This is a genomic window from Streptomyces olivoverticillatus (assembly GCF_014203555.1).
GTDB lineage: Bacteria > Actinomycetota > Actinomycetes > Streptomycetales > Streptomycetaceae > Streptomyces > Streptomyces olivoverticillatus.
In genome coordinates, this window is sequence record NZ_JACHJH010000005.1 from 442,345 (window position 1) to 497,272 (window position 54,928).

General features: G+C 72.3%; 52 protein-coding genes (2 of these 52 running past the window's edge). 21 read left to right on the forward strand and 31 right to left on the reverse strand.

Annotated features, from left to right (window positions below; translation table 11 throughout):
* Positions 1-734: the 5' portion of an acetyl-CoA C-acetyltransferase gene (locus FHS39_RS19155; RefSeq protein ID WP_184350554.1), read on the reverse strand. It extends 487 nt beyond the left edge of the window; only the first 734 of its 1,221 coding nucleotides appear in the window; the start codon lies at positions 732-734; the stop codon falls past the left edge of the window.
* 271 nt (positions 735-1,005) lie between these two features.
* Positions 1,006-2,073 (reverse strand): SGNH/GDSL hydrolase family protein, encoded by a 1,068-nt coding sequence (locus tag FHS39_RS19160; protein WP_184350555.1) that lies wholly within the window; start codon positions 2,071-2,073, stop codon positions 1,006-1,008.
* A gap of 208 nt (positions 2,074-2,281) precedes the next feature.
* Between FHS39_RS19160 and FHS39_RS19165 the strand changes: the two genes are divergently transcribed.
* Positions 2,282-3,673 carry a cystathionine beta-synthase gene (locus tag FHS39_RS19165; RefSeq protein ID WP_184350556.1) on the forward strand — a complete coding sequence of 464 codons (1,392 nt, stop codon included), beginning with the start codon at positions 2,282-2,284 and terminating at the stop codon, positions 3,671-3,673.
* A gap of 343 nt (positions 3,674-4,016) precedes the next feature.
* Here FHS39_RS19165 and FHS39_RS19170 read toward each other — a convergent pair whose 3' ends face one another.
* Positions 4,017-4,460, reverse strand: coding sequence for a hypothetical protein (locus tag FHS39_RS19170; protein WP_184350557.1), 444 nt, complete (start codon positions 4,458-4,460; stop codon positions 4,017-4,019).
* A gap of 107 nt (positions 4,461-4,567) precedes the next feature.
* Here FHS39_RS19170 and FHS39_RS19175 point away from each other — a divergent pair, with 107 nt between their 5' ends.
* Entirely contained in the window at positions 4,568-5,929 is a 1,362-nt protein-coding gene (locus tag FHS39_RS19175) for an AMP-binding protein (RefSeq protein WP_184350558.1), read from the forward strand.
* A gap of 81 nt (positions 5,930-6,010) precedes the next feature.
* The gene (locus FHS39_RS19180) at positions 6,011-6,862 is read left to right on the forward strand and encodes a MurR/RpiR family transcriptional regulator (RefSeq protein ID WP_184350559.1); all 852 of its coding nucleotides are present in this window, start codon (positions 6,011-6,013) and stop codon (positions 6,860-6,862) included.
* A 21-nt stretch (positions 6,863-6,883) separates the two neighbouring features.
* Here the strand turns inward: FHS39_RS19180 and FHS39_RS19185 are convergent, their stop codons facing one another.
* The 3 genes from FHS39_RS19185 to FHS39_RS19195 form a co-directional block, all read right to left on the reverse strand.
* A complete protein-coding gene (locus FHS39_RS19185; RefSeq protein WP_184350560.1) occupies positions 6,884-8,164 on the reverse strand; it encodes an alpha/beta hydrolase family protein in 1,281 nt (426 codons plus the stop codon).
* Between the two features lie 151 nt (positions 8,165-8,315).
* On the reverse strand, positions 8,316-8,810 hold the full coding sequence (locus FHS39_RS19190; protein WP_184350561.1) for an ATP-binding protein: 495 nt from the start codon (positions 8,808-8,810) through the stop codon (positions 8,316-8,318).
* Between the two features lie 172 nt (positions 8,811-8,982).
* Positions 8,983-9,351 carry an STAS domain-containing protein gene (locus FHS39_RS19195; RefSeq protein ID WP_184350562.1) on the reverse strand — a complete coding sequence of 123 codons (369 nt, stop codon included), beginning with the start codon at positions 9,349-9,351 and terminating at the stop codon, positions 8,983-8,985.
* A 251-nt stretch (positions 9,352-9,602) separates the two neighbouring features.
* Here FHS39_RS19195 and FHS39_RS19200 point away from each other — a divergent pair, with 251 nt between their 5' ends.
* Together FHS39_RS19200 and FHS39_RS19205 are read left to right on the forward strand one after the other, a co-directional pair.
* On the forward strand, positions 9,603-10,529 hold the full coding sequence (locus FHS39_RS19200) for an RNA polymerase sigma factor SigF (RefSeq protein ID WP_425507793.1): 927 nt from the start codon (positions 9,603-9,605) through the stop codon (positions 10,527-10,529).
* Between the two features lie 231 nt (positions 10,530-10,760).
* Entirely contained in the window at positions 10,761-11,129 is a 369-nt protein-coding gene (locus FHS39_RS19205) for a hypothetical protein (RefSeq protein ID WP_184350563.1), read from the forward strand.
* Between the two features lie 55 nt (positions 11,130-11,184).
* On the opposite strand, the gene hutI is transcribed toward FHS39_RS19205, so the two are convergent.
* The 7 genes from hutI to FHS39_RS19240 form a co-directional block, all read right to left on the reverse strand.
* Positions 11,185-12,351: an imidazolonepropionase gene (gene hutI, locus FHS39_RS19210; RefSeq protein WP_184350564.1), complete on the reverse strand. Its 1,167-nt coding sequence runs from the start codon at positions 12,349-12,351 to the stop codon at positions 11,185-11,187.
* Between the two features lie 20 nt (positions 12,352-12,371).
* Positions 12,372-13,805: a formimidoylglutamate deiminase gene (locus FHS39_RS19215; protein WP_184350565.1), complete on the reverse strand. Its 1,434-nt coding sequence runs from the start codon at positions 13,803-13,805 to the stop codon at positions 12,372-12,374.
* Positions 13,796-14,983, reverse strand: a complete 1,188-nt coding sequence (locus FHS39_RS19220; RefSeq protein WP_184350566.1) for an allantoate amidohydrolase — start codon at positions 14,981-14,983, stop codon at positions 13,796-13,798. Before FHS39_RS19220 ends, FHS39_RS19215 begins: the two co-directional genes overlap by 10 nt.
* Positions 14,984-15,195: 212 nt before the next feature.
* Positions 15,196-16,854, reverse strand: coding sequence for a urocanate hydratase (gene hutU, locus FHS39_RS19225; protein WP_184350567.1), 1,659 nt, complete (start codon positions 16,852-16,854; stop codon positions 15,196-15,198).
* Positions 16,855-16,951: 97 nt separating this feature from the next.
* Positions 16,952-18,361, reverse strand: a complete 1,410-nt coding sequence (locus tag FHS39_RS19230; protein ID WP_184350568.1) for an FAD-dependent oxidoreductase — start codon at positions 18,359-18,361, stop codon at positions 16,952-16,954.
* Positions 18,358-18,639 (reverse strand): (2Fe-2S)-binding protein, encoded by a 282-nt coding sequence (locus tag FHS39_RS25525; protein ID WP_184350569.1) that lies wholly within the window; start codon positions 18,637-18,639, stop codon positions 18,358-18,360. Before FHS39_RS25525 ends, FHS39_RS19230 begins: the two co-directional genes overlap by 4 nt.
* Positions 18,630-19,808, reverse strand: coding sequence for an NAD(P)/FAD-dependent oxidoreductase (locus FHS39_RS19240; RefSeq protein ID WP_184350570.1), 1,179 nt, complete (start codon positions 19,806-19,808; stop codon positions 18,630-18,632). Before FHS39_RS19240 ends, FHS39_RS25525 begins: the two co-directional genes overlap by 10 nt.
* Positions 19,809-19,937: 129 nt before the next feature.
* Between FHS39_RS19240 and FHS39_RS19245 the strand changes: the two genes are divergently transcribed.
* A complete protein-coding gene (locus FHS39_RS19245) occupies positions 19,938-21,257 on the forward strand; it encodes a type III PLP-dependent enzyme domain-containing protein (RefSeq protein ID WP_184350571.1) in 1,320 nt (439 codons plus the stop codon).
* Here FHS39_RS19245 and FHS39_RS19250 read toward each other — a convergent pair.
* On the reverse strand, positions 21,241-21,843 hold the full coding sequence (locus FHS39_RS19250) for a hypothetical protein (protein WP_184350572.1): 603 nt from the start codon (positions 21,841-21,843) through the stop codon (positions 21,241-21,243). The genes FHS39_RS19245 and FHS39_RS19250 overlap by 17 nt on opposite strands.
* A gap of 216 nt (positions 21,844-22,059) precedes the next feature.
* Between FHS39_RS19250 and FHS39_RS19255 the strand changes: the two genes are divergently transcribed.
* From FHS39_RS19255 to FHS39_RS19265, 3 genes are read left to right on the forward strand one after another with little or no spacing between them, the layout of a single operon-like run.
* Positions 22,060-22,878 carry a peptidase gene (locus tag FHS39_RS19255; protein ID WP_184350573.1) on the forward strand — a complete coding sequence of 273 codons (819 nt, stop codon included), beginning with the start codon at positions 22,060-22,062 and terminating at the stop codon, positions 22,876-22,878.
* Between the two features lie 30 nt (positions 22,879-22,908).
* On the forward strand, positions 22,909-23,769 hold the full coding sequence (locus FHS39_RS19260; protein ID WP_184350574.1) for a COG1470 family protein: 861 nt from the start codon (positions 22,909-22,911) through the stop codon (positions 23,767-23,769).
* Complete coding sequence (locus FHS39_RS19265) at positions 23,766-24,725, forward strand: neocarzinostatin apoprotein domain-containing protein (protein WP_184350575.1); 960 nt, start codon at positions 23,766-23,768, stop codon at positions 24,723-24,725. The genes FHS39_RS19260 and FHS39_RS19265 overlap by 4 nt, the downstream gene beginning before the upstream one ends.
* Before the next feature lie 60 nt (positions 24,726-24,785).
* On the opposite strand, the gene FHS39_RS19270 is transcribed toward FHS39_RS19265, so the two are convergent.
* Positions 24,786-26,321 (reverse strand): peptide MFS transporter, encoded by a 1,536-nt coding sequence (locus FHS39_RS19270; protein WP_184350576.1) that lies wholly within the window; start codon positions 26,319-26,321, stop codon positions 24,786-24,788.
* Between the two features lie 476 nt (positions 26,322-26,797).
* Between FHS39_RS19270 and FHS39_RS19275 the strand changes: the two genes are divergently transcribed.
* Both FHS39_RS19275 and FHS39_RS19280 read left to right on the forward strand, forming a co-directional pair.
* Positions 26,798-27,478, forward strand: coding sequence for a response regulator transcription factor (locus FHS39_RS19275; protein ID WP_184350577.1), 681 nt, complete (start codon positions 26,798-26,800; stop codon positions 27,476-27,478).
* 40 nt (positions 27,479-27,518) lie between these two features.
* Entirely contained in the window at positions 27,519-28,772 is a 1,254-nt protein-coding gene (locus FHS39_RS19280; protein WP_184350578.1) for a HAMP domain-containing histidine kinase, read from the forward strand.
* Between the two features lie 55 nt (positions 28,773-28,827).
* Here FHS39_RS19280 and FHS39_RS19285 read toward each other — a convergent pair whose 3' ends face one another.
* Positions 28,828-29,334: a GtrA family protein gene (locus tag FHS39_RS19285; RefSeq protein WP_184350579.1), complete on the reverse strand. Its 507-nt coding sequence runs from the start codon at positions 29,332-29,334 to the stop codon at positions 28,828-28,830.
* A gap of 111 nt (positions 29,335-29,445) precedes the next feature.
* Here FHS39_RS19285 and FHS39_RS19290 point away from each other — a divergent pair, with 111 nt between their 5' ends.
* Genes FHS39_RS19290 through FHS39_RS19300 form a run of 3 tightly spaced genes read left to right on the forward strand, consistent with a single transcriptional unit; the run spans position 29,446 to position 32,371 of the window.
* The gene (locus tag FHS39_RS19290) at positions 29,446-30,642 is read left to right on the forward strand and encodes a 5-(carboxyamino)imidazole ribonucleotide synthase (protein ID WP_184350580.1); all 1,197 of its coding nucleotides are present in this window, start codon (positions 29,446-29,448) and stop codon (positions 30,640-30,642) included.
* The gene (gene purE / locus FHS39_RS19295) at positions 30,639-31,172 is read left to right on the forward strand and encodes a 5-(carboxyamino)imidazole ribonucleotide mutase (RefSeq protein ID WP_184350581.1); all 534 of its coding nucleotides are present in this window, start codon (positions 30,639-30,641) and stop codon (positions 31,170-31,172) included. The genes FHS39_RS19290 and purE overlap by 4 nt, the downstream gene beginning before the upstream one ends.
* Before the next feature lie 5 nt (positions 31,173-31,177).
* Positions 31,178-32,371, forward strand: a complete 1,194-nt coding sequence (locus FHS39_RS19300) for a membrane dipeptidase (RefSeq protein WP_184350582.1) — start codon at positions 31,178-31,180, stop codon at positions 32,369-32,371.
* Positions 32,372-32,423: 52 nt separating this feature from the next.
* Here the strand turns inward: FHS39_RS19300 and FHS39_RS19305 are convergent, their stop codons facing one another.
* Positions 32,424-33,764 carry a UDP-glucose dehydrogenase family protein gene (locus FHS39_RS19305; RefSeq protein WP_184350583.1) on the reverse strand — a complete coding sequence of 447 codons (1,341 nt, stop codon included), beginning with the start codon at positions 33,762-33,764 and terminating at the stop codon, positions 32,424-32,426.
* 181 nt (positions 33,765-33,945) lie between these two features.
* Between FHS39_RS19305 and FHS39_RS19310 the strand changes: the two genes are divergently transcribed.
* Positions 33,946-35,106 (forward strand): acyl-CoA dehydrogenase, encoded by a 1,161-nt coding sequence (locus FHS39_RS19310; protein WP_184350584.1) that lies wholly within the window; start codon positions 33,946-33,948, stop codon positions 35,104-35,106.
* Between the two features lie 129 nt (positions 35,107-35,235).
* Here FHS39_RS19310 and FHS39_RS19315 read toward each other — a convergent pair whose 3' ends face one another.
* The 6 genes from FHS39_RS19315 to FHS39_RS19340 form a co-directional block, all read right to left on the reverse strand.
* Positions 35,236-35,421 carry a hypothetical protein gene (locus tag FHS39_RS19315; protein ID WP_184350585.1) on the reverse strand — a complete coding sequence of 62 codons (186 nt, stop codon included), beginning with the start codon at positions 35,419-35,421 and terminating at the stop codon, positions 35,236-35,238.
* The gene (locus FHS39_RS19320) at positions 35,418-35,564 is read right to left on the reverse strand and encodes a hypothetical protein (protein ID WP_184350586.1); all 147 of its coding nucleotides are present in this window, start codon (positions 35,562-35,564) and stop codon (positions 35,418-35,420) included. The genes FHS39_RS19315 and FHS39_RS19320 overlap by 4 nt, the downstream gene beginning before the upstream one ends.
* Before the next feature lie 77 nt (positions 35,565-35,641).
* Positions 35,642-35,938 (reverse strand): hypothetical protein, encoded by a 297-nt coding sequence (locus tag FHS39_RS19325; RefSeq protein ID WP_184350587.1) that lies wholly within the window; start codon positions 35,936-35,938, stop codon positions 35,642-35,644.
* A gap of 62 nt (positions 35,939-36,000) precedes the next feature.
* The gene (locus FHS39_RS19330; RefSeq protein ID WP_184350588.1) at positions 36,001-36,849 is read right to left on the reverse strand and encodes a helix-turn-helix domain-containing protein; all 849 of its coding nucleotides are present in this window, start codon (positions 36,847-36,849) and stop codon (positions 36,001-36,003) included.
* Positions 36,850-36,871: 22 nt separating this feature from the next.
* On the reverse strand, positions 36,872-37,396 hold the full coding sequence (locus FHS39_RS19335; protein ID WP_184350589.1) for a DUF6879 family protein: 525 nt from the start codon (positions 37,394-37,396) through the stop codon (positions 36,872-36,874).
* Complete coding sequence (locus FHS39_RS19340) at positions 37,377-37,610, reverse strand: hypothetical protein (RefSeq protein WP_184350590.1); 234 nt, start codon at positions 37,608-37,610, stop codon at positions 37,377-37,379. Before FHS39_RS19340 ends, FHS39_RS19335 begins: the two co-directional genes overlap by 20 nt.
* 415 nt (positions 37,611-38,025) lie before the next feature.
* Here FHS39_RS19340 and FHS39_RS19345 point away from each other — a divergent pair, with 415 nt between their 5' ends.
* Positions 38,026-38,814 (forward strand): VOC family protein, encoded by a 789-nt coding sequence (locus tag FHS39_RS19345; protein ID WP_184350591.1) that lies wholly within the window; start codon positions 38,026-38,028, stop codon positions 38,812-38,814.
* 10 nt (positions 38,815-38,824) lie between these two features.
* Here the strand turns inward: FHS39_RS19345 and FHS39_RS19350 are convergent, their stop codons facing one another.
* Complete coding sequence (locus FHS39_RS19350) at positions 38,825-40,075, reverse strand: LCP family protein (protein ID WP_184350592.1); 1,251 nt, start codon at positions 40,073-40,075, stop codon at positions 38,825-38,827.
* A 121-nt stretch (positions 40,076-40,196) separates the two neighbouring features.
* On the opposite strand from FHS39_RS19350, the gene FHS39_RS19355 reads away from it, so the two are divergent.
* Positions 40,197-40,745: an acyl-CoA thioesterase gene (locus FHS39_RS19355; RefSeq protein WP_045932814.1), complete on the forward strand. Its 549-nt coding sequence runs from the start codon at positions 40,197-40,199 to the stop codon at positions 40,743-40,745.
* 12 nt (positions 40,746-40,757) lie between these two features.
* On the opposite strand, the gene FHS39_RS19360 is transcribed toward FHS39_RS19355, so the two are convergent.
* A complete protein-coding gene (locus FHS39_RS19360; protein WP_184350593.1) occupies positions 40,758-42,272 on the reverse strand; it encodes an LCP family protein in 1,515 nt (504 codons plus the stop codon).
* A 200-nt stretch (positions 42,273-42,472) separates the two neighbouring features.
* On the opposite strand from FHS39_RS19360, the gene FHS39_RS19365 reads away from it, so the two are divergent.
* Positions 42,473-43,495, forward strand: coding sequence for a glycosyltransferase family 2 protein (locus FHS39_RS19365; protein ID WP_045932805.1), 1,023 nt, complete (start codon positions 42,473-42,475; stop codon positions 43,493-43,495).
* Between the two features lie 52 nt (positions 43,496-43,547).
* On the opposite strand, the gene FHS39_RS19370 is transcribed toward FHS39_RS19365, so the two are convergent.
* From FHS39_RS19370 to FHS39_RS19385, 4 genes are all read right to left on the reverse strand, one after another.
* Positions 43,548-45,320 carry an LCP family protein gene (locus tag FHS39_RS19370; protein WP_184350594.1) on the reverse strand — a complete coding sequence of 591 codons (1,773 nt, stop codon included), beginning with the start codon at positions 45,318-45,320 and terminating at the stop codon, positions 43,548-43,550.
* Positions 45,321-45,430: 110 nt separating this feature from the next.
* The gene (locus tag FHS39_RS19375; protein WP_184350595.1) at positions 45,431-47,203 is read right to left on the reverse strand and encodes an LCP family glycopolymer transferase; all 1,773 of its coding nucleotides are present in this window, start codon (positions 47,201-47,203) and stop codon (positions 45,431-45,433) included.
* Between the two features lie 274 nt (positions 47,204-47,477).
* A complete protein-coding gene (locus FHS39_RS19380) occupies positions 47,478-48,824 on the reverse strand; it encodes an LCP family protein (RefSeq protein ID WP_246470364.1) in 1,347 nt (448 codons plus the stop codon).
* A gap of 95 nt (positions 48,825-48,919) precedes the next feature.
* Positions 48,920-49,672, reverse strand: a complete 753-nt coding sequence (locus tag FHS39_RS19385; RefSeq protein ID WP_184350597.1) for a TIGR03089 family protein — start codon at positions 49,670-49,672, stop codon at positions 48,920-48,922.
* A 139-nt stretch (positions 49,673-49,811) separates the two neighbouring features.
* On the opposite strand from FHS39_RS19385, the gene FHS39_RS19390 reads away from it, so the two are divergent.
* From FHS39_RS19390 to FHS39_RS19400, 3 genes are all read left to right on the forward strand, one after another.
* On the forward strand, positions 49,812-51,425 hold the full coding sequence (locus FHS39_RS19390; RefSeq protein WP_184350598.1) for a peptidoglycan recognition protein family protein: 1,614 nt from the start codon (positions 49,812-49,814) through the stop codon (positions 51,423-51,425).
* 81 nt (positions 51,426-51,506) lie between these two features.
* Positions 51,507-52,589 (forward strand): mannose-1-phosphate guanylyltransferase, encoded by a 1,083-nt coding sequence (manB, locus tag FHS39_RS19395; RefSeq protein ID WP_045932800.1) that lies wholly within the window; start codon positions 51,507-51,509, stop codon positions 52,587-52,589.
* Between the two features lie 31 nt (positions 52,590-52,620).
* Complete coding sequence (locus FHS39_RS19400) at positions 52,621-53,541, forward strand: DNA-3-methyladenine glycosylase family protein (protein WP_184350599.1); 921 nt, start codon at positions 52,621-52,623, stop codon at positions 53,539-53,541.
* A 27-nt stretch (positions 53,542-53,568) separates the two neighbouring features.
* Here FHS39_RS19400 and FHS39_RS19405 read toward each other — a convergent pair whose 3' ends face one another.
* Both FHS39_RS19405 and cofD read right to left on the reverse strand, forming a co-directional pair.
* Positions 53,569-54,888, reverse strand: coding sequence for a coenzyme F420-0:L-glutamate ligase (locus FHS39_RS19405; protein WP_184350600.1), 1,320 nt, complete (start codon positions 54,886-54,888; stop codon positions 53,569-53,571).
* Positions 54,885-54,928: the final stretch of a 2-phospho-L-lactate transferase gene (cofD, locus tag FHS39_RS19410; protein WP_184350601.1), read on the reverse strand. The gene runs 916 nt beyond the window's last position; 44 of the gene's 960 nt are visible here — the last part of the coding sequence; its start codon lies beyond the right edge, outside the window — the gene reads right to left on this strand; the stop codon is at positions 54,885-54,887. The genes FHS39_RS19405 and cofD overlap by 4 nt, the downstream gene beginning before the upstream one ends.

The following is a 54,928-nucleotide window of genomic DNA, read 5'->3' on the forward strand; positions in this document are numbered from 1 at the left end:
TTGAGGCCCTCCACGCCCTCCAGCGTGACCCCCGCGCGGGGCCCGTCGTCCTGGGAGACGACCGTGCCGTCCGGAGTCGTCACGGGTGTGATCTCGCGCTCCCAGAAGCCCTTCTTGATGGCTTCCTCGGCGAGGTTCTGCGACCGCACGCCGAACTCGTCCATGTCCCGGCGCGTGACGCCCTTGAGGCGGGCCAGGTTCTCGGCGGTCTGGCCCATCGCGATGTACGCGTCCGGGACCAGCCCGTCCTCGCGCGGGTCGCGCCAGCCCTCGCCGCCCTGCTCGGCGCGGGCGGCCGTCCGGGCCTCCGCGTCGGCGAAGAGCGGGTTGTGGGTGCCCGGCATCCCGTCGGAGGACCCGTTGACGGACCGCGACACGCACTCCACGCCCGCCGAGATGAAGACGTCGCCCTCGCCCGCCTTGATGGCGTGCAGCGCCATCCGCGAGGTCTGCAGGGAGGAGGCGCAGTAGCGGGTGATCGTGGTGGCGGGCAGGTGGTCCATGCCCATCTGCACGGCCACGATGCGGCCCAGGTTGTGGCCCTGCTCGCCGCCGGGGAGGCCGCAGCCGAGCATCAGGTCGTCGATCTCGCGCGGGTCGAGCCCGGGGACCTTGGCGAGGGCGGCCTGGATGATGGTCGCGGTCAGATCGTCGGGGCGCACGTCCTTCAGCGATCCCTTGAAGGCGCGGCCGATGGGGGAGCGGGCGGTTGAGACGATCACGGCTTCGGGCATCACGGCTCCAAATGGGCGCTGAACGCTGGACTCTTCGGGAAGTTACCGGCAAGTACGGCCGGGGTCACGGTTTCTGTGCTGTGACGCCGAACTCTTTCGACCACCGTTGTCGGCCGCGGGCCGGTGGCCGTGGTTGTGCCCACCCGTCCCGCCTTGCGGGACGCCTGCCCACAACCAGGGGCGGGCGGGGGCCATCCGGCCTGAGGGGCCGGGGTGGGGCGGACCCCGGCAGGGGGCGTAAGGGTTATTTGCGGCGACTGTCCATGGACGTTCAACGGGGACCGTTGCCGTAAATAATCCAGCCCCCAGAGGGGTCCGCCCCACCCCGGCCCCGACCCGCAGACGGCCCCGCCTCCACCCCGCTCACCGGTACCCGCCGCCGCTTGCGGTGCTTGAGCAGGGCCCAGCGCCCGCGTGCCGCAGCCGTGACCTCCGTACCGCCCTCCGCCGCAGCCGCGGCCGCCGCACGGTCCACCGGCAGGATGCCCTCGCGCCGCGCCGCGTCCGGCCGCTCGTCCTCCGGCCACAGCCCCAGCACCGCGCACAGCGTCGGCAGCACCGCCATCGCCGCCGTGGCGTACCCCTCCGCCGACGGGTGGTAGTTGTCCGGCCCGAACAGCTCCCGGGGGTTCGCCGCGAACTCCGGCCCCAGCAGGTCGCCCAGCGACACCGTCCGCCCGCCGGCCTCCACCACCGCTATCGTCTGCGCGGCGGCGAGATGCCGGCTCAGCCGCCGTGCCAGCCACCGCAGCGGCTGGTACACGGGCTCGATCGTGCCCAGGTCCGGGCACGTCCCCACCACCACCTCGCACCCCGCGTCCCGCAACCGGTGCACCGCGTCGGCCAGCAGCCGCACCGAGCGGGCGAAGGGCACCCGGTGCGTCACGTCGTTCGCGCCGATCATGATCACGCACACGTCGGGCTTCCGCTCGGGGTCGGAGAGGATCTGGGTGACCTGCCGCTCCAGGTCGTAGGACTGCGCCCCGGAAAGCGCCACGTTGTGCAGCACCACCGGCCGCTCCGCCACCGCAGCGAGGCCCGTCGCCAGCAGCGCCCCCGGCGTCTGCCGCGGCCGGTGCACGCCCTGCCCCGCCGCGGTGGAGTCGCCCAGCACGCCCAGCAGCAGCGGCTCGCGCCCCAGCCGGTGGACGAAGGCCGAGCCGTAGCGCCCGTCGGCGTGCGGCGGCGCGTCACCCGCCCCGCCGACCACCCGCCGGGCCAGCGCCACCTCCGTGAGCAGCACCCCGAACGCCGCCCCGCCCAGCAGGCCGACCCCGCCGCCGCCGTACGCCGCCGCAGCCGCGATACGGCGTGCGGCCCTCGCCCTCGACATGGACATCGACCGGCCTCCTCCGCTTACGGAAACCCGTTTTACAAACGCTTCATAAAAGCTTCACGAACCCGGCGCACCCTTGCCAGTGCACGCTATGAGCAGGTTGCCCCGAGTGCTGTCGCACACAACGCGTCACTGAGCCGGCCGACCGCGCAATAGGCTGGCAGTACGGGCACGCGACGAACCGCTAGTGCCCCCGACCGCGGAGATCACCGTGCAGTTTCACGACTCGATGATTGAGCTTGTTGGCAATACCCCGCTGGTGAAGCTCAACAACGTGACCGACGGCATTCGGGCCACCGTTCTTGCCAAGGTCGAGTACTTCAACCCCGGCGGATCCGTGAAGGACCGCATCGCCCTGCGGATGATCGAGGCCGCGGAGAAGTCCGGGGAGCTCAAGCCGGGCGGCACGATCGTCGAGCCGACGTCCGGCAACACCGGCGTGGGCCTGGCCATCGTGGCCCAGCAAAAGGGCTACAAGTGCATCTTCGTCTGCCCGGACAAGGTCTCCACCGACAAGATCAACGTGCTGCGCGCGTACGGCGCCGAGGTCGTGGTCTGCCCCACCGCGGTCGACCCCGAGCACCCGGACTCCTACTACAACGTCTCCGACCGCCTGGTGCGCGAGACCCCCAACGCCTGGAAGCCCGACCAGTACTCCAACCCCAACAACCCCCTCTCGCACTACCACTCCACCGGTCCCGAGCTCTGGGAGCAGACCGAGGGGAAGATCACCCACTTTGTGGCGGGCGTGGGCACCGGCGGCACCATCAGCGGCACCGGCCGCTACCTCAAGGAGGCCAGCGACGGCAAGGTCCAGGTCGTCGGCGCGGACCCGGAGGGCTCGGTCTACAGCGGCGGTTCGGGCCGTCCGTACCTGATCGAGGGAGTCGGCGAGGACTTCTGGCCCACCGCCTACGACCAGACGGTGGCCGACGAGATCGTCGCGGTCTCCGACAAGGACGCCTTCCAGATGACGCGCCGTCTGGCCAAGGAGGAGGGCCTCCTGGTGGGCGGCTCCTGCGGCATGGCGGTGGTGGCGGCGCTGCGCGTCGCCGAGCGCCTCGGCCCGGACGACGTGGTCGTCGTCCTGCTGCCGGACAGCGGCCGCGGCTACCTCAGCAAGATCTTCAATGACGAGTGGATGGCGGACTACGGCTTCCTGGAGGAGGGCGGTGCCACCGCCCGCGTCGCCGACGTCCTGCGCCGCAAGGAGGGCGACCTGCCCTCGCTGGTGCACATGCACCCGGAGGAGACGGTCGGCGAGGCGATCGAGGTGCTGCGCGAGTACGGCGTCTCGCAGATGCCGATCGTCAAGCCGGGCGCCGGCCACCCGGACGTGATGGCCGCCGAGGTCATCGGCTCGGTCGTCGAACGCGACCTGCTGGACGCCCTGTTCGCCCAGCGCGCCTCGCTCGCCGACCCGCTGGAGAAGCACATGAGCGCGCCGCTGCCGCAGGTCGGCTCCGGCGAGCCGGTCGCCGACCTGATGGCCGTGCTGGGCACCGCGGACGCGGCGATCGTGCTGGTCGAGGGCAAGCCGACGGGCGTGGTGAGCCGTCAGGACCTGCTGGCCTTCCTGGCCGGGGAGAACGGCGCCAAGTAGCCGCTGCGGTCGCCGGACGGTCCGTCAAAGGTGCGTATGCGTCACGTGTACGCAGCACGGGCTTAACAACGGCCGGTCATAGTAAGGGCGTCGGCCCGGGATTCGCTCCCGGACCGGCGCCCGAATGCGACGGTGGGACTTCGGAGCGGCTCCCGGACTCCCTGGCCGTCCGGACGCGGCGTCCGGCCCCGTACCCGGGGCCGGGCCCCGTCCCCGTCGGGGGACCGCCGCCGTCCCGACCCCGGCTCCGGCCGGGGTGCGGCGGCCCCCCGCGCACGGGCTCACGCTCCGCCGGCGCGTCCGGGCCGCACGGCTTCGGGCGACGGCCCACCCGCGCACGGGCTCACGCCCAGTCGGACTCCTGCTCCCGCCGCTCGCGGCGGCGCAGCCATGGCGCACCGCCCGCCGCCTGGGCGACGTTGACGCCGACGATGCCCGCCCATGTCACCAGCAGCCCCGGCAGGTGGGCGTTGACCGCGCCGATGGCGGACAGCGGCACGGCCAGCACCAGCGAGACCGCGGCGAAGCCGAAGCGCTCCCCGAACGAGCCGGTGCCCAGGCCGTTCCCGGTGCGCGGGTGGGCGCCCCGTGCCGCGTCCATCTGCTGCTCGGCCAGGTGCCGGCGCACCCGCCGGTCCACCGTGCCGTCCAGCTTCTGCTCGATGCGGTGCTCGACCTTCTCCAGGAACGATTCGATGAGCTCTGCCTCGTACTCCGCCCCCAGTTCCTTGCGGGTCTGCAGGGTCGCGTCGAGGTCCTTCTTCAGATCGGGGTCGCGGGCCATCATGACGTCGACGGTACGGTCTGCGGGAGTCCCACGTCGGTGGGGCTAGCACCCGTATCCGCAGTGGGGGGACCCCGGGTCGCCGAGGGCCCCCGTGGAAGGAGCAGTCCGTGACGGAACCTCTGCTGTCGTCGCTCGCCGCACCCGGCGCCGCCGACCGGCCGGACGCCCTGACGGTCGCCGGCCGGTCCTGCTCCCGGGAGGAACTGCTGGGCGCCGCGGCCGCGGTGGCCTCCCGCATCGCCGGGGCGGCCTCGGTGGCCGTGCCCGCCGAGGCGACGCTGGAGACGGTCGTGGCGGTGGTGGGCGGCCTGCTCGCCGGGGTGCCCGTGGTGCCCGTGCCGCCGGACGCGGGGCCCGCCGAGCGCGAGCACATCCTGCGCGACTCCGGCGCGGAGCTGATCCTGGGTCAGGATGTACCGGTGGACCTCGCCGCGCGCGGCTCGTACTCCGGCGCCGAGGCGGACGCGAAGGCGCCGGCCTTCGTGCTCTACACCTCCGGCACGACGGGCGCCCCCAAGGGCGCGCTCATCCCGCGCGGGGCGGTCGCCGCGGGCCTGGACGCCGTCGCCGACGCCTGGCAGTGGACCGCCGACGACACCCTCGTGCACGGCCTGCCGCTCTTCCACGTCCACGGCCTCGTCCTGGGCGTCCTGGGCGCCCTGCGCACCGGCTGCCGCCTGGTGCACACCGGCCGCCCCACGCCCCAGGCGTACGCGGCGGCGGGCGGCAGCCTGTACTTCGGGGTGCCCACCGTCTGGTCCCGTATCGTGCGCGAGCCGTCCGCCGCCCGGGCGCTGGCCGGCGCGCGGCTGCTGGTGTCGGGCAGCGCGGCCCTGCCCGCCCCCGTCTTCCGGGACCTGGAGGCGCTCACCGGGCAGCGGCCCGTCGAGCGCTACGGCATGACCGAAACCCTCATCACCGTCTCCACCCGGGCCGCCGGGGAGCGTCGCCAGGGCGTCGTGGGGCACCCGCTCGCGGGCGTGCGGACCCGGATCGCCGAGGCGGCGGAGGAGGGCGGCATCGGCGAGCTCGAGGTGAGCGGGCCGACGCTGTTCGCCGGGTACCTCGGCCGCGCGGAGGCCACGGCGGCCGCGTACACCGCCGACGGCTGGTTCCGTACGGGCGACATCGCGGCGATCGAGCCGGACGGCACCCACCGCATCGTCGGCCGCGCCTCCACCGACCTGATCAAGTCGGGCGGCTACCGCATCGGCGCGGGCGAGGTGGAGAACGCGCTGCTGGACCACCCGGCCGTCGCCGAGGCCGCGGTCGTGGGGGTGCCGCACGAGGACCTCGGCCAGGAGATCGTCGCCTATGTGGTGGCCGAGGGGGTGGGCGAGCAGGCGCTGATCGACTTCGTGGCCGGGCACCTGTCCGTGCACAAGCGCCCGCGCCGGATCCGCTTCGTCGAGGCGCTGCCGCGCAACGCGATGGGCAAGCCGCAGAAGAAGCTGCTGCCGCCGCTGTGAGCCGCCGCCCGCGCACTGCATAATTCCATGCAGGACAGAGGCCGAATGAAAGGCCTGTCCGTGACCCGGCGAGGAGGGCCGATGGGCGAGACCGCGGGCGAGGTGGAGGCCACCGCGCGGCTGCAGAAGCTCTTCGAGGGGCACCGGCTGACGCCCACGCAGCGCCGCATCGCGCACTGCATGGTGCGCAGGGCCTCCGACGCGCCCTTCCTCTCCAGCGTCGAGCTCGCCGAGCTCGCCGGGGTCAGCCAGCCGTCCGTGACCCGCTTCGCGGTCGCCCTGGGCTTCGACGGCTACCCCGCGCTGCGCAGGCACCTGCGGGACGTCGCGCCCGCGGCCGAGGAGCCCGGCGAGCGCTCGTACAACGAGTACCAGCAGGCCGTCCACGCCGAGATCGACAACCTGCGGCACCTGGCCTCGCTGCTCGCCGACCCCGCCCCGGTCGCCCGCGCCGGGCGGCTGCTGGCCGCCTCCCGGCCGCTGCCGGTGCTCGGCCTGCGCGCCGCCACCGCGCAGGCCGCGGGCTTCGCCTACTTCGCGCGCAAGGTCCACCCCGACGTCCGGCTCCTCGACGAGGGCGGCACGTTGCTCGTCGACCGGATCGACGGGGCGGTGCGGGCCGGGGCGAGCGCGCTGCTGTGCTTCGCGCTGCCGCGGCATCCGCGCGAGGTGGTGGAGGCGCTGGAGTACGCGCAGGGCGCGGGCCTGACGGTCGTGACCGTCGCCGACTCCACCTTCGCGCCGGTGGCGCGGTACAGCGACGTCCTGCTGCCCGCCGCCGTCGGCACGGGCCTGGCCTTCGACACGGCCTGCGCGCCGATGCTGCTGGGCCGGGTGCTGCTGGAGGCGATGTGTGACGCGCTGCCGGACGCGCAGGCGCGGCTGGAGGAGTTCGACGCGAAGGCCGCCGCGCGGGGGCTGTTCGCCGAATAGCGGGCTCTGCCGCGTGCCCGGTCAGGGAGCGGGCAGGAACCGCTTGAGGAACGCCACGACGCGGGTGCGGGTCTCTGCCACCGCCCGCTCCGGGCGCATCGTCCCGACGTCCTTGCGCACCGTCTCCCACGGCACCACGTGCCGCTCCGCCAGCGCGGGCAGCAGCGCCGCCGCGTCCGTGTACGCCCCGTGCCGCGACCCGTCGAGCACCATGTCGCCCCGCCACCCCGTCGAGTGCTCCCACAGCGCCGCCCAGGACCGCTGGTGCCGGTGGTCGCCCGAGTCCGGCTCGTCCGTGCCCATCAGCAGGAACGGCCGGTCCACGCCCTCTTGGGCGACGTTGCCCAGCTCTCCGCCCCTGCCGTCCGGCCCGGGGAACTCCAGCGTGCCGTCCATGTTGACCGCGGCGGCGATCCGCCGGTCGTCGTGCATGGTCTGCAGCGCCGTGAAGCCGCCCGCCGAGTGGCCCACCATGCCCACCTTGCGCAGCTCCATGCCCTCCGCCAGCCCGCCCGGCAGGCCCAGCCGCCGGGACCGGCTCTGCAGGGTGTCCAGCACGAAGCGGGTGTCGTCGACACGCGCCTTCATGGCCTTGCGCAGCACCGCGCCGACGTCCGTGCCCGGCTTCGCGGCCAGCGCCGGGAGGACGGATTCCGCCAGCCGGCCGCCGCTGCGCCCGCCGGGCAGGGCGACCTCGGAGGCGTCGTAGGTGTGGTCGACGGTGACGACCACGTAGCCGCGCGAGGCCAGCTCCTCCACCAGCGAGGTGTTCCAGGTGCGGGGGTCGCCGAGGCCCGCGGAGTAGAGCACGACCGGCCGCTTGCCCGCCCCGCGCACCAGGGGCGCGTCCACGCGGGCGTGGGTGCGGGTGGCGGCCCAGTCGATGGCCCCGGCCGGCACGCCGTAGTTGAGTGGGCCCGCGCCCTCGGGGGAGCCGAAGTGGGCCGCGGCGTGGGGCTCCATGTGGGGCGCGGTGCGGGCGGCGTGAGGGGCGGGGGCGCTCCGCCAGCCGGGCCGGGCCGCCGGGTACCAGATGCCGATCATGACTTCGCGGTGCCCGCGCTCGGGGTGCCAGGGGTCCTTGCGCCGGGTGTCGACCAGGTGTCGGGTGGTGGTGCCGACGGCGTACGGGCCGGTGGGCCGGGGCAGCCGGGTCTGCGGGGCGCCTGTTGCGGTGGCGGGCTTGCCGCTCGCCTGTGCGCCGGGGGCGTACGCGCCCAGGATCCCGGTCAGGGCGAGCACCCCGGCCGCCACCAGGGCGCGCCGCCGCAGTCCCCGCTCACCACGCTCGTACCCCGGCATGATCGGCTCCTCCCACTGCTCGGCTGATAACGCCGACCTTAGGGACGCCGGGGGTGACGCCGCGTCATACGGCGGTGCCAACTCGCGTGTGATACCGGGGTATGACCCCGGTGGACCAGCGCGGAGGCCGGGGCGTGCGATGGGGTGTGGCTCAGGAAGGTGCTGCCAGCTCCGCCCAGACCGTCTTGCCGACGCCGCCGTCGCGGCGCACGACCCCCCAGTCCAGGCAGAGGCGCTGCACGATGAACATGCCGTGCCCGCCGGGGCGCCCGGCGCGGTGCGGGGTGCGGGGTGAGGGCGTGCCGGAGCCGAGATCGGTGACCTCCAGCCGCAGCACCTTGCCCGTGCGGATCACCCGGAGCTCTTCCGGGCCGTCCGCGTGCAGGCAGGCGTTGGTGACGAGCTCGGAGACGACCAGCAGGACGTCCTCCGCGGCGGCCCGGTGGTCCGCCGAGACCGCCGGCAGCCAGCCCCAGTCGTGCAGGGCCTGCCGGGTGAAGTCACGGGAGAGCGGCACGGCGCCGCTGGCGCCGACCAGGTGCAGCCGACGGGACGGCGTGCGGTCCGGCGGGGGCTCGGCAGAGGTGGCGCCCTCCGCCCGCGGACCTTGGCCGTCCGGCGGCGGGCACGGCCGCGTGGTGCTCATCAGCGCTTCACCTCACCGGTTCACCGAGTCAGAATTGTTGGTCATCTCGCACAAGAACGGATTTCAGCACTCTCCTGCCCGGCCGAACCGTGAGAACACCCACTGAATCGGTGCCGGGGCTGTGACGCAGGCAACGCCTGTGACACGAATAACGGGGGGAGTGCCGAGAGGGTCAGTCGGCGAGAGCCGAATCGAGCGTGTCGTGCAGGGTGAAGACGGCCCCCGCGCCCGTGATCTCGAATACCCGGGCGACCACGGGACGCATCGAGGCGAGATGTATGGAGCCGCCCACGGCCTCGGCCTTCAGCCGGGCGCCGAGCAGTACGTTCAGCCCCGTGGAGTCGCAGAATTCCAGCTGCGAGCAGTCGACGACCACGCGTGCGTCACCGTCGCGGACACAGGCCTCCAGGGGCTCGCGCAGGAGCTCCGCGGTGTGGTGATCGAGCTCACCCGCCGCCGAGACGACGGAGCTGACGCCGTGGCGCCGGACCTCCACATGCAGCCGGCCTTTGCTTGCGCTGCCGACCATTCCGCGATCCATGCGCTTCCCTTCGTGCCTTCGTGGTGTTCCCGCGTGGCGCAGGGAAAACCCTACGCCTTTCATACGGTCGTCCGGAAGCCGAGGTTCCGACAAATTAGGGAGAAGCGGACATGCGGCACTTGCGATATGAAGGCAAAGACGGGTAGGGCTAGTAGAGACACATCCACCACGGACGGCTTTGGAGGCGCCGCAAACCGCAGCAAAGGTGCACGGCTTCGGCAGCCTTATGCCGAGAAATGATGGAGGAGACTATGTCACCCCGGCTCGACGAAAAGCGTTCCGATTCCGCTTCCGTGGCCCTGCAGGGCGCGGTTGCCCCGGAGTCTCGGGAGACGGCCTCGTCGGCAACCCCGCCCGAACACCGTGATCCCGGTCTCGCCGGGCTCCCCGAGATCCCGCCGTACGACGAAGTGGGCGCCGTCGACGCGCGCGCACTGTCCAAGACGCTCTTCGCCCGCCTCACGGAGCTCGAAGAGGGCACCCACGAGTACGCCTACGTACGGAACACCCTGGTGGAGCTGAACCTCGCGCTGGTGAAGTTCGCCGCCTCCCGGTTCCGTACGCGCAGCGAGCCGATGGAGGACATCGTCCAGGTCGGCACGATCGGCCTGATCAAGGCCATCGACCGCTTCGAGCTCAGCCGGGGCGTCGAATTCCCCACCTTCGCGATGCCGACGATCATCGGCGAGATCAAGCGCTTCTTCCGCGACACCAGCTGGTCGGTCCGGGTGCCCCGGCGGCTCCAGGAGCTCCGCCTCGACCTGGCCAAGGCCGGCGACGAGCTGGCGCAGCAGCTGGACCGCTCCCCGACCGTCGGCGAGCTGGCCGAGCGCCTCGGCATCGCCGAGGAAGAGGTCGTCGAGGGCATGGCCGCGAGCAACGCCTACACCGCGAGCTCGCTGGACGCCCAGGCCGAGGAGGACGACACCGAGGGCTCGCTGTCGGACCGCATCGGCTACGAGGACCACGGTCTGGAGGGCATCGAGTACGTCGAGTCGCTCAAGCCGCTGATCGCTGAACTCCCCCCGCGCGAACGGCGGATCCTCTCCCTGCGCTTCGTGGCCAACATGACGCAGTCGGAGATCGGCGAGGAGCTCGGCGTCTCGCAGATGCACGTCTCGCGGCTGCTGTCGCGCACCCTGGTGCGGTTGCGCCGGGGGCTGATGACCGAGGAGTGACCGCCGACGGGCCTGTCAGGGCAGCACCGCCACGCTGTGTGCCGCACGGGAAATCCCGTGCGGCGCAGTGGTTTTTGGCAAGCGCAGTGGTTTTGGCACGTGTCGTGGCTTGAAGGGAAAGCCATCTGAGGCCGAAAACACTCTCCCCGCATGCTTCACATGCGCCATTGAATGCTCACTGCCCGCACTGAATTTCCGTCAGTGCACTCTTCGATGGCTGGGAGACGCTCCATGAGACGGTTCCGCACGGCAGGTCTGGCAGTACTCGGGGCGGCGCTCTTCGCGTCCGTCGCGGCGAGCCCCGCACAGGCGTCGCCGGGCGAGACCCGTACGGTCTGCGCCAATTCGATGACGCCGGACGGCTGGGTCGACGTGAATTGGGGCGTCAACGCTTCGTGCGGTGGCGGGTCCTTGAGCCCGAACATCAAGATGATCAAGCAGGTGGACGGTCTTCCGGTCGGCAGCCAGGTCAACGCCTGTGCCACCACGCTCCCGCCGAAGGGCTGGATCAAGCTGCAGACCTACTACACCAGCAGCTGCCAGGCCTTCGTCAACCCGTCCTTCACGCCGAACGCCTGGCTGCTGCAGCGGGCCTCCTGAGGCTTGCCGCTCCGCACCGGCCGCGGTCTCTTCGGCGCGGCCGGTGAGAGCGGTGTCAGAGCGCGCGAACGCCCCGCTGCCAGACGGCCGAGACCAGCGGCACCCCCGGCCGGTAGGCGAGGTGGACGTGGCTGGGGGCGTCCAGCAGCAGCAGGTCGGCCCGGGTGCCCGGGGCCAGCCGGCCGATGTCGCTGCGGCGCAGGGCAGCGGCGCCACCCGCCGTCGCCGACCACACCGCCTCGTCGGGGGTCATGCCCATGTCGCGGACGGCGAGGGCGATGCAGAACGGCACGGACGAGGTGAACGACGAGCCGGGGTTGCAGTCGGTGGAGAGCGCCACTGTGACGCCCGCGTCGAGGAGACGGCGCGCGTCGGGCCACTGGGCGCGGGTGGAGAACTCCGCGCCGGGCAGCAGCGTGGCGACCGTCCCGCCCTGGGCCAGGGCGTCGACGTCGGCGTCGGTGAGGTGGGTGCAGTGGTCCGCCGAGGCGGCGCCCAGCTCCACGGCCAGCTGTACGCCCGGGCCGTGGCCCAGCTGGTTGGCGTGGACGCGCGGGGTCAGGCCCCGGGCCCGGCCGGCCTCCAGGATCGTACGGGCCTGGTCCCCGTCGAAGGCGCCCTTCTCGCAGAAGACGTCGACCCAGCGGGCGTGGGGCGCGCACGCGTCGAGCATCCCGCCGGTGACCAGCTCCACATAGCCCGCGGGGTCGTCCGCGAACTCGGGGGCCACGATGTGCGCCCCCAGGTAGGTGACCTCCTCGGTGTGGGCCGCGGCGATGCGCAGGGCGCGGGCCTCGTCCCGGGTCGTCAGGCCGTAGCCGGACTTGGTCTCCAGCGTGGTCGTGCCCTGGCGCAGGCCCTCACGGAGATAGCGCAGGAGGTTGGCCTCCAGCTCCTCGTCCGTGGCGGCGCGGGTGGCGGCGACGGTGGTGCGGATGCCGCCCGCGCTGTAACTCTGCCCGGACATCCGTGCGTTGAACTCGGCCGTGCGATCGCCCGCGAAGACCAGGTGGGAGTGGGAGTCGACGAAGCCGGGGAGGGCGGCCCGGCCGCCGGCGTCGACGGCGTTGTCAGTGGCGGGTGCTTTGCTTGTCCCACCGACCCAGGCGATGCGGTCGTCGTCGATGACGACCGCTGCGTCCTGGATCAGGCCGAGGGGGCCTTCACCGAGGGAGGGGTCGTTGGTGACGAGACTGCTGATGTTGATGATTGCCGTGCTCATGCTTGCTCCGGTCCTCGGCGTCAGCCGCTCAGGGCGGCGATGGAGTCGGCCAGCGCTCGCGGTACGTCGGGTACGAGCTGGTGCACCCCGTCGCGCACGACGTGCCGGCCTCCGACGACCGTGTGCCGGACGTCTGCGCCGGTCGCGGCGAATACCGCCGTCTCGGCACCCAGCCGCGCAGGGGGTCCGGCCGTACGGACGGAGTCCAGCGCGACCGTCGTGAAGTCCGCGAGCGCGCCCGGCTCGATCCGGCCCGCCTCGTCCCAGCCGAGCGAGGCGTGGCCGTCGGCGGTCGCGGCGCGCAGGAGGGCGGCGGCGGTCCAGTGACCGCGGGTGCGGGTGCGCAGGCGCTCGTCGAGCTCCATGGCGCGGGCCTCTTCGAACAGGTCGATGACGGCGTGGCTGTCGCTGCCGAGGGAGAGCGGACTGCCGGCCCTCTGGAGGGCGACGGCGGGGCCGATGCCGTCGGCGAGGTCGCGTTCGGTGGTGGGGCACATGCAGATGCCGGTGCGGGAGCCGCCGAGGAGGGAGATGTCCTCGTCGGTGAGGTGCGTGGCGTGCACGGCGGTGGTGCGCGGGCCGAGCACGCCGTGGTCGGCGAGGAGCCGGGTGGGCGTGCGGCCGTGCGCGGCGTGGCAGGCGTCGTTCTCGGCGGTCTGCTCCGAGAGGTGGACGTGCAGGGGTGCTTCGCGCTCGGCGGCCCAGTCGGCGACGGTGGACAGCTCGGCGGCGGGCACGGCGCGCACGGAGTGCACGGCCGCGCCGATGTGGGCGTGCGGTCCGGCGGGCTTGAGGGCGCTGACGCGCTCGGCCCAGGCGGCGGCCGTGCCGTCGGAGAAGCGGAGCTGGTGGGGGTTCGGGGCTTCCCCGCTGCGTCCATCTCCTATGCCGGCGGAGAGATAGGCGGTGTCGAGGAGGGTGATGCGGATGCCGGCGTCGGCGGCGGCCGCCATGAGGGCTTCGCCCATGGCGTTGGGGTCGGAGTAGGGGGTGCCGCCCGGGGCGTGGTGCAGGTAGTGGAATTCGCCGACGCAGGTGATGCCGGCCAGGGCCATCTCGGCGTAGGCGGCGCGGGCGAGGGCGAAGTAATTTTCGGGGGTGAGTCTGTCGGCAATGCCGTACATGACGTTGCGCCACGTCCAGAATGAATCAGGCGCCCGGCTCGCGCTCCGCGCAGGCGGAGGTGACCCCGCGTGGCTGTGCGCGTTGGCCAGTCCGGGGAGGGTGGAGTCGGGTGCCGCCTGCACAACACCCCGCAGAGCGCGGTGGAACGCATGGGAATGGCTGTTCGCCAGCCCCGGCAGGGTCAGCCCGCGCAGGGCGACCGCGCCCGGCGGCGGGGCCGGGACGTCGGTGCGTACGGCCGTGATCCGTCCGTCGGTGACGTCGACGGCCACGCCCGGCTCGACCGAGGCGCCGAGCCAGGCGTGCTCGGCCCAGTAGGTCACCTGCACGCGAGGCCCTCCAGTACATCGGCGAGTGCGGCCACCCCGGCCACGCAGTCGTCCTCGGCCGCCGTTTCGGCGGGGGAGTGGGAGACGCCGGTGGGGTTGCGCACGAACAGCATGGCGGTGGGGACGGTGCCGGACAAAATACCCGCGTCGTGGCCCGCGCCCGTGGGCAGCACGGGGACGCCGCCGAGCAGTTTCGCCAGCTCGTCGCGGAGGCCGTGCGCGAACTCCACGACGGGGGTGAAGGATTCCCGGGTGACGCGGACGCCGACGCCGTCGCGCTCGCCCCGTTCGACGGCGGCGCGCTCGATCTCGCCGACGACCTCGGCGAGGGTCTCCTCGTCGGCGGCGCGGGAGTCCAGCCAGCCGCGGACGAGGGAGGCGATGGCGTTGACGCCGTTGGGCTCGACGCTCACCTTCCCGAAGGTGGCCAGGGCCCCGGCGAGCCGTGCCTTCTTGCGGGCGGCCAGCACGGTGTTGGCGTAGGTGAGCATTGGGTCGCGGCGGTCCTCGATGCGGGTGGTGCCGGCGTGGTTGGCCTCGCCGTGGAAGTCGAACCGCCAGCGGCCGTGCGGCCAGATCGCGGAGGCGACGCCCACGGCGTGCGGGGTCTCTGCCAGGGCCCGGCCTTGCTCGACGTGGAGTTCGACGAACGCGCCGATGCGGGCGAGGCGCTCGGGGTCGGGCCCGATGGCCTCGGGGTCGTATCCGGCGCGCTCCATCGCCCGGGCGAGGGAGATCCCCTCGGCGTCCCGCAGCGCGTGGGCCTTCTCGGCCGTGAGCTGCCCGGCGGTCAGGCGGGAGCCGACGCAGGCGAGGCCGAAGCGGGCGCCCTCCTCGTCACCGAAGTTGACGATGGCGAGGGGGCGGCTCGGCCGGGCGCCGCGGGCGCGGAGCTCGTCGAGCGCGGCGAAGGACGAGACGACGCCGAGGGGGCCGTCGAAGGCGCCGCCGTCGGGGACGGAGTCGAGATGCGAGCCGGTGACGACGGCGTCCCCGGCGGCGGGGTCACCGAGCCAGGCCCACTGGTTGCCGTTCCGGTCGAGTTCGTAGGCCAGGCCCCGGCTTTCGGCCTGCGCCTGAAACCACGACCTGCAGTCGGCGTCGGCACCGGTCCAGGCGAATCGGCGGTAACCGCCGCTTTCGGGGTTCCGGCCCATCGGCGCGAGGTCGCGCCACATCTCATGAAACGAGGAGGGTGTGGGCAGTCGTCCGCCTGGGGCGGGACAGGTGGGCACACCCGGACCCGCACCCGGCAGCCCACGGTCTGCCCCACCGGGGGCACCCGCTTCGGGCGCGGCCCGGTGGTCGGGCTGCGCCCACCCTCCCCCAGAGCCTGAACGGCCTGGGAGGTACCCCCATCGCCCTGCGGGACGATTGCCCGCAGCGTTGCTCACTCGCCCTCCCGCATCGGGATACGGACCCCGCGGTCCTCCGCCACCGACTCCGCGATGTCGTAGCCCGCGTCCACGTGCCGAATGACCCCCATCCCCGGGTCGTTCGTCAGAACACGGCGGATCTTCTCGCCCGCCAGCGCCGTGCCGTCGGCCACCGTGACCTGGCCCGCGTGGATGGAGCGGCCCATGCCGACCCCGCCGCCGTGGTGGAGGGAGACCCACGACGCACCCGACGCCACGTTGACCATCGCGTTGAGCAGCGGCCAGTCCGCGATCGCGTCGGAGCCGTCGAGCATCGCCTCGGTCTCGCGGTACGGCGAGGCGACCGAGCCGCAGTCGAGGTGGTCGCGGCCGATGACGAGGGGGGCCTGCAGCGTGCCGTCCGCCACCATCTCGTTGAAGCGCTCGCCCGCGCGGTCCCGCTCCCCGTATCCGAGCCAGCAGATGCGGGCCGGCAGGCCCTGGAAGTGGACGCGCTCGCCGGCCATCTTGATCCAGCGCGCGAGGGACTCGTTCTCCGGGAAGAGTTCGAGCATCGCCTTGTCCGTCGCCGCGATGTCCTTCGGGTCGCCGGACAGCGCCGCCCAGCGGAAGGGGCCCTTGCCCTCGCAGAAGAGGGGCCGGATGTAGGCGGGGACGAAGCCGGGGAAGGCGAAGGCGCGCTCGTAGCCCGCCAGCTGCGCCTCGCCGCGGATGGAGTTGCCGTAGTCGAAGACCTCGGCGCCCGCGTCCTGGAAGCCGACCATGGCCTCGACGTGCCTGGCCATCGACTCGCGCGCCCGGACCGTGAAGTCGGCCGGCTTCTCGGCGGCGTAGGAGGCCATGTCGTCGAAGTCGACGCCGAGCGGCAGGTAGGAGAGCGGGTCGTGGGCGGAGGTCTGGTCCGTCACGATGTCGATGGGCGCGTTCATCGCGAGCAGCTGCGGCAGCAGCTCGGCGGCGTTGCCGAGGACGCCGATGGACAGCGGGCGGCGGGCGTCGCGCGCCTCCACGGCCAGCTGCAGGGCGTGGTCGAGCGAGTCGGCCTTCACGTCCAGGTAGCGGTGCTCGATGCGGCGCTCGATCGCGCGCGGGTCGCAGTCGATGCAGATCGCGACACCGTCGTTCATGGTGACGGCCAGCGGCTGGGCGCCGCCCATGCCACCGAGGCCGGCGGTCAGCGTGATCGTCCCCGCGAGAGTTCCGCCGAACTTCTTGGCGGCGACGGCCGCGAACGTCTCGTAGGTGCCCTGGAGGATGCCCTGGGTGCCGATGTAGATCCAGGAACCGGCCGTCATCTGCCCGTACATCGTCAGGCCGAGGGCCTCCAGGCGGCGGAACTCCTCCCAGTTGGCCCAGTCGCCGACGAGGTTGGAGTTGGCGATCAGTACGCGCGGGGCCCACTCGTGGGTCTGCATCACGCCGACCGGGCGGCCGGACTGGACCAGCATGGTCTCGTCCTGCTTGAGCGTCTGCAGGGTGCGGACCATCGCGTCGAAGGACCGCCAGTCGCGCGCCGCCTTGCCCGTGCCGCCGTAGACGACGAGCTTGTCCGGGTGCTCGGCGACCTCCGGGTCCAGGTTGTTCTGCAGCATCCGCAGCGCGGCTTCCTGCTGCCAGCCCTGGGTGCTCAGCTGCGTGCCTCGCGGTGCCCGCACGGGTCGCGGTCCTGACATGGGCCCTGCCTCCCTGGTTCCGGAACGGCTCCGCACCGTCCTGAAAGGAACGTACTGAATAGAACACTGCACAGTTTGGAGTGGTGAATAGCCCTAGTCAACAGGTGGCGGGAGGTCCGTCCGGCCCGGACGCCAGGTCGCCCAGGCGGACCGGGTGGGCCAGCGGGCGGCGGTCGGTCGCGAGCGTGTCGGCGGGCGGGCGGCCGAGGAGGCCCGCCACGAGGTCCGCCGCGTTGCGGCCGCAGATCCGGCCCTGGCAGGCGCCGAGGCCCACGCGGCAGGTGAGCTTGATGGTGCGCATGGCGTCCGCGCCCCGGTCCGTCACGGCATCGCGCAGCTGCCCGTAGGTCACCTCCTCGCACCGGCAGACGAGCGTGTCCTCGGTGAGCCGGCTCCGCCAGCCCTCGCGGATCGGGTACGTCTCCTCCAGCGCCGCCGCGAAGCGGCGCCCGGCGCGTACGCGCGCTGCCGCGGCCGCCTCGCGCGCCGGGACACAGGCGCGGCTCAGATCGGCGGCCGCCGCCAGCCCCGCCAGCTCGCCCTCCGCCGCCGCGGCCACCGGCCCGGCCACGCCGGTGACCTCCCCGGCCGCGTACACGCCCGGCGCCGACGTCGCCTGCCGCGCGTCGACGACGACGCGGCCGTCGCGCACCAAGCAGCCCGCCGCCAAGGGCAGTTCGAGCTGCGGGAGGAAGCCGTAGCCCACACAGAGCGCGTCCACGGGAGCGATGACGCGCTCGCTGCCGGGCACCACGCCCCACCGGGCGTCGAGCCGGGCGACGGTGACCGCTTCGACCCGGCCGTCGCCGTGCGCCGCGACCACCGCGCGACGGGAACGGCAGGGCACCCGGTGCCGCGCCAAGGCCCCGGCGTACGAAGCGAGTTCGGCAAGTAAAGCGGGGCCGCCGTCGCGCAGCGCCGCGGGGAGGTTGCGCAGCCAGCGGGACGGTTTCCCGGCCTCGTACACGCCCGCCACCCGGGACCCGGCCGTGAGCAGCGAGACGGCCGCCGGCAGCAGGAACGGGCCCGTCCCCGAGACCACCACCCGCCGCCCCACCGCCGTCCGCTGCCCCACGGCCAGAGCCCGCGCCGCGCCCGCCGTGACCACCCCCGGCAGCTCCCAGCCGGGAAACGGCAGCACCCGGTCATAGGCGCCCGTGCACAGCACCAGCGCGTCGGCGACCAGCGTGCGCTGCGTGCGCCCGGCGGCGTCGGCAGAGCCCTGCTGGAGGTGCACCAGGTGGCTTCCCGGCCGCGGGCCCGCCTCCAGAGCCCAGACGGTGGCGCGGGACAGGTGCTCGATACGCGGCTGCGCGACGACGGAACGCTCCAGCGGGTGCAGCCGGCGGGAACCGGGCTCGGCGAGCGGGTGCCGGTGGTACTGGCCGCCCACCCGGGGCTCACCGTCGACGAGGACCACCCGTATCCCGCCGCGCGCTGCGGCGAGCGCCGCGCGCGCCCCGGCGGGCCCGGCCCCGACCACCACCACGCGCGGCGGCGCGGTCACGCGCGCTCCCCGGCCGGTCCCGGCAGCGTGGCGCCGTCCTGCGTCTCGATCCGGTCCCCGTCGCACACCTCGCGCAGGCAAGCACGCACATCGGGCAGGCCGTTGACGGCGACCAGGCAGTCGTGGCAGACGCCGATGCCGCAGAAGAGGCCGCGGGGGCGGCCTCCGTGGCGCGTGCTGCGCCAGGCCGTGCGGCCCGTGGCGAGCAGCAGCGCCGCCACCGTCTGGCCCGGCCGGGCCGGGTGCGGCACACCGTCCACGTACACGGTCAGGGGCATCGGTTCTCCTCCTCGGCGAGGCCCAGTCCCGGGCGGGCGACCCGGAACGGCTCGGGGTCGACCAGCGGCGGCTCCCCGGTGAAGAGCTGCCCGAGGAGCTCGCCGGTCGCGGCGGCGAGCGCGACGCCCGCCCCCGCGTGCCCGGCGGCGTGCCACAGGCCCGGATGGCGCGGGTCCTCGCCGATGACGGGGAGGCCGTCGGGGGTGCCCGGGTGGAAGCCGCCGTAGGCGCGCAGCACGGGCACGCCGGCGAGCACGGGGAAGAGGGCGGCCGTGCAGCGGGCCAGAGCGCGCAGGTCGTCGGCGCGCAGCGCCTCGTCGGCCCCGGCGCGCCGGCGGCCGGAGGAGATCAGCACCTGGCCGCCGGGGGCCGCCCCGACCACCACCGGCGGCCCGCCGGCCACCGTGCCGTGCACCGTGTGCCGCACCGTGCCCGGCGGCAGCGGCGCCGTGACCAGCACGGTGCCGTACCGGGGCAGGACGGGCAGCGAGGCGCCCGCCGCCTCGGCCAGGGTCCCGGCCCGCGGCCCGCCGGCGTTGACCACCGCCCCGCACGGCAGCGGCCCGTCGGGGGTCTGCACGCCCACCACCCAGCCGTCGGCGCCGGTCAGGACGGACAGGACGTGCACGCCGGTGCGGATCTCGCCGCCGCGGGCCCGCACGGCGGCGAGCAGGGCGGTCGCGGCGAGGACGGGCTGGAGCCGGGCGTCCTCGGGGTAGTGGACGGCGGCGCGGACGGCGGGGGTGAGGTGGGGCTCGCGGCCGATTGCCTCGTCCGGCGTGAGCTCGCGGGCGTCGGCCCCGGCACTGCGCTGGGCGGCTGCCAACTCCCGTAACGCGGCGGCCTCTTCCGCGCGGACGGCGACGGCGAGGCCGCCTTTCCGCTCGTACTCGCAGGCCGCCCGGGCCGGGCCGAGCTCCTCGCGCAACGCGGCGAGCAGCAGCGGCCAGCGGCGCAGCGAGGCCATCGCCAGGGTGAGCCCGGGGCCGGGGGGCTTGTCGGAGATCAGCAGACGGCCGTCGCCACGGGCGGTCGTCTGCCCGGCGAGCGGCCCGCGCTCGGCGAGGAGCACCCGCACACCGCGCCGCGTCAGCGCTTCCGCGCAGGCCGCACCGACGATGCCACCGCCGACGACCACGACGTCGACGCCTTCCCCTAGAACGCGCATGCGTCGCACCGCCGTTCCCGAGAACCGCCGCGACCGTAAGCGCGCGGCGGGGTACGGGTCAACACCTCCTTCCGCCCGCCTGGCGGTCCCCCGGTTACGGCAAGGGGCGCGAGGGGGGAAGAAACCCGTATGGACAGTGCAGCGCACCGCCGCGACGCCGCCGTACGGGCAGCCGTGACGCAGGGCGTCGTCGGCCCCGGCCGCCCCATTGCGGGCCTGCTCGACGTGCGCGGCATGCGCGAAGCCGCCCGCGCCCTGAAAGCCGCCTTCGGCGGCCCCGCCCCGGCCCTCCACGCCTTCGCCGTGAAGGCCGCCCCCCTGGTCCCCGTCCTGCGCCTGCTCGCCGAGGAGGGCCTGGGCTGCGAGGTCGCGAGCCCCGGAGAGCTGGCCCTGGCCCGGGCGGCCGGCGTCGCGCCCGGCGACACCGTCCTCGATTCACCCGCGAAGACCACCGCAGAGCTGCGCGAGGCCCTCGCCCTCGGCGTCGCCGTCAACGCCGACAGCCGCGAGGAGCTGGCCCGCCTGGACGCCCTCGTCCGGAGCGCGCCGACCGCCTCGCCCCTGGGCCTGCGCGTCAATCCGCAGGTCGGCGGCGGCACCATCGACGCCCTGAGCACGGCCACCGCCACCTCGAAGTTCGGCGTGGCACTGCTCGACGAGGGGGCCCGCGACTGGCTGGTCCGCGCCTACGCCGAGCGGCCCTGGCTGACCCGGCTGCACGCCCACACCGGCTCCCAGGGCTGCCCGCCCGAGCTGCTCGCCGCCGGGGTCCGGGCCACCTACGAGCTGGCCGAGGAGATCAACGAGGCGGTGGGCGGACGACAGGTCCGGGCCATCGACATCGGCGGCGGACTGCCCGTCAACTTCGCCTCCGACGAGGTCACCCCGACCTACCGGGAGTACGCCGATCTGCTCGCGGCCACCGCGCCCGGCCTGTTCGACGGGCGCTACGGCCTGGTCACCGAATTCGGCCGGTCGCTGCTGGCCAAGAGCGGCATGGTGCTGGCCCGGGTGGAGTACGCCAAGACGGCGGGGGGCCGCCGCATCGCGGTCACGCACGCGGGCGCCCAGGTGGCCGTACGGACCGTGTTCGCGCCCGAGGTCTGGCCGCTGCGGGTCGCGGCCTACGACGCGCAGGGCCGGCCGAAGACGGCCGACCCCCTCCCGCAGGACGTCGCAGGGCCGTGCTGCTTCGCCGGCGACCTGGTCGCGACCGGCCGCACCCTGCCCCTGCTGGAGGCGGGCGACCACGTCGCGCTGCTGGACACCGGCGCGTACTACTTCTCCAGCCACTACGCGTACAACTCGCTGCCCCGCCCCGGGGTGTACGGCTTCGCCGCGGACCCGCAGGGCGTGCGTTTCGCGCCCGTCCGCGCCCCGCAGACGCTCGACGAGCTCGTCGCCGAGAGCGGCGGCGCGCACGCGGCGGACCTCAGCGCGCTGCGCTGACCGCGGCCCGGCCCCCGGCCCGCCCCGGCCTGCGCCTGGCGCCGCCGGGCGCCGCATCGCCCGCCGCCAGGCCGGTCGTCAGATAGCCGCTCACGGACCCGGCCGCGGGGCTGCCCTGGGCCCACTCCGTACGCACCCACAGCAGCGCTTCACCCCGGCGCTCCAGCGTGCCCAGCCAGAGGGCCTTCGCCCACAGCCCGGCGCCGAGCCCGGCCAGGGCCAGCCCAGCCGCCGCGGGCACCGCGAAGGACGAGCCGACGGCGGCCGGGAAGGCCGCGAGCAGCCACCAGCGCCGGCCCCGCCGCCAGTTCCGCGCCGTCACGGCCCGGTCCTGCAGGAAGACGGACCGGCTCGCCTTCGACGCACCTTGCGCCAGCTCTGCGTACCGTTTTCGTCGCGCCAGGAAGGCCGCCGCCGCCGTCGCGGCGAACAGCACCGCCCCGGCGAGCACCCCGATCCTGCGCCCCGTGAGCCCCGGCACCAAGGCACCGATTCCCGCGCTCAGCATCCCGAGCCACCACAGCAGGCGGGCGGGTGCCCGTACGATCACGGCCACCCGCGCCAGCGCATACGCCCCGCGCCCCACGTCGCAACCTCCTCGTCTCGTCCGGCAATCGCAGGCTAACGAAGGAATCTGAGGGAGAGCTGAGAACCGGCGGCTGCCGTGGCGGTCGTGTCGCCCGGTGTCACCTGTCGTGTTCCGTGTCTTCCTTCTCCAAGGTCCCGGGCGTACTGTCGGCGCCCGATCTGATGTGGCGTCAGTAATTTTCGGCTGCGGCACCGGACGAGAGGGGAACCCCAGGTGTCCCACGACCAACGGCACCCGGCACGCCGCACCGGCGCGCTCGTGGTCTCGGCGGCTCTGGCCGGTGGCACGTTCCTGCTGGCCGCACCGGCCGCGCAGGCCGAGACCGTCGATGTGAACTACCAGTGCAAGACCCCCATCGGGGACAAGAGCGCCGTGTCGCCCATCGACATCAAGGGCGTGCAGAGCGGCGACTCCTACAAGCTCACGATGTCCTTCCAGAAAGGCGTCTCCTCCAGCCCCATCGAGCTCGGCAAGGGCGCGATGAAGCCAAGTGCCGTCATCAAGCTCGGCGGCGCGGACAGCGGCACGGTGGACGTCTCCGGCCCGGCCAACGACCAGCCGATACCGCCCAACACCCCGATCAAGATCAGCGACCTGTCGGGCACGTACACGCCGAAGAAGAGCGGCCAGGTGACCTTCACGGCCGGGACCCTGACCATCCTCGCCCTGGGCACGACCACCACCTGCACCCCGTCGAACAACCCCAAGCCGTCCCTGACCCTCGACGTCAAGGCGCCCGGCGGATCCAGCGGCGGATCCAGCAGCGGCTCGTCGGGCGGCGCCACGAGCGGAGGGTCCTCCTCGGGCGGCGCGACCGGCGGCAGCACGGGAGGCAGCACGGGAGGCACCACGGGAGGCACCACCGGCGGCGGCACCGCGGGCAGCAGCACGGGAGGCTCCGGCGGCGGGCAGCTCCCGCAGACCGGCCCCGCCGACTCCGCCGTCGCCCTCGGCACCCTCGGCGGGACCGTGCTCCTCGCCGGAGCCGCGGGCACCCTCTGGCTCACCCGGCGGCGCCGCACCACCGGCTGACCTCCGACGCCCGACGCACAGGGAGCCGCGATGCCGTCCCGCACCCCCGCCGCCCTCCTGGCCGCCCTGGCCCTGCTCGCCGCTCCCGCGGTCCCGGCGGCCGCCTCGGACGCCGGTGCCTGGACGGCGGCGCCCGCACCCGGCGGCGGGCAGGGGCGGCCCGCGGCGGAGGACCGGTCGTCGTTCTACCTGGAGGGGGGGCCGGGCACGGTCTTCGAGGACAGGCTGACGCTCGTCAACCCCGGCCGCGGCCCCCTGGCCGTGGAGGTGCGCGGCACCGGCCCGTGGATCGCCCTCGCCGCCCGGCGGCTGACCGTGCCGCCCCGCACCCGCGCCGACGTCCCGCTCACGGTCACCGTGCCGCCGGGCACATCCCCCGGCGACCACCCCGCCGCCGTCCTCGCCACCGCCGGCGGCCGGCAGGTCCGCGTGCCGATGGCCGTCCGCGTCAGCGGCCCGCTGCTCGCCGCCCTCGCCGTCGAACATGTGCAGGTCAGCGGTACGGGCCGGGGGACGGTCATCCGCTACGACCTGGTCAACCGGGGCAACACCACCCTCGCCCCGCGCCTGATGCTGCGTGCCGAGGGCCTCTTCGGGCGGGTCATGCGGCGCACCGCGAGCTGTACGCCCGCCGCTCTGGCACCCGGGCGCAGCGTCCGGCTGGCGGAGAAGTGGCCCGATGCCCCGCGTCTGGACCGGGTCACGGTGAGCGTCACGGCCACTGCGCGGGGCGCCGCCCGCGCCACCGCGAGCGGCTCGTACACGCCCCTGCCCTGGCTGGGCCCGTCGCTGGCCGCGGCGGGCGCCCTGGCGGCCGGGTGGGGGGCCCTGCGGCTGACACGCCGCGTACGCCGCCGCGGGCGTCGACCGGCGGCGGAGGCCGCAGCGTGAAGCCCGGCCTGCGCGCCCTGCTCGCGACTCTGTGCGCTCTGTGCGCGCTGCTCCTGCCCCCCGTCGGACCCGCACCGGCCGCGGCGTCCGAGGCGGCCGACCCGGCCGTCGCCGTCGACCGCTCCGAAGCCCGTACGGGCGAGAACGTCACGGTCAGTGGCTCGGGCTGGCGGCCCGGGGCGCTGCTGACGCTGCTGGTCTGCGGGCAGAACATGATCGGCGGCACCAACGCCTGCGCCAACGCCGACGGCCGCACGGTGACGACCGCCGCCGACGGCACCTTCCGCCGGGTGCTGCCGGTCGCCGCGCCGCCCAAGCCGTGTCCGTGCGTCGTCCACGTCGCGACCGTCACCGGCGACCCTGCTGCCGCCGACGCGGCGTTCTCCGTCGCCGGGCACCCGGTGGCGCCGCTGCCCCGGCCGAGCGGCGGCGAGCGGCTGAGCGTCCTGCAGGCCCGGCTGGAGGGCCACAGCGGGCTGCTGACCTGGTTCGGGGCGCCGCCCAAGCGCCGCCTGGTGGTGACCGTCGCCAACCTGGGGGCGAACCCGGCCGCCGATCCGGTCTTCCGCCTGGGCACCTCCCGCGGGGTGCTCGCCCCCTCCTGGGAGGACCGCCCCTGGCACGGCACGGTGGCGGCGGGACGCAAGGAGCGGGTCGCGCTGGACGTGGAGCTGGCGGCGGGCGCGTACGGCGACTACCTCGTCTCGCTCGAGTACGGCGGCAAGGTCCTCGTCGAGCAGCCCTGGGACGTCGGCCGCCCGTGGGGCGTGACGCTGTTCTGGGTCCTGCTGTGCGTGGTGGTGGCCGTGGGGCTCTTCCGGGCCGGGATGGCGGTGGTCGGCCGCATCCGGCCGCCCGCGCCCGCCGCCGCCCCCGGCCCGTCGCCGCAGGGCCCCGCCCTGCCCTGGTTCAGGCCGGAGACCGACCCGGGCGCACACGGCAAGGAGGAGGGATGACATACGACGAGGGCCCCCGGTGCGCAGTGCACCGGGGGCCCTCGTCGCGAGGTCTCCGCGTCAGCGGATGTTGCCCATGAGGCCCTCGATCTTCTTGCGGTACATCCACACCGCGACACCGGCCAGCGCGGCCAGGGCGGCCTGCAGCAGGATCACGTTGGTGCCGTCGAGGTCCACCTTCGCGATGGAGAGCAGACCCGTGGTGCAGTCACCGGCGGTGACGGCGAGGAACCACACGCCCATCATCTGGCTCGCGTACTTCTGCGGCGCCATCTTCGTGGTGAGCGACAGGCCGACCGGGGAGAGGCTCAGCTCACCCATGGTCTGGATCATGTAGATCGCCAGCAGCCACGCGGGGCTGACCTTCGTGCCGTCCGAGGCCATGCCCATCGGGACGGCGAAGACGAAGAACGAGGCACCGATGACGACCATCGCCATCGCGAACTTCACCGTGGTGCTGGGCTCGCGGTTGCGGCGGGCCAGGGCCATCCACGCGAAGGCGAAGACCGGCGCCAGCGCCATGACCCACAGCGGGTTGACCGACTGGAACCACGTCGAGGGGAAGTTGATCCCGAAGACGTTGTCCGCGGTCTTCTTCTCGGCGAAGGTCGACATCGTCGAACCGGCCTGGTCGAAGATCATCCAGAACACCGCGGCGGCCACGAAGAACCAGATGTAACCGCTGACCCGGGTCTGCTCGGACGCCGAGAGCTCCTTGTCGCGCTTGATGCGGACGAGGACGGAGATCGGGATGATCAGACCGGCGATGGTGATCGGGACCAGGGCCCAGTTGAGGGTGAAGTGACCGGTGCCGCCCACGATGCCGTAGAAGACGGCCGCGACGGCCAGCCAGATGAGGCCCTTGGTGAGCGTGGACTTCTTCTCCGCGGCCGAGAGCGGCTTCGGGACGATGCTGCTCTTGGGGTTCAGGTGGCGGGTGCCCCACAGGAAGAAGGCCAGGCCGATCGCCATGCCGACGGCGGCGATGGTGAAGCCCAGGTGCCAGTTGTACTTCTGGCCGATGGTGCCGATGACCAGCGGCGAGAAGAAGGCGCCGAGGTTGATGCCCATGTAGAAGACGGTGAAGCCGCCGTCACGACGCGGGTCCTCCGGACCGTCGTAGAGGTGGCCGACCATCGTCGAGATGTTGGACTTCAGCAGGCCGGAGCCGAGCGCGACGAGGGCCAGGCCCACGAAGAACGTCGGCTTGCCGGGGATGGCCAGCGCCAAGTGGCCGACCATGATCGTGCTGGCCGCGATGGTGACCGTCTTGCGCGGGCCCCAGACGCGGTCGCCGAACCAGCCGCCGGGCATGGCGAGCAGGTACACCATGGCGACGTAGACGGAGTAGATGGCCACCGAGCTGGCCTCGGGCATCGCCAGACCGCCGCCCTGGCTGCCGGGCTTGGCATCGGGGCCGCCGGCGATCAGGTAGACGACAAGCAGTGCGCGCATGCCGTAGTAGGAGAAGCGCTCCCACATCTCGGTCATGAAGAGCGGGGCCAGGCCGAAGGGATGGCCGAAGAAGGTCTTGCCACCGGAAGCCGGAGAGGTGTTCTCCTGCTTGGCAGCGTCCTTCGTCAGGCTGGACGCCATGGTCGATCCTTGTGTGCTCGGGACGCGCGAGGGGGGGGTGAGCTTGTGCGCGCCCGGGTGGGGAGGCCGGCACCGGCACCGCACCGTCCGCCCCCCAAGCCCAAGGGGTTCGCCCCCGACACGGAGGGGGCGGCAGGACGGCCGTACACCGGGATCCACGCCCCCGCGCATCTTCGCGCGGCGGACCCGGCCGACAGGTCATTCACTATGAAGCAAGTCCGGGATTCGCCCGGCTCCTGCGGCACAAATAAGACCTCCGGCGTGTCTGACAGCCGAAGGTCCTCGGTAGTGCTACAGACTTCCGGTCACCATACGTCACACCCCGCCCCGGTATGGAAGGAGTTGAGACATGGATCACAGGTGACCTTGGAACCATTCACACGTATTCGAAGGTGATAGCACTTTCGGTGAAGTGTTGCCGTAGGTAGCCCTCAGTACACCTCTGACGTGCGCCCGAGCGGACTACCATCACCCCCATGACCCGAGTACTGCTCGCCGAGGATGACGCTTCCATCTCGGAGCCGCTCGCACGCGCCCTGCGCCGCGAAGGATACGAGGTGGAGGTACGCGAAGACGGTCCGACCGCGCTGGACGCCGGCCTCCAGGGAGGAGTGGACCTGCTCGTCCTCGACCTCGGGCTGCCCGGCATGGACGGACTGGAAGTCTGCCGCAGGCTGCGCACCGAAGGCCATGGTTTCCCGGTGCTGGTGCTCACCGCCCGCGCCGATGAGGTGGACACCGTCGTCGGTCTGGACGCCGGCGCCGACGACTACGTCACCAAGCCCTTCCGCCTCGCCGAGCTGCTCGCCCGGGTACGGGCCCTGCTGCGGCGCGGCACCGTCGAGTCCCAGCAGCAGCCGCCCGCCACCCACGGGGTCCGGATCGACGTCGAGTCGCACCGCGCCTGGATGGGCGACGAGGAACTCCAGCTCACCGCAAAGGAGTTCGACCTGCTGCGGGTGCTGGTGCGCGACGCGGGCCGGGTCGTCACCCGGGACCAGCTGATGCGCGAGGTCTGGGACACCACCTGGTGGTCCTCGACCAAGACCCTCGACATGCACATCTCCTGGCTCCGCAAGAAGCTCGGGGACGACGCCGCGAACCCCCGCTACATCGCCACCGTCCGCGGTGTCGGCTTCCGGTTCGAGAAGAGCTGACGCCGCGGGCGAGGGCCCGCAAGACAGAAAGACGAGCATCGTGCGCCGCCGACTGATCAACTCCACGCTCGCCGTCGTGCTCGTCGTGATCGCCGTCTTCGGCATCTCGCTCGTCATCGTCGAGACCCGCACCATCGAGAGCAGCGCCCAGGAGAGCGTGCAGTCCGAGGCGGTGCGCCTGGTCAGCATCGTCGACAGCCGGCTGGCCGGCGGCGAGCGCGTCGAGTCGGGGGTGCTGCGCGAGCAGATCACCCCCGAGCGGTACGCACGCGTCGACATCCCCAGCCGGGCCGCCATCGAGCTGGGCAGTCGCCCCCAGGGCGGCGTGATCACCGCGACGCAGAAGGGCGAGCAGGGCGAGACCGTCCGCGTCGAGGAGTCCCGCTCCACGGTCAGCAAGGAAGTCGGCCGCACCCTCCTCGTCATCCTCGCCGTGGCGCTGCTGGCCGTCGTGGCCGCCGTCTTCCTCGCCGTCCGCCAGGCCAACCGGCTCACCGCGCCGCTCATCGACCTCGCCGAGACCGCCGAGCGGCTGGGCTCCGGGGACCCCCGCCCCCGGCACCGCCGCTACGGGGTGCCGGAGCTGGACCGGGTGGCCGACGTGCTGGACGCGAGCGCCGAGCGGATCGCCCGGATGCTCACCGCCGAGCGGCGGCTCGCCGCCGACGCCTCGCACCAGCTGCGCACGCCCCTGACGGCGCTGTCCATGCGGCTGGAGGAGATCACGCTCACCGACGACCCGGAGACGGTCAAGGAAGAGGCGACGATCGCCCTCACCCAGGTGGAGCGGCTCACCGACGTCGTCCAGCGGCTGCTGACCAACTCCCGTGACCCGCAGACCGGTTCCGCGGTCACCTTCGACCTCGACGAGGTCATCAAGCAGCAGATCGAGGAGTGGCGGCCGGCCACCCGCAGCGGCGGCCGCGCCCTGGTCCGCTCCGGCAAGGAGGGCCTGCGCGCGGTGGGCACGCCCGGCGCCGTCTCGCAGGTGCTCGCCACGCTGATCGAGAACTCGCTGATGCACGGCGACGGCACGGTCGCCCTGCGGACGCGCGTCACCGGCAACCAGGCCGTCGTGGAGGTCACCGACGAGGGTCCGGGGGTCCCCGTCGACCTGGGCTCGCGGGTCTTCGAGCGGACGGTCAGCGGCCGCAACTCCACCGGGCTCGGGCTTGCCGTGGCCCGCGACCTGGCAGAGGCGGACGGCGGGCGGCTGGAACTCCTCCAGCAGCACCCGCCGGTCTTCGCGCTGTTCTTGAGCCGCGGAGCGGATCAGACGATAGAAGGGGTCTGAGCCGCGGAGCGGATCCGGGCGACGTGTAGGGGCTGCCTGCTTTACGGGTAAGGGGCTACTTGCGCGCTTCCACGCGCGGGGGCGCCGCCGCCAGGAACGATTCGGCGGTCTCCACGGCCGCCCGGGCCGGCAGCGCCCGGAAGACCCACGTGCGGTAGGACCAGAAGCGGAAGACCGTGCCGATGCCGAGGCCGATCACGTTCTTCGCGATGTTGTCGGCGAGGGGCGAGGTCAGGCCCAGGCCGTAGTGCGAGAGGCCCAGGATGCCGTTCTCGATCACCAGCCCGACGCCGCTGAAGAGAAGGAACAGGGACAGTTCGCGGCTGCGCCGGTTCTTGTCGCCGCCGCGGTACGTCCAGTAGCGGTTTCCGATGTAGTTGGCACCGATGGCCACCGCGGTGGCGATGATGCCCGAACGCACCACCGCGAGGTGCATGCCGTGGACGCAGAAGTTGAAGACGGTGAAGTTGACCACGAATCCGATGGCGCCCACGGCGCCGAACTTCGCGATTTCGCGGGCCAGCCGCTCCAGCCGGGAACGCACTGTGCGCCGTTGAGTCATGCCGTTCATGCTAACCAGCGGGCTTCGCCCACGACCCGGAGAGTCGGTGAACGGTCGGCTAACGGGCCCTTTTCGGGCAGGGGCGGCCAACAAGCGACACCGCGCCGGGTCTTGGAGGATCATCCAGGGGCGGTAGGGGCGGTTCGTACGTACGGATACCCTGGGGGCGTGACGTTTCCGGTAGTCGGCATGGTCGGCGGCGGCCAGCTCGCCCGTATGACCCACGAGGCGGGCATCCCCCTCGGTATCAAGTTCAAGCTGCTCAGCGACACCCCGCAGGACTCGGCGGCCCAGGTGGTGAGCGACGTCGTCATCGGCGACTACCGCGACCTGGACACCCTTCGTGCTTTCGCACAAGGCTGTGACGTGATCACCTTCGATCACGAGCACGTTCCCACCGAGCACCTCAGGGCCCTGGAGGCCGACGGCATCCCCGTCCGCCCGGGGCCCGACGCATTGGTGCACGCCCAGGACAAGGGTGTGATGCGGGCGAAGCTCACGGAGATCGGCGTGCCCTGCCCACGGCACCGCATCGTCCGTGACCCCGCCGACGTGGCACGGTTCGCGGCGGAAGGCGAAGGATTTCCCGTCGTCCTCAAGACCGTCCGCGGCGGCTACGACGGCAAGGGCGTCTGGGTCGTACGGAGCGAGGCCGAGGCCGCGGAGCCCTTCCGGGCCGGCGTGCCGGTGCTCGCCGAGGAGAAGGTCGCCTTCACCCGTGAGCTCGCCGCCAACGTCGTCCGCTCCCCGCACGGCCAGGCAGTCTCCTACCCCGTCGTCGAGTCCGTCCAGGTCGACGGCGTCTGCGACACCGTGATCGCCCCCGCGCCCGGCCTGTCCGAGGAGCTCTCCGCCCGCGCCCAGCAGCTCGCGCTCAAGATCGCCAAGGAGCTGGGCGTCGTCGGACACCTCGCCGTGGAGCTCTTCGAGACCGCCGACGGCCGGGTGCTCGTCAACGAACTGGCGATGCGCCCGCACAACTCCGGGCACTGGACCCAGGACGGCGCGATCACCTCGCAGTTCGCCAACCACGTCCGCGCCGTGCTGGACCTGCCGCTCGGCGACCCGCGCCCGCGCGCCAAGTGGGCCGTCATGGCCAACGTGCTCGGCGGCGACTACCCCGACATGTACTCCGCGTACCTTCATTGCATGGCACGGGACCCGGGCCTGAAGATCCATATGTACGGCAAGGACGTCAAGCCCGGCCGCAAGGTCGGACACGTCAACACCTACGGCGACGACCTGGCGGACGTGCGCGAGCGCGCGAGCCACGCCGCCGGATACCTGCGAGGAACGATCACCGAATGACATCTCCCCGCTCCCCCCTCGTCGGCATCGTCATGGGCTCGGACTCCGACTGGCCCGTCATGGAAGAGGCCGCCAAGGCCCTGGACGAGTTCGAGATCCCCTACGAGGTCGACGTCGTCTCCGCACACCGGATGCCGCGCGAGATGGTCGCCTACGGCGAGCAGGCCCACGGCCGCGGGCTGAAGGCGATCATCGCGGGGGCGGGGGGCGCGGCCCATCTGCCCGGGATGCTCGCCTCCGTCACCCCGCTGCCGGTGATCGGGGTGCCCGTACCGCTCAAGTACCTGGACGGCATGGATTCCCTGCTGTCCATCGTGCAGATGCCGGCCGGCGTGCCGGTCGCCACCGTCTCCGTGGCCGGCGCCCGCAACGCGGGCCTGCTGGCGGTGCGGATGCTCGCCGCGCATGACGGCGGCCTCCTGGAGCGGATGCGCAGCTTCCAGGACGAGCTCAACGAGCAGGCCACCGAGAAGGGCCGCCGGCTGCGGGCCAAGGCGCAGGGCGCCGCGGGCTTCGGGTTCGGACAGTGAGCGCCGTGAACGAGCCGGCCGAGCTGGTCCGCGCCCGCGAACTGCTCGCCGCCCACCCCGTGGTGGACGGCCACAACGACCTGCCCTGGGCGCTGCGCCAGACCGTCGGCTACGACCTCGGCCGCCGCGACGTCACCGCCGACCAGACCGGACACCTCCACACGGACCTGCCCCGGATGCGGGCGGGCGGGGTCGGCGCACAGTTCTGGTCGGTGTACGTACGGACGGACATGGCCGGCGACGACGCCGTCAGCGCGACGCTCGAACAGATCGACGTCGTACGGCAGATGGCGGACCGCTACCCCGGCGAGCTGCGGCTCGCCCTCACCGCCGACGACATGGAGGCGGCGCGGGCCGAGGGCCGCATCGCCTCCCTCATGGGCGCCGAGGGCGGGCACAGCATCAACAACTCCCTCGCCACGCTGCGGGCCCTGCACCAGCTCGGCGTCCGCTACATGACGCTCACCCACAACGACAACGTCGCCTGGGCGGACTCCGCCACGGACGAGCCCGCGGCCGGCGGCCTGACGCGCTTCGGCGAAGAGGTCGTGCGCGAGATGAACCGCATCGGCATGCTCGTGGACCTCTCGCACGTGTCCGCCGACACGATGCGGGACGCACTGCGGGTCAGCGAGGCGCCGGTGATCTTCTCGCACTCCTCGGCGCGCGCGGTGTGCGACCACCCGCGCAACATCCCCGACGACGTGCTCGGCTCGCTGGCGGCCAACGGCGGTGTCGCCATGGCGACCTTCGTCCCGAAGTTCGTCCTGCCCGCCGCGATCGAGTGGACGCTGGCCGCGGACGAGAACATGCGGGCCCACGGCTTCCACCACCTGGACACGACCGCCGAGGCCATGAAGGTGCAGCGGGCGTACGAGGACGGGCACCCGCGCCCGGTCGCCACGGCGTCGACGGTGGCCGACCACCTCGACCACATGCGTGAGGTCGCGGGCGTCGACCACATCGGCATCGGCGGCGACTACGACGGCACGGCCTTCACCCCCGCCGACCTCCCGGACGTCTCGGGCTACCCGAACCTGATCGCGGAGCTGCTGCGCCGGGGATGGTCGGACGCCGATCTGGCCAAGCTCACCTGGCAGAACGCGGTGCGGGTCCTGAGGGCGGCGGAAGACGCCTCCCGCACGCTGTCCGCGGTGCGGGGCCCGTCGATCGCGACCCTGCAGCAGCTGGACGGCTGAGCCGCGGAGGGGCGGGGCCCGGTGTGCGCAGCGCACCCGGGCCCGTACGGGGCTATGCCCGGGGGCGACCCATCGCGCGGTACGTCCAGCCCGCCGCCCGCCACGTGCCGGCGTCCAGCGCGTTGCGTCCGTCGAGGATCCGCTGCGCCGCCACCACGTCGCCCAGCTCCGCCGGGTCCAGCTCGCGGAATTCACGCCACTCCGTGAGGTGCAGCACCACATGCGCCCCGCGGCACGCGTCCAGCGCCGTGGGCGCGTAGGCCAGCGTGGGGTAGAGCCGCCGGGCGTTGTCCATGCCCTTGGGGTCGTACACCGTGACCTGGCCGCCCTGCAGATGGATCTGCCCGGCGACGTTGAGTGCGGGCGAGTCCCGGACGTCGTCCGAGTCCGGCTTGAACGTGGCGCCCAGCACCGCCACCCGCTGCCCGAGGAAGCTGCCGCCCACGCTCTCGCGGGCGAGCTCGACCATGTGCGAGCGGCGCCGCATGTTGATGGAGTCGACCTCGCGCAGGAAAGTCAGCGCCTGGTCGACGCCCAGCTCCCCGGCCCGCGCCATGAAGGCCCGGATGTCCTTGGGCAGGCAGCCCCCGCCGAAGCCGACCCCGGCCCGCAGGAACTTCTTGCCGATCCGGTCGTCGTGGCCGATGGCCTCGGCCAGCTTCGCCACGTCGCCGTCGGCGGCCTCGCATACCTCGGCCATGGCGTTGATGAAAGAAATCTTGGTCGCCAGGAAGGAGTTGGCGGCGGTCTTGACCAGCTCGGCCGTCGGGTAGTCGGCGACCACGAACGGCGTGCCCTCCCCGATCGGCGTCGCGTACACCTCGCGCAGCACCTTCTCGGCCCGCTCCCCGGCGACGCCGACCACGATCCGGTCGGGGTGCAGCGTGTCCTCGACGGCGAACCCCTCGCGCAGGAACTCGGGGTTCCACGCCAGCTCCACATCGCTGCCGGCCGGTGCCAGCTCCACGAGCAGCTCGGCCAGCCGTGCCGCACTGCCGACCGGCACCGTCGACTTGCCGACGACCAGCGCCGGGCGGCGCAGCTGCGGCGCGAGGGAGGTGAAGGCGCTCTCGACGTAGGACATGTCGCAGGCGTACTCGCCGTGCTTCTGCGGGGTGTTCACACAGATGAAGTGGACGTCGCCGAACTCGCCGGCCTCCTCGAAGGACGTCGTGAAGCGCAGCCGCCCGCTCGACCCCTCGATCCCGGCGACGTGCTTGCGCAGCAGCTCCTCCAGCCCCGGCTCGTACATCGGGACCTTGCCGTGCGAGAGGGACTCCACCTTCTCGGGCACGACGTCGAGGCCCAGGACGTCGAACCCCAGCTCGGCCATGGCCGCGGCGTGCGTGGCGCCGAGGTAGCCGGTGCCGATCACAGTGATCTTGGGGGCCATGCGGTGCTCCTGGTGCTGTCACGTGCTGACGGGGCTGACTGCGGGCCCGAGCATAGTCGGGGCCGGGGGAGGGAAGCCCTCCGGTAGCCCGGTGGCTGTCGGCAAGCTCACGTATACCCGCCGTGGGCCACCGCCCTAGAATCGGGTTACTAAACGGTAGTTAACTCTCAGGGAGCACGCCTTGGCGGGATCAAAGGACTTCGACCTGTACCGGCCGTCCGAGGAGCACGACGAGCTGCGCAAGGTCGTGCGCTCGCTCGCCGAGGCCAAGATCGCGCCGTTCGCCGCCGAGGTGGACGAGGAGGGCCGCTTCCCGCAGGAGGCGCTCGACGCCCTGGTCGCCGCCGACCTGCACGCGGTGCACGTCCCCGAGGAGTTCGGCGGCGCGGGCGCGGACGCCCTGGCCACCGTGATCGTCATCGAAGAGGTCGCCCGCGTGTGCGCCTCTTCCTCTCTTATCCCCGCGGTCAACAAGCTCGGCTCCCTGCCGGTCGTGCTGTCCGGCTCCGAGGCGCTCAAGAAGCAGTACCTGAGCCCGCTCGCCAAGGGCGACGCGATGTTCTCGTACGCCCTCTCCGAGCCCGACGCGGGCTCGGACGCGGCCGGCATGAAGACCAAGGCCGTGCGCGACGGCGACCACTGGGTGCTCAACGGCGTGAAGCGCTGGATCACCAACGCGGGCGTCTCCGAGTACTACACGGTGATGGCCGTCACCGACCCGGAGAAGCGCTCCAAGGGCATCTCCGCCTTCGTGGTCGAGAAGTCCGACGAGGGCGTCTCCTTCGGTGCCCCCGAGAAGAAGCTGGGCATCAAGGGTTCCCCGACCCGCGAGATCTACCTCGACAACGTTCGCATCCCCGCCGACCGCATGATCGGCGAGGAGGGCACCGGCTTCGCCACGGCGATGAAGACCCTGGACCACACCCGCATCACGATCGCGGCCCAGGCCCTCGGCATCGCCCAGGGCGCGCTGGACTACGCCAAGGGCTACGTCCAGGAGCGCAAGCAGTTCGGCAAGCCGATCGCCGACTTCCAGGGCATCCAGTTCATGCTGGCCGACATGGCCATGAAGCTGGAGGCCGCCCGCCAGCTGACGTACTCGGCGGCAGCCAAGTCCGAGCGCGTCGACGGCGACCTCACCTTCTTCGGCGCCGCGGCCAAGTGCTTCGCCTCCGACGTCGCCATGGAGGTCACCACGGACGCCGTCCAGCTCCTCGGCGGCTACGGCTACACCCGTGACTACCCGGTGGAGCGCATGATGCGCGACGCGAAGATCACGCAGATTTATGAAGGCACGAACCAGGTCCAGCGGATCGTCATGGCGAGGAACCTGCCGAAGTAGCAGCCGCTGACCTGCACAAACGACACAGCCCCCGGCGTCGAGCCGGGGGCTGTTCGTATGGGTGGGGGCCACCTCTGACCGCTCGGTGGGATCGTCTGCGCCGGGCGTGAGCATCGTGGTAGTGGCCGCTCACACGAGGCTGACTCCGGCTTGGGCCTTGATCGTGTCCACGGCTTCATCGGTGAGCCACCGAAGCGGCACGACCGTCCAACGGCGGCCCTTGCGCATGATCACGGCCTTACCGTCCTCGGTGGTCTCGCACCGCATGAAGCCTTGCTCTCTCAGGTCCTGAATCAGATCCTCGCCGCGCTTCATTTCCCTTCCCGGTCCTTGTCGTCCGCCATCCCGCTGTATACGTCGCCGTTCTGAGAGACGCGGGCGTCAGGATCGGTCGCCTGGTCCTGGTTGGCCTGTGGGTCCCAGGGCTCGCCTGCGTTCTCGAAGTCCTTCCCACCCATTTTGTGGGTACTCCTTCCTGCTCAACCCTGTGCCGACACGAGGACCTTCCCCGTGGCGCCGTGCGGCGGACACCGGGTCAGGAATCGTGGCCGGGCCTGCGCAGGTGAGGCGCGTCCCGCTTCACCGACTCCGCGTGGATCAGGGCGTCGACCAGCTTCAGGGCCCTGGTCAGCGGCACCGTCCCCAGGTACACGTGCGGTTCACCGGACAGGGACGCGCGGCCCATGAGCTGCGGCCACGAGTCCCTGTCGCCGACCCTGATGCCCATCTCCGCCAGCGCACGACCCAGCATGAAAGCCATGTCGTCGGCTTTCTTCTTGCCTGCCAGGAAGGCGTCGGCTTGCTGTGCGGCTGCTTCGATGTCCGTGGTCATGGCGAAGAGGCTAGGAACCCGAGGGGGGCAACTGCGAGAAAGTTGCAGGCGGTTGCAGAGATTCAGGCTAGGGAGTCGATGGCCTTGGTGATGTGGGCCCGAGCCTGCGCGCCGTGGACGGCGATCTGCGACAGTTCCGCGAAGGCTTTGAGGTACGTACCGACCTCCCCGGGCGCCGCCACGTTGATCTCGGCCGTCAGAGTCTCGACGGCCACCAGCCCTTCGTCGAAGGCATAGAACGCTTCCAGGGGCCAGATTCTCCGGCGAGCCCCGAAGGGGATCACGCCGAGCGAGACGTTCGCCTGTGCCATGACCGAGAGAAGGTAGCCAAGCTGACCGGCCATGGCCTCGTCATCGCACACGCGGTAGTAGAGGACGGCTTCCTCTATGAGCAGGGCGAACCGGTGGTCGCCTTCACGCACGACCCGCGAACGGTCGAGGCGTGCCTTCACCGCAGCCTCGACGTCATCGGGAGTCTGCTGAAACTCCGTGATGGAGCGGAGGAGGCCGGTTGCGTACTCGGCAGTCTGGAGCATCCCCGGCATGAGGTTCGAGGCGTACACGCGGAAGTGCCGGGTTCGCTGGTAGAGCGGCGTCGTCTTCTGGTGAACGCGGCGCATCCCGTCGCGGTGGATCTGCTTCCACTGGACGTACATGGACTCGGCGGTCCGGGACGCGGCGATCAGGTCGGCCGCTTGTTCCTCGGCTCCGCAGGCTGCGCACCATGACCTGATGTCGGCATCGGAGGGCAGGGTCCTGCCCCGGGCGATGCGTGACGACTTCGACTTGTGCCAGCCGCACCGGGCGGCCAGCTCGTGTCCTGTGAGTCCTGCGTCTCTCCGGATCTCGTCCAGGCGGGACGCGATGGCAGCCCGTGCCGCTTGGGCGCTGGAGAAGGGGGACGAAGACATGAGCTGACCGACCCGGCCCGCGTCAGACCGTGTACTTCTCGTGGGGGACGGCGCGCTCCCACACTGCTTCGAAGGCTGACGCGCAGAGCCTTGCCGTGGCGGCGTCCTCCGTCTGGTCCGTCTGCACCCATCGGCCGTCGCCGTCGAAGATGTTGAACTGCACCACTCGACCGTCGAAGAGCCAGAAGTCATTGCCGGGGAGCGCGAGGTCCGACGCCTGCCGTCTCGGCAGCCAACGGATGTCCTCACCGGCTGCGACGTTGGTGAACGTCCCGGAGTGCTCGAAGCGGATGTAGTCGCTGACGGGCTCCGACACGATGCGGGCACGGCGCATGGTCACGCCCTTGCCCGTGACCTCCTGCACCAGGTCCAGCCAGGGCCGCCACCAGGACTCGCGATCTGCCGGATCGAGGCGGTGCCCCTTCTTCCAGGCCGCGAAGCCCTCGATCTCGTTCTCCACTCCGTACGCGTCGCGCATCTCCAGATGCACCGCCGAGCGCTCTGCGGACCGCAACAGGTCGGCAAAGCTACTCAAGCTCTGCGACATCAAGCGCCTCCCTAAGAAGCGGGATCATCCGCTTCGGTACCCGGATCACTGCCTCGTGGTCGGGCTGCGAGACGTCCGCCGCGCAGTCCCTTCGCGTCTGGCCGTCCGCCTTCCAGCCCTGGAGCAGGAGATCCTTCGTGCTCTCGTCGACCCAGACGGCCGGGGAGCCGTGATCTCCTGACTCCGGATCTTTCCCGACGAACCGTAGTGTCATAACGACCTCTGTTGCCGAGCCAGTCGTGATCGGTTGCAAGACCCTCGTACTCACGCGGCCTGCCGTCAAGAGGGCGTGCGACTGGCCTGGACCCCCGCAAGGGTGATCATTGGGAAATGCTGGGGAGGGCCCCTCTCAGGTGCCCATCCGTGCAGGTCAGAGTCCTGTTATCCGTGAAGCACGCAGATTTGCGAAGGCACGAATCAGGTGCAGCGCATCGTCATGGCGAGGAACCTGCCGTAGCGGCGTTCACTGCAGACGGCACAGCCCCCGGCGCGATGCCGGGGGCTGTGCCGTCTGGGTGGGGTCGGGCGGCCCCCTCCGGATCCGGGTTCGGGTGGCGCCCGGCACCCCTTCGGGTCAAGGTGGTGCGCAGGCGGGGGGCCGCACCGCAACCGCCCTGGAGGGTCGCGTCATGCCCGAGGTATCCGTCCCGTACGTGCCCGGCACGCCCTGTTGGGTCGATCTGATGGTTCCCGACCAGCGAGCGGCCCTGGACTTCTACCGGGACCTGTTCGGCTGGCAGGGGGAGCCCGGGCCGCCGGAGACCGGTGGGTACGCGGTGTGCACGCTGCGTGGCAAGCCGGTGGCGGGGATCATGACCGCGATGGCCCCGGAGGGCGGGGCCTCGCCGCCCACCGCCTGGACCACGTATCTCGCGGTGGAGAACGCCGACGAGACCACGGCGAAGATCGCGGCCCGCGGTGGGGCGGTCCTGCAGGAGGCCATCGACGTGATGGACCTCGGCCGGATGGCCGCGGCCGCCGACCCCATGGGCGCGGTGTTCGGGCTGTGGGAGGCCCGGGACTTCATCGGCTCGCAGGTGGTCAACGAGCCCGGCTCGGTGGTGTGGAACGAGCTCAACACCGCCGACCCCTCCGCCGCCGAGGACTTCTACGGGGACGCGCTGGGCCTGACCGTCAGCCCCATGCAGCACGCGACCGGCTACTTCTCCCTCAACGCCGACGGCCGGATGGTCGCCGGTATGCAGGGCCTGGACCGGCTGCCGGAGGGCACGCCCCCGCACTGGCTGACGTACTTCTCGGTCGACGACACCGACAGCACGGTCGACGCCCTGGTCCGGGCGGGCGGCTCGGTGCTCAAGCCGCCCTTCGACATGGAGGCGGGCCGGATGTCCGTGGTCCGCGACCCGCAGGGCGCGGCCTTCGCGATGATCGACGCGACGGGGCCGGAGCCCGGCTGACCGCCGGGGCTCACCGGCCGGAGTCGAGGGTGACCTTCTGGTCCTTCTTCAGCTGGTCGAAGAGGAGCTTGGCCTTGGCGGTGTCCCACTTCACGGCGGAGCCGTCGCGCGTGGCCAGGTCCGGATTGGAGACCGGCACGGTCAGCTGCTTCCCGTCGCCGCCCGTCACGCCCTTCATCGCCCAGAACATCGAGGTCAGGTCCCACAGCCCCATGTCCTTGTCGACGATGAGGGTGTCGAGCCCGGAGCCGATCACGGGGTAGAGGCGGAAGGGATTGAGGACGGTGGCGGGGGAGGCGGCCTGCTTGGCGAGGGTGTTGAGGAACTTCTGCTGGTTGCGCATGCGCCCCAGGTCCTGGTCCGCCTCCTGGTGCCGCTGGCGGACGAAGGCCAGCGACTGGGCGCCGTTCAGCTCCTGGCAGCCGGCCTTGAAGTCGGCGCCCGAGTCGCGGTCCTTGACCGGCTTGTCCAGGCACATCTCCACCCCGCCCAGGGCGTCGACCAGATTGCGGAAGCCGCCGAAGCCGATCTCCGCGTAGTGGTCGATCCGCAGCCCGGTGTTGTACTCCACGGTCCGGGCCAGCAGCTCGGCGCCGCCGTCCGAGTAGGCCTGGTTGAGCTTGTGCGTGGAGGCGGCGTAGCGCTTGCCGGACGTCTTGCCGGTGAAGGCGGGGATGGTGACGTACGAGTCGCGGGGCAGGCTCAGCATGGTGGTGCCGTTGTCACCGGTGTGCAGGATCATCATCGAGTCGGTGCGCTTGCCCTCCGCCGACCCGGTGTGCAGTTCCTTCTTGTCCTGATCCGAGAGGCCCTCGCGGCTGTCGGAGCCCACGATGAGGTAGTTCGTGCCCTGCCCGGCCGGCGGCCGGTCCTCGACCTGGCCGAGGTCGACCTCGCGGCGCATCTTGGAGTCGGCCCAGAAGTACGTGCTGACCGAGACGGCGAGCAGTGCAGTGATGAAGACGATGGCGCCGATCTTGATTCTCCGGCGCCAGTTCGGGGCGCCGGTGCGCCGCGGGCGGCCCCGGCCGTGCGGCTCGCCGCCGCCGGAAGGGCCGCCGGGCCCGTAGACCCGGCCCGTGGAGTAGCCGTCGCGGTCCGGGCCGCCGGGGGAGTCGTAGCCCTCGGGCGGCCGGTACTGCTGCGGCGGGGTGCGCCGGACGTGCGGCATGGTGCGGACACCGTCCGGTTCTGTGCCGGTGCTGCCGCGCCCGTACCGCTCGCGGCGGTCCTGGGTCCGCCCTTCGGGCCAGTCGTTCATGACATCGAGTGTGCCTGGCGGTGCACGGGGCCCCACAGCGAGCGGATGGGACCGTGGCGAGGCTGTTGCAGAGACGATGCAGAAACGGTTTGCTGCCCGGCGCCCGCATACAGTGGGGGACATGACCATTTTGGACCGGGGCGCGGACCCGGAGATAGCCGGGAAGCCCACCTCGGCGTCCCGCACGACCCTCTCGCACATCATGACCGGCAACGACACCAACCTGCTGGGCACCGTGCACGGCGGTGTGATCATGAAACTGGTGGACGACGCCGCCGGCGCGGTCGCCGGCCGGCACTCGGGCGGCCCCGCGGTCACCGCCTCGATGGACGAGATGGCGTTCCTGGAGCCGGTCCGGGTGGGCGACCTCGTGCATGTGAAGGCCCAGGTCAACTGGACCGGCCGGTCCTCGATGGAGATCGGCGTGCGGGTGCTCGCCGAGCGCTGGAACGAGTCGACGCCCGCCACCCAGGTCGGCAGCGCCTACCTCGTCTTCGCCGCCGTCGACGAGGACGGCAGGCCCAGGCGCGTACCGCAGGTCATGCCGGAGACGGAGAAGGACCGCCGGCGCTACCAGGAGGCCCAGATCCGGCGCACCCACCGGCTGGCCCGACGCCGCGCGATCATGGAGCTGCGCGAGAAGCGCGTGGCCGAGGGGCTCGACGACTGAGCCGCGCCGCCCTCACAGGCCCTGCGGACACACCACCTGGTCGCCGGTGACGATCTCGGTGCCGTGCGCCCGCTGGACCGGGGGCCGGGGCTGCACCGGGTGGACCCCGGTGAAGTCCGTACCGAGCGTCACCTTCATCAGCGGCCCCTGCCCGGGCACCGGCTGGAGCCGGGCGCCGGGCAGCGCGGCGGCGATCGTGTGCACCGAGCGGTCCCACCGAGGGTCGTAGGTGATCACCGTCTGCCGGGCGAGGGGCGGCGGGGCATCGGCGGGCAGGCCGGTGGTGGCGAAGCCCGCGGCGTGCAGCTCCTGGTCCGTGGTGCGGGCGAGGCCGGCGCGCCCGGTGCCGTTGTAGACCTGCACCCGGACCTCGCCGGGAGCCACGTCGACGGGCTCCTGCTGCGACTGCGACTGCGGCTGTGCCAGCTGCTGACCGGGCGGCCGCTCGGAGGGCTTGGCGTCGTGCGGCGCGTGCGGGCCGGGGGCGACGCCCAGCGGCCGGTCCTCGCGCAGCGCCCGGAAGAGCTTGCCCGCCGCGGCCTCGTCCCACTTCACCGTCGAGCCGATCTGCGGTACGGGGAAGTCCACGACCCCGATGGGGACGGAGGTGAACTCGGCGGAGGCCGGGTTCAGGCTCTTCATCGCCCGGCCCAGCTCGACGAGGTCGGCGGCCTCCAGCCCGCGGTCGGCGCGGACCGAGCCGATCACGGTGGAGGCGACCTCCCGGAACTTCACGGGGTTCAGCAGCACCCCGCCGTTCGCCGCCTGGTGCATCAGAGCGGCGAGGAAGCGCTGCTGGCGCTGCATCCGGCCCAGGTCCGCGGCGCCGTCCAGATGCCGGGAGCGCACGTACTGCAGGGCCTGGCCGCCGCCCAGCCGGCTTGCGCCCGCCGGGAGGTCCAGCCCGGTGTAGCCGTCCTTGAGCGGCCGCTCGGTGCACACCTGCACGCCGCCCACCACGTCGACGGTCTTCATGAAGCTGGTGAAGTCGACCTCCAGGTAGTGATCGACGTGCACCCCGGTCAGCCGCTCGACCGACCGTACGGTCATGGGGGGGCCGCCCTCGGCGTAGGCGGCGTTCAGCTTCAGCGGATGGGTGGGGTGGATCCTGCCCGTCGCGTCGGTGTACTCGGGGATCTCGGTGTAGGTGTCGCGGGGGAGGCTGACCACGCTGGCCCGGTCGCGGGCGTCGGAGAGGTGCACCAGCATCATCGTGTCGGTGCAGTGACAGGGGACCCCGCCGAGGTGGTAGGCCCGCCGCTCCTGCTCCGTGATCTTGTCGCGGCCGTCGGTGCCGACGATCAGGATGTTCATGCCCTGGCCGCCGCCCGGCCGGTCCGACAGCCCGCCGAAGGGATCGACCCGGCCGAGGCCGCCGTCGATCCGGCTGACCACCGCGTGCCCGATGCCTCCCGCGCCCAGCACGGCGATCGCCGCCCCCACGGCCAAGCGCAGCCCCCACCGCGGGCGGCGCGGGGCGCTGTGGCGGGGCCGGTGCTGGCGGGCGGAGCGGGCCGGTGCGGTCATTTCTAGACCTCCGCGACAACTGGGGAGAAACCGAAAACACCGTAGGTCAATACGATGAGCTGCATGCGGCCCCACGCCGTCCGCGCAGTGCCCGCCACCCGGGCGGGGCGGGACCGTGTCCTCCATTGGCGGTAACGTGACCGAGGATTGTCGAGGAACAGCCGTCCGCCGGGGGCCGACCCCCGAACCACCGAGGAACCATGCCCGATCAGCAGCAGCCGCCCGCCGTTTCCGTGATCATGCCGGTGCTCAATGAAGAGCGGCATCTGCGCACCTCCGTGCGGCACATCCTGGAGCAGGAGTATGCCGGTGACATGGAGGTGGTCATCGCCCTCGGTCCGTCCACGGACCGCACGGACGAGATCGCCGCGGAGCTCGTCCGGGAGGACTCCCGGGTGCATACGGTGCCCAATCCCACCGGACGCACCCCTGCCGCCCTCAATGCCGCGATCAAGGCATCACGTCACCCGATCGTGGTACGGGTCGACGGGCACGGCATGCTCTCCCCGGACTACATCGCGACCGCCGTCCGGCTGCTGGACGAGACCGGCGCGCAGAACGTGGGCGGCATCATGCACGCCGAGGGAGAGAACGCCTGGGAGGAGGCGGTCGCCGCGGCGATGACCTCCAAGATCGGCGTGGGCAACGCGGCCTTCCACACCGGCGGTGCCGCAGGCCCCGCCGAAACCGTGTATCTGGGTGTCTTCCGGCGCGAGGCGCTGGAGCGGCAGGGCGGCTACAACGAGGAGTTCATCCGCGCCCAGGACTGGGAGCTGAACTTCCGCATCCGCGAGGCGGGCGGGCTGATCTGGTTCTCCCCGGAGCTCAAGGTCTCCTACCGGCCGCGGCCCAACGTCAAGGCGCTCGCCAAGCAGTACAAGGACTACGGCCGCTGGCGGCACGTGGTCGCCCGCTTCCACCAGGGGTCGATCAACCTGCGCTACCTCGCGCCGCCCACCGCCGTGCTCGCCATCGCGGCCGGGATCGTCGTGGGCGCCACCGTCACCCCGTGGGGCCTGGTCGTGCCCGCCGGGTACCTGGCCGCGATCACGGCGGGTTCCGTCCCGGCGGGCAAGGGGCTGTCGCCGGCCGCGCGGGTACGGATCCCGGTGGCGCTGGCGACCATGCACATGTCGTGGGGCTTCGGCTTCCTCACCAGCCCGCGCTCGCTCGCGAAGAAGGTCATCGCCAGCCGCCGCCCGGCGGTCCGGGCGGCGGAGTAACGGCGGCCGCGCGCCGCTTCCGGTCTCCCGGAAGCGGCGCGCGGCCGCCGCGTCAGAAGCGGTTGAGCGGGTTGACCTTCATGCAGGCCGACTTGTCGTCACCGTTGAGCGGATCCGAGCTCTCCGGCGCCTTGTTGTCGTCGGCCTTCTTCTTCGGGTCCTTCTTGCCGTCGTCGCCGGACTTGCCGTCGTCCGGCTTGTCCGAAGCGGAGGCCGAAGTGGAGGCCGAGGGCGTGGCGGACGGGTCCGTCTCGTCGTCCTGCGTCTTCGGGTAGGCCGTGCCCGTACGCCAGTCGCCGCCGACGGTCAGCGTCATCTGCTGCACCTCCGGCGAGTGCCGCACCGCGGTGTCCGGCAGTCCGAGCGCCTTGGCCACGGCCAGGGCGTCGCCGCGCTGCGTCGCCTTCGGGTAGGTGATGGTGGTGTCCGCCTGCGCCCGGGGGGAGGAGTCGGAGGTGGCCTTGGTGAAGCCCTGCTTGACCAGGAACTCGGCGATGTCGGCGCCCCGGCCGGTGGCCGGCGGCTCCACGGCGGTGCCGGTGCCGTTGAAGACGGTGATGGCGATGTCGCTCTTGGGGGCGGCAGGGGCGGCGGAGGCGCCGGCCTTGTCGTCCTTCTTCTTGTCCTTGCCGTCCAGCGCGATGTCGTTGCGGACGAGCGAGAAGAGCTTGTCGGCGTCGCCGGGCTTGGGGATCACGTGCGCGTCCGGGTCCTGCGGGTCCGTCGCCCACGGCATGGTGGTCATCGTGATCCGGCCGGACGGCACCCGCTTGAGGTCGTTGCCGAGGTCGTAGAGCTTCTTGACCGAGCCGAGGTCCTTGTCGACGGTGAGTGCCTTGGTGGCGGCCTCGGCGAGGTCGGTGAGCTGGTTGGGGTCGGTGAGCTTGCTGCCCGCCTTCAGCTGCCGGACCATCGAGTTCATGTAGATGTGCTGGGCGTGGGTGCGGCCGATGTCGCTCCCGTCCTCGAAGCCGTGCCGGGTGCGCAGCCACTGCAGCGCCTGCTGGCCCTTGACGGTGTGGGTGCCCTTCTGCAGGCGCAGGCCGGACTTGTCGTCGTAGACGTTGGCGTCGACGCAGACCGGGACGCCGCCGACGGCGTCGGCCATGGAGACCACGCCCGAGAAGTCGACCATCATGAAGTGGTCGATGGGTATGCCCGTGAGCTCTTCCCAGGTGGCCACGGTGCAGCCCGGACCGCCGTTGGCGAGGCTGGTGTTGATGATCTGACGGTTGGTCTCCTTGTAGACCTTCCCGTCCTCGGGGTCCGTGCACTTGGGGATCGTCACCCGGGTGTCGCGGGGGACGCTGATGACGGACATGTTGGAGCGGTCGGCCGAGACGTGCAGCAGCATCTGCACATCGGCGAGCGCGGGCCGGTCGGCGTCGTCGCGGGCCCCGCCCAGCTCCTGGTTCGCCTTGCTCGCCCGGCTGTCGGAGCCCAGGAGCAGGATGTTCAGGGGGCGCTGGCCGTCGGCGTTGGCGACGCTGCGGTCCAGCTGCTTGTCGCCGAGGTTGAGCTTGTTCTTCTTGATGTTGCCGTTGAGGTGCTCGTAGTAGAGGTAGCCAGCGGCGGAGACGCCGAGGATGAGGACCGCGAGGCCGAGCGCGGACCAGCGGGCTATTCGGGCCGCACGGCTGCGGCCGCCGCCCGGGGGTATGGAACCGCCGGGCTTCTTCGCGTTCTTGGCGCCCTTGGTGCCGTCGGACCCCTTGGCTCCCTCGGCTCCCTTGGCGTCCCCGGCGCCCCCGGTGTCCTTGGCGCTCTTGGCGTCCGCGGACCCCTGTGCGGCCTGCTCCTTGCGCACGCCGCTGCTCTGCCGCATCGGGCCTCCCCTGAAATGGTGCGTCCGGCCCGATGGGCAGGCATGTGGTACCTGTTGTACCTGATCAGTGTGTTACCGGGTAATGAGATGCGAAAGGGCGTTCGCAGGGTTCATTTGGCGCAGACGTTCTTATCGTCTGCTTCGACCTTCTGGATGCCTTCGGGCGCCTTCTTCGGTGCCGAGACCGGAATGCCCGTGCCCTGGTAGTCCGCGCCGAGGGTCAGCGTCATCTCCGCGGTGGGCGCCGCGGTCCCCGTGCTCTGCTTGAGCGCGTCGGCGGGCAGGCCCATGGCGTCGGCGAGCTTGCGCGCCTGGTCGGCCTGGTTGGGGGCGAACTCCAGCAGCGTCTTGTCCTTCTTGCCGCCGGATGCATTGCCGCCGTTGCTGGTGCGGACCATGCCCTGGGAGTTCTGCATCCAGGCGACGGTCTCCTGTGCGGCGCCCATCCGGCCGCTGCCGTTGAGCACCTTGACCCGGACCTGCGCGGGCTCGGCCCGTGCACCCTTGAGCAGCGCCGCCTGCTGGGCGTCCGCCTTCTCCTGGTCGGCCTTCTCCTTCTCCTTCACCTCGGTGAGGGAGACGTCCTGACGCATCATCGCCAGCAGCGGTTCGGCCTTGCCCTTGTCCAGGATGACCGTCTTTTTCACCTTGCCGTCGGCAGGGTTGTCGAGCACGGGCAGGGTCGCGAAAGTGATGTTCTTGATGTTCACCTTGCTGAGCTCTTTGCCCAGGCTCGTCAGCTTGCTGATGGAACCTATGCCGGTGTCGACGGTGAGCGAGTTGGTCGCGGCGTCACCGAGTTCGTAGAGCTTCTTGGGGTTGGTGAGGGTGTCGCCGGACTTCATCTTGCGGATCATCGAGCTCAGGAACTGCTGCTGGAGCTGGATCCGGCTCAGGTCGCCGCCGAAGCCGACGGAGTGCCGGGTGCGTACGAAGGCGAGGGCCTGCTCGCCTTCGACGGTGTGGTGGCCCTTGCTCAGCTTCAGGTGCGAGTCGGCGTCGTTGATGTCCTTCGCCAGGCAGACGTCGACACCGCCGACCGCCGAGGAGAGCTCCTTGACGGCGTTGAAGTCGGCCATCATGAAGTGAGTGACCTTCAGCCCGGTCACCGCCTCGACGGTCCGCCAGGTACAGCCCGGGTCGCGGTCCTCCTGGCCCAGGCTCTCGTTGAAGCGGACGTTCTTGGAACCCGGGATGGTCTTGGTGGAGCCGTCCTTCTGCTTGGTCGGGCAGTCGGGGATGTCGGTGATCATGTCACGCGGGATGGACAGCGCGGTGGCGTTCGTCCGGTCCTCGGAGAAGTGGAAGAGCAGCGTGGTGTCGGCGTGGCCGACGCTGCCGTCGTCGCCGTAGCCCGTGTTGCCCTTGCCCGAGCGCTTGTCGGTGCCGATGACGAGGATGTTCACCGGGCCCTTGGTGACCGCGGCGTTGTCCACGCCCACGTCCACCTTGTCGATGTTGTTGTTCAGGTGCTGGTAGAGCAAGTACGCGCCGATGGAGCCGCCGACCAGGACGAAGGCGAGGGTGCCGCCGGTCCAGATCAGGACCTTCTTCTTCGCGGTCTTCTTCGGCTTCGGCTTGCGGCGGCCCGCGGCGGCAGCCTTGACCGCCGAGCGCCGGCCGTTGCCGCCGCGCGGTCCGGGCACGGTGCGTCCGTCGCCGCCGCCCGGCTTGGGCTTGGCGCCCGGCTTCAGCTTGGCGGAGCCCTGTGCTCTGACAGTGGGGCGAGGAGCGGACGCGGACGCCGCAGTGGGGGTGGTGCCGGGAGCCGACGGCTCCTCGGCATGGTCAAGCCGCAGCTCGTAGCTGCCGGTATCGGGGTCGAACACCCACTGGTCGGCGGGGTCGATGTCGCCCGCCCGCCCACGGCCTTGCGCGTCCACGGTCGCTTGAATCCTCCGTCGGTGCCACGCGGCGCCTACCCCCCAATGAGGCGCTCGATCACGTTGTCCACGTCGTGTGTGCGGTGTGTGGTCAATTCAGGCCGTGCACACCGGAGCGCTCACACTATCCGCCCAGTTCAGCGTCAAGCGACGCCGGTGACAAATTGCACTCCCCTACAACTGGGCAATCTGCCCAATCCCTTCGCGAAGAACAGTGCAAGAACGAACTCCGGCGCGAAAAAGTCGCGCACCTTTTAGGAGTTCTTTACCGGTTTCAGCTGCATACGCCACGTGCCGCGGTCGTCCCCGTGTAGGTCGGCGGCGCGCCGGGGACCGAGGAGGGGGACGAGGCGGAAGGGGGCGGAACGGGCGGGGCGGACACGGCCGTAGGCGCGATCGTCGTCGCCGGGGTGACCGAAGCAGCCGGTGAAGCAGCAGGTGAAGGATACGGATGCGGCGAGTAATACGGCGCAGCCGGGGGTGCTTCGGGCTCGGCCGGTCCGTCGTCCTCGTCGGCGCCAGGCCTGTTGCGGGGGTGCGCACCCGGTCGCGGGCGTGGTGCGCCCGGCTTGCTGTCTGCGGGGCGGACGTTGGCGCTCACCGACACCGGCTTGTCCATCCGCAGCTGCTGGAAGAGCTGGTCGGCGTCGGGCTGTACGAGCTCGTCCCGGTCGGCGTTGTAGGCGTACGGCTTGCGGGGCACCGTGAGGAACTGCACCCGGTCGGAAGGGATGTTGCGCACCGTCCGCACGAGGTTGTACATCTTCTTGAGCGAGTCCAGCCCGGCGTCCGTGGTCAGCGACTTGGTCGCCGCGTCCAGCACCGGGTAGAGCCGGGCCGGGTTGAGCAGGACGCCCTCGCTGCGCATCTCCCGGAACAGGGCACCCAGGAACTCCTGCTGCCGCCCCATCCGTTCGGTGTCGCTGCCGTCGCCGATGCTGTAGCGGGCGCGGACGTAGCCGAGCGCTTCCTCGCCGTGCAGCACCTGGCGGCCCGCGGGCAGCTTGAGATGCGCCTCGCGGTCGTCGACGGGCTTCTTCAAGCACAGCTCGACGCCGTCCACCGCATCGACCAGACGCTTGAAACCGTTGAAGTCCAGCACGATGTGATGGTCTATCCGGATATTGGTGATCTTCTCGACGGTACGGATCGTGCAGGCGGTCCCGGCGAGCTCGTAGGCCCAGTTGAACTGTGCGAAGCGCTCGTTGGTGTACGTGCCGTCGGGCTTGCGGCAGGCGGGGATCTGCGCCATCAGATCGCGGGGGAGGCTGACGGCGGTCGCGCTGTTCCGGTCGGCGGCCAGGTGCAGCAGGATCGTGGTGTCGGAGCGCTGGGTGCCGCTGTCCTCGCCGTAGGCGCCGCCGGTGCCGCTGCGGGTGTCGGAGCCGATGATCAGGATGTTCTGGGCGCCGGCCACCAGCGCGCTGGGGCGCTCCTTCTCCCAGCGGGCGAGCTCGTCCGCGGTTGCCGTGTCGGTGGTGATGTTGCTGTTGAGCCGCTCGTAGAGCACCCAGCCGATCCCGGCCACCAACAGCACCAGCACCGCCAGCCCCAGCGCCAGCCAGCGCAGCCAGCGGCGCTGCCCGCGCCGGCCCGGCCGGCGCGGCGGCGGTACGGACATCCAGCCGCCCGGCCCCCTGGTGTGGGGGCCGTGCGGCGGTCCGGGCGTGCCGTGCATACCGCCGATCATCGCCCGGATACGGCGCTCCGGCAGCGTCAGAGGGCCGTCACGGTGACGCGCTCGCTCTCGCGGCGCTTGTCGAGGCCGTCGCCGGGGAGGCGGTCGAGGTGGCGGCAGAGCACGACCGAGCCGCCCGCGGCCAGCGGTGCGTAGAGCCCGGCGGAGAGGCCCTCCCAGCTGTCGTAGGGCAGTGCGGAGAGCATCCGCGAGCCCGGGGTCAGGCCGTGCTGCCGGGCGTCCGCGCGGGCTTGTTCGACCATTTGTTCGCCCGTCAGCTCCCGGCCGGCCACCGCGAGCGCGGGGGCGGTGGCGTCCACGGGGGCGTACGGGGTGAAGCGGTCGCCCTGGCTCGGCACCTCGACGGCGTAGTCCATGAAGCCCCGCGGCGGCTCGGGGAAGCGGCCGCCCAGGGGGCGCAGGGCGAGCGCGACGCGCTCCCCGGGGCAGGCGCTCGCCCGCTCCAGGGCGTCCGGGCCGGTGATCACGAGGTCGGCGGCGGCCGGGTCGCCCCCGACGTCGGCCACGACGCCGACCGAGGAGCAGGCGAGCAGCCAGACGGCGGTCTGCCAGTGGGCGGGCAGCAGGACGGCGGCGCGCATGCCGGGCTCGGCGGCCAGGTCGCCTTGGAGCAGATTGGCGGTCTTCGCCACCCAATTGGCGAAAGTGGCGACGGACAGTTCCACGCGCTCGCCGGTGGCGTCGTCGTAGAAGGTCACCAGCGGGCGGGCCGGGTCCGCGGTGAGCGCGGAACGTAGCAGGTCGGCAGGGGTGCGGTCGGTGGCGTTCATCGGCGTCAGGGTACGCCGCGGGGCCGCTGACGGGCAGTCGGACGCAGGCGCGGCAAGGGGACGGGGAGGCCGTCGGGGCCGACTCGCCGTCAACCGGAAAAATGGACAGATGTGTGATGATATGTCCAGGATTTCTGTCATGCGTGGAAACCGTGGAAACCTCGTCTCCTCGACCGTCACCGCCTGCGCCGCCGTGCTGACCCTGCCCTTCCTCGCCACCCCCTCCGGCGCGGCCGTGGCCACCACCACCCCGCCGGACGGTCCCGCACCCGAGGCCGCCCCGGGCGCCACCGCGCCCGCCGTGCCCGGCTCGACGCGTTCGCTGCCGCTGGTGCCGCTCGGCCACAAGAGCCGCGCCGCGGGCGTGCGGCGCGGCGAGATGGGCGTCTCGGCCCGGGACGTCAGGCCGTTCTCGCTGGTGGGCGTCGTGTGGGACGACGCCACGGCGGAGTTGCGAGGACACGTGGAGATCCGCACCCGCGCGCTGGACACCCATGCCTGGTCCGGCTGGCAGGACGTGCAGGAGCACGACGACGACCGCCCCGACCTGGACTCGGCCGAGGCGCGCGGCGGCAGCCTGCGCGGCTCCACCGCGCCGCTGTGGGTCGGCGCCTCCGACGCCGTCCAGGTGAGGGTCCGCCAGGACCCGGTGGCCGGCCGGACGTCCGAGTCCTCCGCACTGCCCTCCGGGCTGAAGCTGGAACTCGTCGACCCCGGTACGGACCCGGCCAAGGGCGCCGCACGGACGGCCGGCCGGCGCGGTGCCCCGCCCGTGCCCACCGACGAGGAGAACGCCGCCTCGGCCGCCAACGCCCCGCTCGCCCCGCTGGGCGCCCTGGAGATCCCGGCCCTCGACAAGCCCGCCTCCGAAGGGGACGTCGCCGCGACCCACGTGGACGGCGCGGGGCGCGAGGGGCGGCCCTCCGACTCCCGCGGCGACTCGGACTCCACCGTCCCCGGCCTGCCGACCACCGACGGCCCCTCCGACGATCCCTCCGACGGCCCGACCGACAGTCCGACCGACATCCCGTCCGGCGGTCCGACCGACAGTCCCACCGACAGCCCTTCCGACGGCATCGACCCGGGCGACTCCTACCCGTCCGACGACAGCGAGGCCTCCGACTCGGGCGGCCCCGACCTCGGCCGCTACGTGGGCCCCCGCCCCCGCATCGTCACCCGGGCGGGCTGGGGCGCAGACGAGTCCATCCGCGAGCGCAACTTCCCCTACACCAAGACCGTGAAGGCCGCGTTCGTCCACCACACGGCCTCCGGCAACGGCTACAGCTGCGCACAGTCGGCCTCCGTCATCCGCGGTATCTACCGCTACCACGTGGTCAGCAGCGGCTGGCGGGACATCGGCTACAACTTCCTCATCGACAAGTGCGGCACCGTCTACGAGGGGCGGGCAGGCGGTGTGGCGAAACCCGTCAGAGGCGCCCATACTCTCGGTTTCAACACCAACAGCATGGGGATCGCCGTTCTCGGATCCTTCGGAAAAAGCAACCCGTCCAGTGCCGCGGTGGACGCCGTGGCCGCCCTCACTTCATGGAAGCTCGGCCTCTACGGCGTGAACCCGCTCGGCACCGCCTCGCTGGTGTCCGGCGGCGGCAACCTCTTCAAGAAGGGCGCCACGGTACGGCTCAAGGTGATCTCCGGGCACCGGGACGGCTACGCCACCGAATGCCCTGGTGAGCGCCTCTACAGCCGCCTCGGCGGGGCCCGCTCGGCGGCCGCCCGCCTCCAGGGGCGCTGACCGGGCGCGGCCGGAGGGGTACGTTCTGCATACACTGGCCGCCGATCACGGCCCGGCCCCAGCAGGAAGCAGAGACGACAGGTGACAGAAGCGATCCTCCTGGTCGGCGGCAAGGGCACCCGGCTGCGCCCGCTGACGGTGCACACCCCCAAGCCGATGGTGCCGGCGGCGGGCGTCCCGTTCCTCACCCACCAGCTCGCCCGTGCGCGGGCGGCGGGCGTCGAGCACATCGTGCTCGCCACCTCGTACCTCGCCGAGGTCTTCGAGCCCTACTTCGGCGACGGGTCGGAGCTCGGCCTGCACCTGGAGTACGTGACCGAGGAGGAACCCCTCGGCACCGGCGGCGCCATCCGCAACGTGGCCTCCCGCCTGCACTCCGCCCCCGGCGACCCGGTGCTGATCTTCAACGGCGACATCCTCACGGGCCTGGACATCGAGGCCCTCGTGGACACCCACCGCACCACCGGCGCGGACGTCTCCCTGCACCTGACCCGCGTCGAGGACCCCCGGGCCTTCGGACTGGTGCCGACCGACGAGACGGGCCGCGTCACGGCGTTCCTGGAGAAGCCCCAGACGCCCGAGGAGATCGTCACCGACCAGATCAACGCGGGCGCCTACGTCTTCAACCGCTCGATAATCGACTCCATCCCGGAAGGCCGGCCCGTCTCGGTCGAGCGCGAGACCTTCCCCGGGCTGCTGGCGTCCGGCGCCCATCTGCAGGGCATGGTCGACTCCACCTACTGGCTCGACCTCGGCACCCCGCAGGCCTTCGTCCGCGGCTCGGCCGACCTCGTCATGGGCCGCGCCCCCTCCCCGGCCGTCCCCGGCCGCTGCGGCGACCGCCTCGTCCTCGACACCGCCGAGGTCGCCCCCGACGCCAAGCTCATGGGCGGCACGGTCATCGGCGCGGGCGCACGCGTGGAGCCGGGCGCGCGGATCGACGGCAGCACGGTCCTGGACGGCGCGGTCGTGGAGTCGGGCGCCCGCATCCGCGACTCCCTGATCGGCGCGGGGGCCCGCATCGGGGCGCGCACGGTCCTGGACGGCGCCGTCATCGGCGACGGCGCCCACATCGGCCCCGACAACGAACTGTGCGCGGGGGCCCGCATCTGGTGCGGCGCCCGCATCCCCCAGTCGGCGATCCGCTTCTCCTCGGACCAGTAGGCCCCGGCGGGGGCCGCGTACCCTGGCCAGGATGGCAACGGCAACGCGGAGCTGGGCCCCACCGGGCCCGTACGACCTGGACCGCACCCTGCGCGTCCTGGCCCGCGGCCCCGGCGACCCCGCCTTCCGCGCCGCACCGGACGGCTCCCTCTGGCGCGCCAGCCGCACCCCGGCCGGCCCCGGCACCCTGTGCCTGACCGTCCGGGACGGCGCCGTCCACGGCCGGGCGTGGGGGCCCGGCGCCGCCTGGCTGCTGGAGACGCTCCCCACGCTGCTCGGCGCCGAGGACGACCCCGCCGCGTTCGTACCCCGCCACCGGCTCCTGGCCGAGGCGCACCGCCGCAACCCCGGGCTGCGGCTGGCCCGCACCGGCCTGGTCCTGGAGTCTCTGATCCCCTCGATCCTGGAGCAGAAGGTCACCAGCGACGAGGCGTACCGCGCCTGGCGCCTGCTGCTGCAGCGCTTCGGCGAGCCCGCTCCCGGGCCGGCCGACGGCCCGGCCGCCCGGATGCGGGTCATGCCGGATCCGCGGACCTGGGCGCTGATCCCGTCCTGGGAGTGGCACAAGGCGGGCGTCGACGCCAAGCGGTCGTCGACGATCCTGCGCGCGGTCCGCGTGGCGGCGCGCCTCGAAGAGGCGGCGGCCATGGACGAGACCCGCGCCGCCGCCCGCCTGCAGGCGGTCCCCGGCATCGGCCCGTGGACGGCGGCCGAAACGCTTCAGCGCAGCAACGGCGCGGCCGACGCGGTGACCACGGGCGACCTGCACCTGCCGAAGACCGTCGGCTATGCGCTGACGGGCGAGCGCGGCACGGACGACGCGGGCATGCTCGAACTGCTCGCCCCGTACGCGGGACAGCGGCACCGGGCGTGCCGCCTGATCCTGCTGAGCGGGGTGACGCCCCCGCGCCGGGCGCCGCGCTTCTCGGTGCGCGACTTCAGCGGCATCTGAAGCGGCATCCGAAGCGGCATCCGAGCCTCACCGCACCGCTATGAACGCCCCCGCGTCCCGGGCCGGCCGGGCGCCGGGCTCGGCCGCCGGGCGGCCGATCGCCACCGCACCCATCGGATCCCAGCCCTCCGGCAGCTCCAGGACCTCCCGCACCACGTCGCGGCAGAACATCGTCGAGGACACCCACGCCGACCCCAGCCGCTCGCTCGCCAGCGTGACCAGGAAGTTCTGCACGGCGGCACCGGCCGCCACGACGAACATCTCCCGCTCCGCCGTGCTGCGCCGCGCGTCCGGGTAGGCGTGGGAGCCCTCCGTCACCAGGCACGGCACCGCCAGGTACGGCGCGCGGCGCAGCACGTCCCCGCGGCGCACCCGCTTGGCGATGCTCTCCTCCGAGCGCCCGTCGGCGCGCAGGTCCGCGATCCAGGCGTCCCGCATCGCGTCCAGCAGCCGCACCCGCGACTCCTCGGACTCCAGCAGGACGAAGCGCCACGGCGTGGTGTGGTGCGGCGCCGGCGCGGTGACCGCGGCGGCGACGGCGCGCCGCACGGCCTGCGGGTCCACCGGCTCGTCGGCGAACTCCCGCACGGTGCGCCGCAGCGTCATCGCTTCCCGTACGGCCTCGGAGGCGCCCAGCCGGAACATGTCGTCCACGGCGGGCCGCACCAGCTCGCGGGCGCCCTCCTCCTCGTCGCCCCCGGTGACGTGCCCCAGCCCGCGCACCACGGCCACCGGCAGCCCGCCGGCCTTGCCCTTGACCAGGTCGCCCGCGGCGGCCAGCTCGTCGGCGGTGGCGACGACGGTGGCGACCAGGGGGTTGCCGTGGGTGTCCGTGCCGCCGCGCAGGTCGTCCAGGACGCGCAGGCCCGCGGCGCCGATCGCGATGTCGGTCAGGCCCTTGCGCCAGGGCCGCCCGGAGGTGTCGGTGACGATCACGCCGACGTCCACACCGAGCGCGTCCCGCACGCCGGTGCGGATGCGGCGGGCCGAGGCGTCCGGGTCCTCGGGCAGCAGCAGCACGGTGCCCGAGGGGGTGTTGGAGGCGTCGACGCCGGCCGCGGCCATCACCAGGCCGAGCCGGTTCTCGACGATGCGCAGGGGGCCGCGCCGGGCCACCAGCCGGACGGACTCGGCATCGATCGCGGCCTCGCGGTCCGCCGCCTGCACGATGCGGTCCTCGGCCTTGCTGACGATCTTCGAGGTGACGATCAGGACGTCGCCGTCGGCCAGGCCCGGCAGCCCCTCGGCGGTGGCCGCCAGCGTGATGAGCTTGGCGAGGTCGTCCCCGGGCCGGACTTCGGGGATGCCGGGCAGCGCCCAGGCGCGGAAGCCGGGGGCCGTGCTCATGCCCGTACCTCCCCGGCCAGCGCCAGTGCCTCGGCCGCCA

Excerpts from the sequence above, each read along its gene's own strand:
- FHS39_RS19160 (WP_184350555.1), bottom strand. The coding sequence starts at position 2,073 with ATGTCCATGTCGAGGGCGAGGGCCGCACGCCGTATCGCGGCTGCGGCG.
- FHS39_RS19170 (WP_184350557.1), bottom strand. The coding sequence starts at position 4,460 with ATGATGGCCCGCGACCCCGATCTGAAGAAGGACCTCGACGCGACCCTG.
- FHS39_RS19180 (WP_184350559.1), top strand. The coding sequence starts at position 6,011 with ATGGGCGAGACCGCGGGCGAGGTGGAGGCCACCGCGCGGCTGCAGAAG.
- FHS39_RS19185 (WP_184350560.1), bottom strand. The coding sequence starts at position 8,164 with ATGCCGGGGTACGAGCGTGGTGAGCGGGGACTGCGGCGGCGCGCCCTG.
- FHS39_RS19190 (WP_184350561.1), bottom strand. The coding sequence starts at position 8,810 with ATGAGCACCACGCGGCCGTGCCCGCCGCCGGACGGCCAAGGTCCGCGG.
- FHS39_RS19195 (WP_184350562.1), bottom strand. The coding sequence starts at position 9,351 with ATGGATCGCGGAATGGTCGGCAGCGCAAGCAAAGGCCGGCTGCATGTG.
- FHS39_RS19200 (WP_425507793.1), top strand. The coding sequence starts at position 9,603 with ATGTCACCCCGGCTCGACGAAAAGCGTTCCGATTCCGCTTCCGTGGCC.
- FHS39_RS19205 (WP_184350563.1), top strand. The coding sequence starts at position 10,761 with ATGAGACGGTTCCGCACGGCAGGTCTGGCAGTACTCGGGGCGGCGCTC.
- hutI (WP_184350564.1), bottom strand. The coding sequence starts at position 12,351 with ATGAGCACGGCAATCATCAACATCAGCAGTCTCGTCACCAACGACCCC.
- FHS39_RS19220 (WP_184350566.1), bottom strand. The coding sequence starts at position 14,983 with ATGTGGCGCGACCTCGCGCCGATGGGCCGGAACCCCGAAAGCGGCGGT.
- hutU (WP_184350567.1), bottom strand. The coding sequence starts at position 16,854 with ATGTCAGGACCGCGACCCGTGCGGGCACCGCGAGGCACGCAGCTGAGC.
- FHS39_RS25525 (WP_184350569.1), bottom strand. The coding sequence starts at position 18,639 with ATGCCCCTGACCGTGTACGTGGACGGTGTGCCGCACCCGGCCCGGCCG.
- FHS39_RS19240 (WP_184350570.1), bottom strand. The coding sequence starts at position 19,808 with ATGCGCGTTCTAGGGGAAGGCGTCGACGTCGTGGTCGTCGGCGGTGGC.
- FHS39_RS19245 (WP_184350571.1), top strand. The coding sequence starts at position 19,938 with ATGGACAGTGCAGCGCACCGCCGCGACGCCGCCGTACGGGCAGCCGTG.
- FHS39_RS19260 (WP_184350574.1), top strand. The coding sequence starts at position 22,909 with ATGCCGTCCCGCACCCCCGCCGCCCTCCTGGCCGCCCTGGCCCTGCTC.
- FHS39_RS19270 (WP_184350576.1), bottom strand. The coding sequence starts at position 26,321 with ATGGCGTCCAGCCTGACGAAGGACGCTGCCAAGCAGGAGAACACCTCT.
- FHS39_RS19275 (WP_184350577.1), top strand. The coding sequence starts at position 26,798 with ATGACCCGAGTACTGCTCGCCGAGGATGACGCTTCCATCTCGGAGCCG.
- FHS39_RS19285 (WP_184350579.1), bottom strand. The coding sequence starts at position 29,334 with ATGACTCAACGGCGCACAGTGCGTTCCCGGCTGGAGCGGCTGGCCCGC.
- purE (WP_184350581.1), top strand. The coding sequence starts at position 30,639 with ATGACATCTCCCCGCTCCCCCCTCGTCGGCATCGTCATGGGCTCGGAC.
- FHS39_RS19305 (WP_184350583.1), bottom strand. The coding sequence starts at position 33,764 with ATGGCCCCCAAGATCACTGTGATCGGCACCGGCTACCTCGGCGCCACG.
- FHS39_RS19315 (WP_184350585.1), bottom strand. The coding sequence starts at position 35,421 with ATGAAGCGCGGCGAGGATCTGATTCAGGACCTGAGAGAGCAAGGCTTC.
- FHS39_RS19320 (WP_184350586.1), bottom strand. The coding sequence starts at position 35,564 with ATGGGTGGGAAGGACTTCGAGAACGCAGGCGAGCCCTGGGACCCACAG.
- FHS39_RS19325 (WP_184350587.1), bottom strand. The coding sequence starts at position 35,938 with ATGACCACGGACATCGAAGCAGCCGCACAGCAAGCCGACGCCTTCCTG.
- FHS39_RS19330 (WP_184350588.1), bottom strand. The coding sequence starts at position 36,849 with ATGTCTTCGTCCCCCTTCTCCAGCGCCCAAGCGGCACGGGCTGCCATC.
- FHS39_RS19335 (WP_184350589.1), bottom strand. The coding sequence starts at position 37,396 with ATGTCGCAGAGCTTGAGTAGCTTTGCCGACCTGTTGCGGTCCGCAGAG.
- FHS39_RS19340 (WP_184350590.1), bottom strand. The coding sequence starts at position 37,610 with ATGACACTACGGTTCGTCGGGAAAGATCCGGAGTCAGGAGATCACGGC.
- FHS39_RS19345 (WP_184350591.1), top strand. The coding sequence starts at position 38,026 with ATGCCCGAGGTATCCGTCCCGTACGTGCCCGGCACGCCCTGTTGGGTC.
- FHS39_RS19350 (WP_184350592.1), bottom strand. The coding sequence starts at position 40,075 with ATGAACGACTGGCCCGAAGGGCGGACCCAGGACCGCCGCGAGCGGTAC.
- FHS39_RS19355 (WP_045932814.1), top strand. The coding sequence starts at position 40,197 with ATGACCATTTTGGACCGGGGCGCGGACCCGGAGATAGCCGGGAAGCCC.
- FHS39_RS19360 (WP_184350593.1), bottom strand. The coding sequence starts at position 42,272 with ATGACCGCACCGGCCCGCTCCGCCCGCCAGCACCGGCCCCGCCACAGC.
- FHS39_RS19365 (WP_045932805.1), top strand. The coding sequence starts at position 42,473 with ATGCCCGATCAGCAGCAGCCGCCCGCCGTTTCCGTGATCATGCCGGTG.
- FHS39_RS19370 (WP_184350594.1), bottom strand. The coding sequence starts at position 45,320 with ATGCGGCAGAGCAGCGGCGTGCGCAAGGAGCAGGCCGCACAGGGGTCC.
- FHS39_RS19380 (WP_246470364.1), bottom strand. The coding sequence starts at position 48,824 with ATGTCCGTACCGCCGCCGCGCCGGCCGGGCCGGCGCGGGCAGCGCCGC.
- FHS39_RS19385 (WP_184350597.1), bottom strand. The coding sequence starts at position 49,672 with ATGAACGCCACCGACCGCACCCCTGCCGACCTGCTACGTTCCGCGCTC.
- FHS39_RS19390 (WP_184350598.1), top strand. The coding sequence starts at position 49,812 with ATGCGTGGAAACCGTGGAAACCTCGTCTCCTCGACCGTCACCGCCTGC.
- FHS39_RS19400 (WP_184350599.1), top strand. The coding sequence starts at position 52,621 with ATGGCAACGGCAACGCGGAGCTGGGCCCCACCGGGCCCGTACGACCTG.
- FHS39_RS19405 (WP_184350600.1), bottom strand. The coding sequence starts at position 54,888 with ATGAGCACGGCCCCCGGCTTCCGCGCCTGGGCGCTGCCCGGCATCCCC.